The sequence below is a fragment of the Mastigocoleus testarum BC008 genome, assembly GCF_001456025.1.
Lineage (GTDB): Bacteria > Cyanobacteriota > Cyanobacteriia > Cyanobacteriales > Nostocaceae > Mastigocoleus > Mastigocoleus testarum.
Genome location: NZ_LMTZ01000100.1, coordinates 57,672 through 115,342, shown reverse-complemented (window position 1 = coordinate 115,342; position 57,671 = coordinate 57,672). Strand labels below are relative to the sequence as shown.

The 57,671-nt window shown below is 36.6% G+C and carries 46 protein-coding genes (2 of these 46 cut by a window edge); 26 read left to right on the top strand and 20 right to left on the bottom strand.

Annotation, left to right across the window (positions count from 1 at the left end):
* A protein-coding gene (locus BC008_RS23265; RefSeq protein ID WP_027845554.1) for a hypothetical protein crosses the window boundary here: on the bottom strand, positions 1-383 show its 5' end (the start). The gene continues 946 nt to the left of window position 1, outside the view; 383 of the gene's 1,329 nt are visible here — the first part of the coding sequence; the start codon lies at positions 381-383; its stop codon lies beyond the left edge, outside the window.
* Between the two features lie 744 nt (positions 384-1,127).
* Between BC008_RS23265 and BC008_RS23260 the strand changes: the two genes are divergently transcribed.
* The 4 genes from BC008_RS23260 (at position 1,128) to BC008_RS23245 (ending at position 6,130) form a co-directional block, all read left to right on the top strand.
* Positions 1,128-2,333: an HlyD family efflux transporter periplasmic adaptor subunit gene (locus tag BC008_RS23260; RefSeq protein ID WP_082650604.1), complete on the top strand. Its 1,206-nt coding sequence runs from the start codon at positions 1,128-1,130 to the stop codon at positions 2,331-2,333.
* A 53-nt stretch (positions 2,334-2,386) separates the two neighbouring features.
* Positions 2,387-3,610 carry an ABC transporter permease DevC gene (devC, locus tag BC008_RS23255; RefSeq protein ID WP_027845556.1) on the top strand — a complete coding sequence of 408 codons (1,224 nt, stop codon included), beginning with the start codon at positions 2,387-2,389 and terminating at the stop codon, positions 3,608-3,610.
* Between the two features lie 121 nt (positions 3,611-3,731).
* On the top strand, positions 3,732-4,406 hold the full coding sequence (locus BC008_RS23250; protein ID WP_036266908.1) for a DevA family ABC transporter ATP-binding protein: 675 nt from the start codon (positions 3,732-3,734) through the stop codon (positions 4,404-4,406).
* 338 nt (positions 4,407-4,744) lie between these two features.
* A complete protein-coding gene (locus BC008_RS23245; RefSeq protein WP_027845066.1) occupies positions 4,745-6,130 on the top strand; it encodes a cytochrome P450 in 1,386 nt (461 codons plus the stop codon).
* 171 nt (positions 6,131-6,301) lie between these two features.
* Here BC008_RS23245 and BC008_RS23240 read toward each other — a convergent pair whose 3' ends face one another.
* Together BC008_RS23240 and BC008_RS23235 are read right to left on the bottom strand one after the other, a co-directional pair.
* A complete protein-coding gene (locus tag BC008_RS23240) occupies positions 6,302-6,904 on the bottom strand; it encodes a hypothetical protein (protein ID WP_027845065.1) in 603 nt (200 codons plus the stop codon).
* A gap of 335 nt (positions 6,905-7,239) precedes the next feature.
* Positions 7,240-7,860 carry an HD domain-containing protein gene (locus BC008_RS23235; protein ID WP_058183902.1) on the bottom strand — a complete coding sequence of 207 codons (621 nt, stop codon included), beginning with the start codon at positions 7,858-7,860 and terminating at the stop codon, positions 7,240-7,242.
* A 422-nt stretch (positions 7,861-8,282) separates the two neighbouring features.
* Here BC008_RS23235 and BC008_RS23230 point away from each other — a divergent pair, with 422 nt between their 5' ends.
* Together BC008_RS23230 and BC008_RS23225 are read left to right on the top strand one after the other, a co-directional pair.
* Positions 8,283-9,149, top strand: coding sequence for a GNAT family N-acetyltransferase (locus BC008_RS23230; RefSeq protein ID WP_027845064.1), 867 nt, complete (start codon positions 8,283-8,285; stop codon positions 9,147-9,149).
* A 96-nt stretch (positions 9,150-9,245) separates the two neighbouring features.
* Positions 9,246-11,741 carry an AAA-like domain-containing protein gene (locus BC008_RS23225; protein WP_058183901.1) on the top strand — a complete coding sequence of 832 codons (2,496 nt, stop codon included), beginning with the start codon at positions 9,246-9,248 and terminating at the stop codon, positions 11,739-11,741.
* On the opposite strand, the gene BC008_RS23220 is transcribed toward BC008_RS23225, so the two are convergent.
* Positions 11,675-12,826 carry an AAA-like domain-containing protein gene (locus BC008_RS23220; RefSeq protein WP_027845063.1) on the bottom strand — a complete coding sequence of 384 codons (1,152 nt, stop codon included), beginning with the start codon at positions 12,824-12,826 and terminating at the stop codon, positions 11,675-11,677. The genes BC008_RS23225 and BC008_RS23220 overlap by 67 nt on opposite strands.
* 720 nt (positions 12,827-13,546) lie before the next feature.
* On the opposite strand from BC008_RS23220, the gene BC008_RS23215 reads away from it, so the two are divergent.
* From BC008_RS23215 to BC008_RS23205, 3 genes are all read left to right on the top strand, one after another.
* Positions 13,547-13,840 carry a hypothetical protein gene (locus BC008_RS23215; protein ID WP_027845062.1) on the top strand — a complete coding sequence of 98 codons (294 nt, stop codon included), beginning with the start codon at positions 13,547-13,549 and terminating at the stop codon, positions 13,838-13,840.
* A gap of 108 nt (positions 13,841-13,948) precedes the next feature.
* Positions 13,949-15,766 (top strand): gamma-glutamyltransferase, encoded by a 1,818-nt coding sequence (ggt, locus tag BC008_RS23210; RefSeq protein WP_027845061.1) that lies wholly within the window; start codon positions 13,949-13,951, stop codon positions 15,764-15,766.
* A gap of 54 nt (positions 15,767-15,820) precedes the next feature.
* Entirely contained in the window at positions 15,821-16,117 is a 297-nt protein-coding gene (locus BC008_RS23205) for a hypothetical protein (RefSeq protein ID WP_027845060.1), read from the top strand.
* Between the two features lie 430 nt (positions 16,118-16,547).
* On the opposite strand, the gene BC008_RS23200 is transcribed toward BC008_RS23205, so the two are convergent.
* Positions 16,548-17,693 (bottom strand): PrsW family intramembrane metalloprotease, encoded by a 1,146-nt coding sequence (locus tag BC008_RS23200; RefSeq protein WP_082650603.1) that lies wholly within the window; start codon positions 17,691-17,693, stop codon positions 16,548-16,550.
* Between the two features lie 854 nt (positions 17,694-18,547).
* Here BC008_RS23200 and BC008_RS23195 point away from each other — a divergent pair.
* The 5 genes from BC008_RS23195 to BC008_RS23175 all read left to right on the top strand — a co-directional run bounded on the left by BC008_RS23195 (position 18,548) and on the right by BC008_RS23175 (position 24,422).
* A complete protein-coding gene (locus BC008_RS23195) occupies positions 18,548-21,331 on the top strand; it encodes a GAF domain-containing protein (protein WP_027846147.1) in 2,784 nt (927 codons plus the stop codon).
* A gap of 51 nt (positions 21,332-21,382) precedes the next feature.
* Positions 21,383-21,769, top strand: coding sequence for a response regulator (locus tag BC008_RS23190; protein WP_027846148.1), 387 nt, complete (start codon positions 21,383-21,385; stop codon positions 21,767-21,769).
* A gap of 45 nt (positions 21,770-21,814) precedes the next feature.
* Positions 21,815-22,633, top strand: a complete 819-nt coding sequence (locus tag BC008_RS23185) for a response regulator (RefSeq protein WP_027846149.1) — start codon at positions 21,815-21,817, stop codon at positions 22,631-22,633.
* A gap of 64 nt (positions 22,634-22,697) precedes the next feature.
* Entirely contained in the window at positions 22,698-23,858 is a 1,161-nt protein-coding gene (locus BC008_RS23180) for a trypsin-like peptidase domain-containing protein (RefSeq protein ID WP_027846150.1), read from the top strand.
* A gap of 147 nt (positions 23,859-24,005) precedes the next feature.
* Positions 24,006-24,422, top strand: a complete 417-nt coding sequence (locus tag BC008_RS23175; protein ID WP_027844512.1) for a hypothetical protein — start codon at positions 24,006-24,008, stop codon at positions 24,420-24,422.
* A 95-nt stretch (positions 24,423-24,517) separates the two neighbouring features.
* On the opposite strand, the gene BC008_RS23170 is transcribed toward BC008_RS23175, so the two are convergent.
* The 4 genes from BC008_RS23170 to leuS form a co-directional block, all read right to left on the bottom strand.
* Positions 24,518-25,402, bottom strand: coding sequence for a UTP--glucose-1-phosphate uridylyltransferase (locus BC008_RS23170; protein ID WP_027844511.1), 885 nt, complete (start codon positions 25,400-25,402; stop codon positions 24,518-24,520).
* Entirely contained in the window at positions 25,389-26,438 is a 1,050-nt protein-coding gene (locus BC008_RS23165; RefSeq protein WP_027844510.1) for a GHMP family kinase ATP-binding protein, read from the bottom strand. Before BC008_RS23165 ends, BC008_RS23170 begins: the two co-directional genes overlap by 14 nt.
* 1,001 nt (positions 26,439-27,439) lie before the next feature.
* Entirely contained in the window at positions 27,440-27,571 is a 132-nt protein-coding gene (locus tag BC008_RS52165; RefSeq protein ID WP_268768243.1) for a hypothetical protein, read from the bottom strand.
* Positions 27,572-27,613: 42 nt separating this feature from the next.
* A complete protein-coding gene (leuS, locus tag BC008_RS23160; protein WP_027844509.1) occupies positions 27,614-30,217 on the bottom strand; it encodes a leucine--tRNA ligase in 2,604 nt (867 codons plus the stop codon).
* An 89-nt stretch (positions 30,218-30,306) separates the two neighbouring features.
* Between leuS and BC008_RS23155 the strand changes: the two genes are divergently transcribed.
* Both BC008_RS23155 and BC008_RS50710 read left to right on the top strand, forming a co-directional pair.
* A complete protein-coding gene (locus BC008_RS23155) occupies positions 30,307-30,777 on the top strand; it encodes a gamma-glutamylcyclotransferase family protein (RefSeq protein WP_027844508.1) in 471 nt (156 codons plus the stop codon).
* 56 nt (positions 30,778-30,833) lie between these two features.
* Positions 30,834-31,088, top strand: coding sequence for a hypothetical protein (locus BC008_RS50710; RefSeq protein WP_201026162.1), 255 nt, complete (start codon positions 30,834-30,836; stop codon positions 31,086-31,088).
* 66 nt (positions 31,089-31,154) lie between these two features.
* Here the strand turns inward: BC008_RS50710 and BC008_RS23145 are convergent, their stop codons facing one another.
* From BC008_RS23145 to BC008_RS50705, 3 genes are all read right to left on the bottom strand, one after another.
* Positions 31,155-31,760, bottom strand: a complete 606-nt coding sequence (locus tag BC008_RS23145) for an anti-sigma factor family protein (protein WP_058183899.1) — start codon at positions 31,758-31,760, stop codon at positions 31,155-31,157.
* Between the two features lie 259 nt (positions 31,761-32,019).
* On the bottom strand, positions 32,020-32,676 hold the full coding sequence (locus BC008_RS23140; RefSeq protein ID WP_027844507.1) for a sigma-70 family RNA polymerase sigma factor: 657 nt from the start codon (positions 32,674-32,676) through the stop codon (positions 32,020-32,022).
* A gap of 264 nt (positions 32,677-32,940) precedes the next feature.
* Positions 32,941-33,111, bottom strand: a complete 171-nt coding sequence (locus BC008_RS50705; RefSeq protein WP_201026161.1) for a hypothetical protein — start codon at positions 33,109-33,111, stop codon at positions 32,941-32,943.
* Positions 33,112-33,459: 348 nt separating this feature from the next.
* Here BC008_RS50705 and BC008_RS23135 point away from each other — a divergent pair, with 348 nt between their 5' ends.
* Positions 33,460-34,131 (top strand): L,D-transpeptidase, encoded by a 672-nt coding sequence (locus tag BC008_RS23135; RefSeq protein WP_058183897.1) that lies wholly within the window; start codon positions 33,460-33,462, stop codon positions 34,129-34,131.
* Between the two features lie 220 nt (positions 34,132-34,351).
* Here the strand turns inward: BC008_RS23135 and BC008_RS23130 are convergent, their stop codons facing one another.
* The 5 genes from BC008_RS23130 to BC008_RS23110 form a co-directional block, all read right to left on the bottom strand.
* Complete coding sequence (locus BC008_RS23130; protein ID WP_027844506.1) at positions 34,352-34,885, bottom strand: late competence development ComFB family protein; 534 nt, start codon at positions 34,883-34,885, stop codon at positions 34,352-34,354.
* 119 nt (positions 34,886-35,004) lie between these two features.
* The gene (locus tag BC008_RS23125; RefSeq protein WP_235595914.1) at positions 35,005-35,985 is read right to left on the bottom strand and encodes a M23 family metallopeptidase; all 981 of its coding nucleotides are present in this window, start codon (positions 35,983-35,985) and stop codon (positions 35,005-35,007) included.
* Between the two features lie 352 nt (positions 35,986-36,337).
* Entirely contained in the window at positions 36,338-37,039 is a 702-nt protein-coding gene (locus BC008_RS23120; RefSeq protein ID WP_036266404.1) for a DevA family ABC transporter ATP-binding protein, read from the bottom strand.
* A 161-nt stretch (positions 37,040-37,200) separates the two neighbouring features.
* Complete coding sequence (devC, locus tag BC008_RS23115; RefSeq protein ID WP_027844503.1) at positions 37,201-38,379, bottom strand: ABC transporter permease DevC; 1,179 nt, start codon at positions 38,377-38,379, stop codon at positions 37,201-37,203.
* A complete protein-coding gene (locus BC008_RS23110; protein WP_058183895.1) occupies positions 38,376-39,680 on the bottom strand; it encodes an HlyD family efflux transporter periplasmic adaptor subunit in 1,305 nt (434 codons plus the stop codon). The genes devC (BC008_RS23115) and BC008_RS23110 overlap by 4 nt, the downstream gene beginning before the upstream one ends.
* 306 nt (positions 39,681-39,986) lie before the next feature.
* Between BC008_RS23110 and BC008_RS23105 the strand changes: the two genes are divergently transcribed.
* The 7 genes from BC008_RS23105 (at position 39,987) to BC008_RS23080 (ending at position 48,632) form a co-directional block, all read left to right on the top strand.
* A complete protein-coding gene (locus BC008_RS23105; protein ID WP_027845479.1) occupies positions 39,987-40,595 on the top strand; it encodes a TetR/AcrR family transcriptional regulator in 609 nt (202 codons plus the stop codon).
* Between the two features lie 379 nt (positions 40,596-40,974).
* A complete protein-coding gene (locus BC008_RS23100; protein WP_058183893.1) occupies positions 40,975-43,074 on the top strand; it encodes a S8 family serine peptidase in 2,100 nt (699 codons plus the stop codon).
* A gap of 53 nt (positions 43,075-43,127) precedes the next feature.
* On the top strand, positions 43,128-43,337 hold the full coding sequence (locus tag BC008_RS49655; protein WP_161938147.1) for a hypothetical protein: 210 nt from the start codon (positions 43,128-43,130) through the stop codon (positions 43,335-43,337).
* 363 nt (positions 43,338-43,700) lie between these two features.
* The gene (locus tag BC008_RS23095) at positions 43,701-44,543 is read left to right on the top strand and encodes a hypothetical protein (protein WP_027845480.1); all 843 of its coding nucleotides are present in this window, start codon (positions 43,701-43,703) and stop codon (positions 44,541-44,543) included.
* Between the two features lie 230 nt (positions 44,544-44,773).
* Positions 44,774-46,243 (top strand): hypothetical protein, encoded by a 1,470-nt coding sequence (locus BC008_RS23090; RefSeq protein WP_027845481.1) that lies wholly within the window; start codon positions 44,774-44,776, stop codon positions 46,241-46,243.
* 2 nt (positions 46,244-46,245) lie between these two features.
* Entirely contained in the window at positions 46,246-48,144 is a 1,899-nt protein-coding gene (locus BC008_RS23085; RefSeq protein ID WP_027845482.1) for a pentapeptide repeat-containing protein, read from the top strand.
* 41 nt (positions 48,145-48,185) lie between these two features.
* Complete coding sequence (locus BC008_RS23080) at positions 48,186-48,632, top strand: hypothetical protein (protein ID WP_036267348.1); 447 nt, start codon at positions 48,186-48,188, stop codon at positions 48,630-48,632.
* Positions 48,633-48,670: 38 nt separating this feature from the next.
* On the opposite strand, the gene BC008_RS23075 is transcribed toward BC008_RS23080, so the two are convergent.
* The gene (locus BC008_RS23075; protein ID WP_058183891.1) at positions 48,671-53,302 is read right to left on the bottom strand and encodes an nSTAND1 domain-containing NTPase; all 4,632 of its coding nucleotides are present in this window, start codon (positions 53,300-53,302) and stop codon (positions 48,671-48,673) included.
* Between the two features lie 979 nt (positions 53,303-54,281).
* Between BC008_RS23075 and BC008_RS23070 the strand changes: the two genes are divergently transcribed.
* Positions 54,282-56,621, top strand: a complete 2,340-nt coding sequence (locus BC008_RS23070) for a cation:proton antiporter domain-containing protein (RefSeq protein WP_027846758.1) — start codon at positions 54,282-54,284, stop codon at positions 56,619-56,621.
* Here the strand turns inward: BC008_RS23070 and BC008_RS50700 are convergent.
* Both BC008_RS50700 and BC008_RS23065 read right to left on the bottom strand, forming a co-directional pair.
* Positions 56,595-56,750: a hypothetical protein gene (locus BC008_RS50700; protein WP_201026159.1), complete on the bottom strand. Its 156-nt coding sequence runs from the start codon at positions 56,748-56,750 to the stop codon at positions 56,595-56,597. The two genes, BC008_RS23070 and BC008_RS50700, sit on opposite strands and share 27 nt — an antisense overlap.
* Before the next feature lie 24 nt (positions 56,751-56,774).
* Positions 56,775-56,987, bottom strand: coding sequence for an Hfq-related RNA-binding protein (locus tag BC008_RS23065; RefSeq protein ID WP_027846804.1), 213 nt, complete (start codon positions 56,985-56,987; stop codon positions 56,775-56,777).
* A 144-nt stretch (positions 56,988-57,131) separates the two neighbouring features.
* Between BC008_RS23065 and dapF the strand changes: the two genes are divergently transcribed.
* Positions 57,132-57,671, top strand: partial view of a diaminopimelate epimerase gene (dapF, locus tag BC008_RS23060; protein WP_027846803.1) — the 5' portion only. The gene runs 297 nt beyond the window's last position; 540 of the gene's 837 nt are visible here — the first part of the coding sequence; the start codon lies at positions 57,132-57,134; its stop codon lies off the right edge, out of view.

Here is a 57,671-nt window from a genome sequence, read left to right as displayed (position 1 = left end):
TTAGTTCTGGGTAGTTTTCCGGTTCTAAAAACGCGATCGCCATTAATCTTAAATTTATTTCTTTTTAATTCATCAATTACTTGGTAAGTTTTTGATAATGATTTTTGTTGCGCTGTATCTTTCTCTTGTTGATTACTATTGATTGTAGATACTGGGTTAACAGTTAAACTGTTTTGATAATTTGCAGCTAACTGTAGTGAAGTTTTTGTTTCAGTGACTGAATTTTGATTTTTTAGTTGATTTTTATTTTTTGTTTGAAGTTGACTTTGAGCGTAGGAAATACTTTGGGAACGAGTACGTAAATAACTTCCGGTTAAAGTAACCCCAAATAAAGCAGCAAAAGCGACACCTAAGCAAAGTTTTTGATTGGAGAATATACCCATAAGATAAAAATCAATATTCAGTGACATTTATATTGATTTTGCACTAAGAAAAGATGTTCCGTACAATTAATTTAGGACAAAATTAGAAGTCAAGAGTTAGGGGTCAGGAGTCAGAAGTCAGAATTATGCGCAATACTTACAGTACGCTTACGCTAGGTCGCGCATGTGTTAAAGCCTCGCTACCGCTAACGCAGCGCTAACAAAAGTCGGGAGAGGAGGTAAATTGAAGGATTTTAATAAAAGTAAAGCACTAGAGGGGAGTACTTGATATAATAATTTTTATATATTTTGTAGTTCTACGCGATCAAATCTGGAACTCTAAAGCTTTGAATCTTTTGTGAATCGAAAATATCTAACTTCATATTATCAATATGACTTTTGTCATGGATTTTTATGACTCTATTCAGCATTAAAGTCCGATTTACGCTGCTAAAATTCATGTGTATTGCGTATAATACTTGGCTCAATGACTCAAATACAATTTGGATACACTTAAAATTCGATATACTCAGAATTCGATATATTTAGAATTTGATTTTTTATAATCTGCTTTCCTTGTTGTTTCTATATATCTGCAAGAGTAATACTCTAAAACAGATTATCGTCAAAATAGTATTCTTTTTGTTTTAATATCTTTTTCCAAATTTTTTGTTCATTTGACTTCTTTGTCGATACAACTCGAAATTGACCTACTGTAAAACTCAAGAAATATTTAACTCTAAACCTATTGGGAACTGATTTATTATGTTTCAGCCACAAAATGGAGTTCGCCAAAAGGCATCTATTATTTTTTGGCGGTATATTATTCGTTATACGTTTATTTTTGTTTTTCTCAGTCTATCTACAGCCTGTGCTTCCCTGCAAGCACAAAATAATAAACCTGAAACTTCTACGCAAACAGAAATTCCAACTTCCAGTAGGGTTGTAGCCCTCGGTAGAATTATACCTGAGGGAGATGTAATTAAAATTTCCGTGGTCAATGCGCGGGATAGTCGCGTAAATCAAATTCTTGTCAAAGAAGGTGATTTTGTCAAACCGAATCAATTAATAGCGGTTTTGCAAGGAACAGAAAGAGCCGAACAGCAGTTGCGAGAAGCAAAAGCCAATGTAGCGATTAAACGGGCTAGATTGCTGAAAATTCGTCAAGGAGATGCAAAAGTAGGAGAATTAGCTGCTCAAAGAGCAGCGATCGCAGAGTTGGAAGCTAGATTGCGATCAGAAACAAGACAAAAAGCAGCTTTAGTTGCTCAAGCAGAAGCTACTTTGCGTAACACTAAAATCAAATATGAGCGCAATCACGTGTTAACTAAAGAAGGAGCACTCCAACAAGCTGAACTAGATAACGCTACAGAAGAATACAAGAGAGCACAAGCTAGTATTTCCCAAAGTAAAGCAGATTTAGAAAATACTACGTCAACTCTAGAAGCAAAATTAACAAAAGAAAAAGCAAATTTACGTAGGTTAAAAGAAGTTCGTCCTGTGGATGTAGAAATAGCTAAGGCTGAATTAGAACAAGCCTTAATTCAAGTAGAACAACGCAAAGCTGAATTGGATGATACACAAGCAAGAGCACCAATTGGCGGACAAATTTTACGAATTAATACCCGGGTTGGAGAACAGGTAAATACCGAGCAGGGTATTGCAGAACTCGGACAAACCAAGCAGATGTATGTAGTTGCGGAGGTTTATGAAACCGATATTATTCGGGTAAGAAAGGGACAAACAGCCACTATTAATAGTGAATACGGTGGGTTTAAAGGAGAAATCAAAGGTAAGGTAGACCAGATTGGCTTACAAATTGGTAAAACTCGCCTCAATCAAGATAAAACAAACCCAAATACTGATGTTAACGCTCGAGTAGTGGAAGTTAAAATTCGTGTCAATCCTGAAGATAATCCCAAAGTCTCGGCTTTAACAGGAATGCAAGTCCGCGTCAAAATTGATGTTTAACTTATTATTCCTCCAATTACCAATTACCCATTACCAATTACCAATGACAAAATATGAAACCAAAAAAGTTTCAACCTCAGACACCCTTAGCTTGGGCGCAATTATCTCATCAAAAAATGCGTTTAGCTGTTGCAACCACAGGAGTTTGCTTCGCTAATATCTTGATGTTCACTCAAGTAGGATTGCTATCAATGCTCACCGAAGGAACAACCAAATTACATGAAAGTTTGAGTGGCGATCTATTATTAGTTTCTACCCTAAGTCCTACAATTCGTTGGGGTATTCCCTTTCCCCGTGCTGCTATTTACAAAGCAGCAGCTATAGATGGAATAGATTCGGTTAGTCCGGTCTATATCGCTCGAGATAATTGGGTCAACCCGACAGAATTTGCGAGACAGAAAAATTTAGCTACCTCTTCCCCCGGTAGAAAAAGACAGAGAAATTTTGGGAATAGGGTGAGAATTATTGCTTTCAATCCCGCTCAACCTCCAGTATTCGATTTACCCCAGGTCAATAATCAGTTAGCTAAACTGACTTCACCCGATGCAGTACTATTCGATCGTCTCTCGCAACCATCTTTAGGTGAAGTTCCCCAAATGTTAACAACCCAGGAAGAAGTTACAACTTTAATGGGTAATCGCCGCACCTATGTTGTAGGACTCTTCAAGATGGGTAGCACTTTGTTTGCCAATGGTAACATCATTATGAGTGACTGGAACTATGCTAAACGTAAAGGACAAAGTAGCCTTGATCAGGTGACTATTGGAGTCATTTCTGTTGATGAAGGAGTAAATATTAAGAAGGTACAAGCTCAATTACGCGCTAATATTCCCAAGGAAATTGGTGTATTCACCCATGAAGAATTAATGCAACGAGAGCAAATGTTTGATGCTTCAGAACCGAATGGAGTCATTTTAAGATTTGGTACCATCGTTGGTTTTATTGTGGGGATAATTATTGTTTACCAAGTTCTTTACTCTGACATTAACGATCATCTTTCCGAGTATGCAACCCTAAAAGCAATGGGTTATGGGGACAAGTCATTATTAGTAGTTGTGATTCAAGAAGCAATTATCCTTGGGGTGATGGGATTTATTCCTGGTTTTATCGCCTCGGTCGGTTTATATCAGTTACTATTCATGCTAACCAGAATTCCCATAGCCATGAAAGTAAGTATTGCTCTACAAGTTTTTATTCTTACTTTAGTAATGAGTATTGTTTCCGGTGCGATCGCTACGAATAAGCTTCGTTCTGCAGACCCTGCAGACGTTTTTTAGAAGTAATAAGTAATAAGTAATAAGTAATAAGTAATAAGTAATAAGTAATGAGTAATTTGCTCTTCCCCATCCTCCCACACTCCCCACACTTTCCCCAAGTCCCCAGTCGCCAATCCCTACTATGAAACCTACTGTTGCTGTTAGTAATCTTAATCATTCCTTTGGTAAAGGTAAACTACTTAAGTCTGTACTAAATGATATTAATTTAGATATTTATCCGGGAGAAATAGTCATTTTGACAGGACCTTCCGGTAGTGGAAAAACTACTTTATTATCTTTAATTGGTGGGCTCCGTTCTGTACAGTCTGGTAGTTTAAAAATTCTTGGTCGAGAATTACGAGATATCAGTAAAAAACAGGCAACTAAAGTGAGAAATCAAATTGGTTTTATCTTCCAACACCATAACTTACTTAAATGCTTAACAGCTTACGGTAATGTGCGAATGTCCCTGAAACTACATCCAGAAATTCCCACATGGGAATATCGTCAACGCGCTGAAAATATCTTGAGAGCAGTTGGAATAGCAGATTTTGTCGATACGTACCCAGAAAAATTATCAGGGGGACAACAACAAAGAGTTGCGATCGCTCGCGCATTGGTTGCTCAACCTAAATTAGTTTTAGCCGATGAACCAACAGCTTCTTTAGATAGTAAAACTGGAAGAGATGTAGTCAATATTATCCAAAAACTAGCCAAGGAGGAAGGTTGCTCTGTAATGTTAGTGACCCATGACAACCGAATCCTTGATATTGCCGATCGCATCGTGCAAATGGAAGACGGATGTTTAAAACTATAAAGTTTTACTTCCAAACAATGCATTTGGGGGAATTTGAGAGTGACTTAAATAATTAAACTCAAAATAAGCCTTAACAGTAGATAGACTATTCGTTATTACTTAAAATACTAATCAATCAAGATGCTTTTGTATGGGCTTTTTATGAAATGCGACGAAATAAGTTTGATATTTCTTGCATAATTTAAGTTACCAGCGACTGGGTCTCCATCAAAGCTATAACTATAACTGTATTTATTATTTATTGTTTCTCCGATCTAGTTCATACAAATTGAAACTGCGTTAATATTTAATACATTACTCCCAAAAATGCTTTTCTTTCTAAAAGCCTCAGCAATTTTATGTCTCTACCAAATATTGTTAGTATCCCGGTTCTTAAACAACGCTATCAATGGATTGCTGAACCTTTAAGTTTCCTGGAGCAAGCAGTTAAGTTGCACCCCAATATATTTACTGCTCAGATATTCGGCGCAAAGCAACCAATAATATTTGTTAATCATCCTCAAGCAATTCAAGAAATATATTCCAATGATAGGAAAATCTTTACAGCACCAGGGAATCCAGATGGGGTGCTTAAACCATTAATTGGAGAATATTCTCTAATGTTGCTCGATGGCGAACCTCACAAACGCCAGCGTCAGTTAATAATGCCTCAATTCCATGGTGAAAGAATGCAATTGTATGGCGAAATAATCAGCAATATTACGGATAGAGTCTTCAGTGATATACCGCAAAATAAAGCTTTCACTGCTCGTGATATCACATCAGATATTTCCCTTTCTATCATGTTACAAGTTGTATTTGGCTTACATGAAGGAGAGCGTTATCAACAAATTAAGCATGGGATCATTGGGATGATGGATTTATTCCGCTCTCCCTTAGCTTTTAGTTTGCTATTGTTCCCTTTTTTACAAAAAGATTTAGGAGCTTGGAGTCCCTGGGGTAATTTTTTGCGTCGAAGGGAAATGCTGGATAAATTACTTTATGCTGAAATTAGTGAAAGACGTTCCCAATTAAACGATCCCAATCGGGTTGATATTCTTTCATTATTAATGTCTGCAAGAGATCCTGAAGGTAACTCCATGACAGACAAAGAGTTACGGGATGAAATGATGACATTGCTGGTTGCGGGATATGAAACCACTGCTACAGCAATGGCTTGGGGATTATATTGGCTTCATCACAAACCAATCTTACGTTCCAAATTACTGGAAGAATTAGACAGTCTTGGAGAAAATCCCGATCCTGTAACTATATTTAAACAAAAGTACTTAACCGCAGTTTGTAATGAAACCTTGCGGATTTATCCTGTCGCAATGACGACTTTTGAGAGACAAGTAGAAGAACCTGTTGAGTTGTTAGGACATAAACTAAAACCTGAAAGTTATATTTGGGGTTGTATTTATCTATTACACCATCGAGAAGATTTGTATCCAGATTCAAAAGAATTTAAACCAGAGCGATTTTTAGAAAGACAGTTTTCTCCCTATGAATTTATGCCTTTTGGTGGAGGAGTACGTCGCTGTGTTGGTTATGCTCTAGCACTGTTTGAAATGAAGTTGGTACTAGCACATGTAGTTTCTCGTTACAACTTGGAATTGTTGGATGATAAGCCAGAAAAGCCCCAGCGTCGAGGCGTTACCATTGCACCTGCACGGGGTGTAAGAATGAAGATGAATGGTATTCGCGTACCTCAAAAGTCTGCAGTTCCTGTCATAAGTAAGTAAAACTATCGGTTGTTTATGAGAAAATCCCCACTTAAACATATGTCTGGTGGGGATGAAAGAGGTAGGAAAACTTTTTTATCTAAAAATTTTTTAATTTAAGATTTTTTTAACTTAAAATTTTGGAACTTAAGATTTTGGAACTTAAGGTTTTGGAACTTAAGATTTTGAAGTTTATAGTTTTTCTTCCCAAACACGTCTAATAACTCTTCCATCATATGTTTCCTCTCTATACCTCTTGTTTTCACTCTCCAAGCGGGTTGTCGCTTTATATTTCCCACTACTTGTGATTAATGTATGAGAGTCTACAAAAATATAATCCAAAACAATAAAACTATTGCTCAGAATCAAGTTCTTCATGTCAGGAATTACTTCTTTTAAAATCCGACCTCGATTATCATCTTTAAGATTTTGCTCAGTAACATTTGAACCAAACTGACAGAACATCAACCCTGGTTGTTCTGAGTCAGTACAACAGTTCATGAGATATTCAAAATTTTTATTGTCAAAATTTGTATTTTCAAAATTTGTATCTTTATTTTTCTTGTGATTGTATTTCCAAGTAGCCTGAACGCCAAACTCTATATGAGTGAGATTGTAGTATTCGGCGATCGGTAAGATATCCTCTTGACCAACTAATTTAACTGTTACGATTGCAAGGTCAGAACTCCATACACCCTCTGACTGAGCATAATATCGATAGAGTTCCTCATTATTGGTCGATAGCTCGTTTTTATCTTGACAAATCATGGTTATTACTCCTTGCGCTTCCTCCATTTCTCACCATTAGAATATTCCCACTCTCCATAACCTTGACCAGAAATAGGTTTCAGGTTGAGGATTTTTTGAGCTTGTGAACTTGACCTTATAAGAAATTCAGGTCTTTTGTTTGGTGCTACATATTCTTATAGATGACAGCCTTGTTAATTTATGCAGTTTGTATATAAATTTTGGTCTGTTATTAGATACACACAGAAATAATTTATTCCCTAAAAATTATGGGAAAATCACAGTTGCTAGCCAGATCCGTGTTTGTGACGTTAGTCATATGCAGATTCTCTTTTGACTTTTGTTAGCAAATCTTGTCCGCAGGAAATGCATATTTTGATTTCTTATTTTGGACTTGCGTATCCTGCTTCCCTGTTTCCCTTTCTTAAATCCTCTAAAAATTGGAATATAGATTGTAATTCTGGTGAAAACACATCCCATCCTGTAGATGCAAAAAAATCAGACAAATCTACTTGTAGTTGCTGCTCGTAAATACTTGCTTGTAAAAGCATCTCTAATCGGTCTAATTGCTGGACAAACTTAGCTTCTGCAGAACTACCTTGCTCGTATTCCTCCCACAGGTTAATCCACTTCCATCCATTAGGTAACTTATTAAATACTTGCAAAACCGATTGTTTTTCTAATTCAAACTTGTGATTCTTGTCAATGTTATCTTCAGGAGTAAAGTCACCAGCGTAGATTTCTCCTAAATCATGAATTAAAGCCATTCTCACTACTTTATTCACGTCTAATTCTGGATATTGATCTGCTAGCAACAAACCCAATAAAGCGACACAAAATGAATGTTCAGCAACACTTTCACAATGCTTCGGCTCAATACCATGTTGCAACCAACCTTGACGATATAATTGCTTTAGATGATTGAATTCAAAGTAAGCTTCAATAATTGGTAAAGTATTTTTACCATCTAACAGACTAATCGGTAAAGATGCTTTTGTATGCATGGTTCACAAAAATAAACTTTAGGGAACAATATAAATTTAAAAATTACATTTCAAAAGATTATCATTCTTCACGCATCAAATCTTTACAGATGTGCCCAAAATTACTTTTATATACACATAAATTTTGTTTAAAAATTTTATTGCTGCTCTCATCAAAGTAGAATCATGTAATTACAAATACTTAACTCAATCAATGTTTATAGTCATTTCTTAATATTTAGCTTTCTTTCAATGAAACAATATAGAATGTCAGTCTATTTATCTATTTAACATCTAATTAATATTTACTACGGCTAAAAAATAATAAACTATACTTGAGTGAAGAATTTTGGGTATATCAATGGCAAAATATTTAAATTAGTTTTTGAGAGAAAATAAAGAGTGATATTTCCAAGCCATTAGATTTTTAGACAGAACCATAAATGACGGAACCAAAAGTTCGCTTGGCACGAAAATCTGACAAAGAAGCAGTACTAGCTTTTTGTCAAATTCTTCCAAATAATCAAAAAGACTATATTCCTTTGGTTTGGGATAAATGGATTCGCGATCCATCTGGTTGTATTTTTGTCGTTACGATTGATGATGTTCCTGTAGCAATTGAACGAGTTGTGCTGATGTCAGACTCTGAAGCTTGGTGGGAAGGACTGAGAGTAAGCCCTCAATATCGCGGTCAGGGTTTGTCAAAGATTTTAGAGCTTACTATAAATCAGTATTTAGTAGAATCAGGAATTAATATATCACGCTGTATGATTCTTGCCAGTAATGAGATTATGGCTGACATAATGTCAAAACGAGGTCGTAAAAAAGTTGGAAACTTTGACTTCTACGAGACAGATTCAATTAATTCACCAAGTACACAATTAATTAAGTTAAATTCAAATGATTTAGATTATGTTTGCTCATTAGTCAAAAATTCAAATGATTTAACTTTGAGACAAGAAATTTATGTCAGTTATGGTGGAAAGTGGCAAGAAATAACTGTAAAAGAGCTTAAAAAACGTCTTTCCTTAGGAAAAATTTGGGGATTAAAAAAAGATGAGAAATTACTTAGTATAGCTATCGAAAGTTATTCTGAAAACTCTAATGAAAAGTTTTGGATTGGATACGTTAATGGTACTAAAAATAGTTTACCAACTCTTTTGTACGAATTACGAAAATTAGCACACAGTTTAGGTTATACTCTCGTTGGAGGTTTTTTTCCTCGTAGTGAAGTTTTATCTGTATCTTTTGATTTAGCCAATTATATTAAAATAAATCAACGCTGGGTATATGAATGGAAGAATAGTTAATTCTATATAGTACAAATAATCGTTTTTTGAACTATACGGATTCACATAAAGTTTAATCATATAATAAATATTTATCATTTTTATTACAAGCTTAAAATGAAAATTAGAGAAAAATATAAAACCTTAAAATTAGTTATTCTAATACCTTGGTTACTTCAAATAATAGTTTTTATCATACTTATAGCTTACTTATCTTTTAAAAGTGCTCAACTAGCTGTTAATAATATATCTGAACAATTATTCTCTGAAATTATTTTTAGGGTAGAAGAAAAATTTCAAACCTATATTTCATCAGCAATTACAATAAATAAGATAAATGCTAAAGTTATTGAAAATCAAAAAATAGCTTTTAATGATAAAGATAAATTAATTGAATATTTTTTTAATCAATTAATTTTGTTTCCGGACATTACGGCAATATATTGGGGAAATGGTTTAGGAGAATTCTATGGAGTTGGAAGAGGAAGAGATGGTTATTTAATGAAAGGTTTTTCGAATGAAGAGAATAATTATACAGAACCTTTTTTCCGTTATGCAAAAAAGAAATATTCAATCAAACAGCCAAGATTATATAACGTTACAAAAAGAGAATGGTATAAAGTTGCAATTGAAAAACAAAAGCAGACATGGAGCAAAATATACACTTCATTTGGAAACAAAACGAAATGTTTAACTAATGTTTATCCTATTTATGAGCCAAACGGTAAAATAAAAGGTGTTTTAGGAGTAGACATACATTTCAATCACTTTAATCAATTTTTGCAAAATTTAAAGATAGCAAATACTGGTCAAGTTTTTGTTATAAATGAATCTGGGATAGCAATATTTACATCGGATAACAAGTATTCTTACTATTACAAAAATATGCCTGATGAAGTTTCTAAAATAGCTAACAGTAATAATACTTTAAATAAAGCCGTTGGTCAGTTGATAATAGAAAAATTTGAAGGCAAATTCGATAAAATAGATAAATCACAGCAGATAAATTTTAATTTTGCAGAAGAAAAATATTTAATTAAAATAGCGCCTTTTAAAGATGAATATGGACTAGATTGGTTAATAGTAGTAACTGTCCCTGAATCGGATTTCATGGGGCAAATTCATGCCAATACTCGTAACACGATCGCATTATGCATAACAGCTTTAATCGTAGCAATTATAATTGGCATTCTCACAACTCGATGGATTACTCGACCAATATTAAAAGTTAATTCTGCTGCTAAATCCTTAGCTTCTGGTAACTGGGGTCAAAAAATCCGACTCGATCGCAAAGATGAATTGGGACAACTAGCCAAATCCTTTAATACTATGGCTAGTCAATTACAAGAGTCATTTACTGCTTTAGAACAAACCAATCGTACCTTAGAACAAAAGGTAAAAGAACGCACCAAAAAGCTATCAGAAACAGTAGAACTCCTCAAAGCGACCCAAGAAAAACTTGTCTTTGAAAATGAACTACTCAAAGATGCTCAAGTAGAAGAATATCAATACCAAATCGGTGGAACCTTACCAATAGATTCTCCTACATATGTAGTAAGAAAAGCCGACAGACAACTTTATAAAGCCCTCAAACAACGACAATTTTGCTACATTTTCAACGCCAGACAGATGGGTAAATCAAGCCTGAGAGCAAAAATGATGCACAAACTTGTTGAAGAAGGATATGTTTGTGCGGCTCTAGATTTAACAGAAATAGTTAGCGATAATACTACTGAAAGCCAGTTATATCACAGCATTATCTTTAGCTTAGCTAAAAAGCTAAGTTTATTACCTGAATTTGATTATCGTAGCTGGAAAAAGAATTTAGATTATCTTTCTCCATTAGAGAAACTGGGGGAATTTATCGAAGAAATTCTTCTCAAACAAGTTCAGCAATCAATAGTGATTTTCATTGACGAGATAGATACCGTTCTGGACCTAAAATTTTCCGTAGATTGCTTTTTTGGTTTTTTACGCAGCCTTTATAATAAACGAGCTGATAATGATTCGTACCGTCGTTTAACTATAGTTTTAATTGGTAGAACCGCTCCAAGTTATTTGATTCAAAACCCTGAAAGTACTCCCTTTAATATCGGTTGTGGTATTCCATTAGAAGGATTCAAACTTGACGAAGTTGAACGGAGTTTAATCAATGGATTGCGAGAAAATTGTCATGACCCCCATAGGACAATAGAAGAAGTATTAGACTGGACGGGAGGACAACCATTTCTAACTCAAAAAATATGTAGTTTAATTAGGGATTTTTCTTTGATAATTAATGAGGGAGAAGAAAGGGAATTTATCACTCAACTAATAAGAGAAAAAATTATCGAAGACTGGGAAAATAAAGACCAACCAGAACATTTGAAAACAATTAAGAACAAGTTAACTAAAAATAAACATGATTCTCTACTTTTATTATCAAAGTATCAAGAAATGCTTTCAATAGGGGAAATTAAGGATGAGCAAACCTGGGAATGCTTAGAGTTATTTTTATCCGGAATAGTGCGAAAAGAGGCAGGAAAACTAAAACTCTACAATCGGATTTATGGGACAGTGTTCTCTAGGGCTTGGGTAGAAGGAGAAATAGGTAACCTCTCAACAGGTAAATAATTGCTATAGGGAGTAGATTTTGTAAAATCTTGTTGTAAAAAGTTGTCTAAACTCAAATTTTGTGTTTTTACTTGGTGAAGTGCTTGACGAACTAAATAAGGATGACCACCAATAGCACCCATTAATTTTGTGACTTCAGCTTCCTTCCAATCCAGTCCATGTCTACGAGCTAAATCGAGAATCTCAACTCCAGAAAAATCAGGTAAAGAAACCGTCAGCCCAACATTAAAAGGTGATTTGTTAGACTCTAAAGGAAGTGGATTATCCCGATACACTAAAATTAAGCGGAGTTGACTCCAGGTGGGATTTATTTTGCTATTTTCATGCCAAGCTCGTAACATAGCAAGAAAATCACTTGCAATTTGTTCGCGAGCAAAAAGATGATCTAATTTATCAAAAGCCAAAATTAAAGGACGATCTATCTGACCCAATAAATAATCCTCAAAATAATAAGTACAGCTAGATTTACAACCCAAGTCATCATCCCAATATTCTTCGAGCTTAGATGGTAATCTTAATTCTCTAGTAACGTTTAAACTCAACCACCTCAGGAATCGAGTTAAATCCGTTAAAGTTTCCCGATCTGTTAAATGTAAATCCAGACAAACACCGCGACAATCTTTAGCTAAATTGATTATTCTGTGCATCAAAGAAGATTTACCCATCTTAGAAGGTGCACAAATTCTGATTAAACCTCCTTTGCGCATAATAGTTCGCAAACAAAGGGATTCTATTTCTTTGCGTTCGACGTAAAATCTAGAATTGCTAGGGACAACTCCCACCGGTAGTTCTAGAGTATCGTCATATAATTCTTGCTTTAATTGCTCTAAGACAAATTTTACGTTTCTTTTATCAATCGACTGACCAAAATGCGATGACAATAACGACCATAGATCGGAGCCTACTCGCTTTGCATGGTCTTTAGAACAACCATATTTATAAGCTATTTGTTCGTAACTTTCATCATAATATGCTCCTTTGAGTATAGTGATTTGCAAATTGTTTAAATCTTGTCCGATTTTATCTTTAATAACTTCAACTAAAGAATCGAGGAACATTAATGTTTGTTTTGTCTTATTACTCATAATTCACGATTTCAAGTCACTATATCTAGGAAATAAACTTCGATTTAACTATTCGTTTACATTTATTTTAAAACTGACGATTATCAAAAATTATCAGAAAGATTATATCGAAATTGTTTGCTAAAAATTTCTTAAATCAGGTAATTACTTTTCACTCTATCGTCATCACACTTGTTCCGATCTTGAAAAATAGTCATGGGTAAAGTTTTTCTTATAATCTCTGCTTAAATCGGACAAGTGTAAAGTTTTATGTCAATAGTCAATGTCTCTGACGGGTATTAGCATACATCACTTTTATGCCACTTAAATAATTTTAGGTAGTATCTAATGCCACTTTATCTATTTTTTTGATTGCAATGGTGATATGACTAATTTTATAAAGGTATTATTAACATTTTTTGTGGCTTTATTAGATATAAAAGTGAAATTCAAATGTCACCTTAGTCTCTTATCTACAAAGTGGACTTATTGATATGGTTTTATTATTATTCACTATAAGTTTTCTACAATAAATATCACACCTTAGTTATTTAATTAAAGATTTAAAACAATTAAAAATCATTTTTTAATCCTGTTATCTTATTTATTTTTAATACCTTTGGGTAGGATTAATACAAGTAAATAACTGTTATATGTAAAGACAAAATATCTAAATACTTTGGGATAAGTCAAATAATTTAATTTTTATATTCTTTATCCAATATTTTCCCATTACAAATCATGAAAGATGAACAAATAAGTAAATTACTCGAAAATATTCAAATAGTAAGAGATAAAGCAACAGAAGCAATAGATATTTTGCAGTATGAAGAAAGTTTAAATTTTGAACAGTTAAAGGATATTTATGGACGCTTAGAACTGGTTTGTGGAAAAACCATCGCTAGTCAAGTGTTTATTGAAATAAATCTCACCGGTGGCTGTAATTGTCCTGCATGTGGAGAGGAGAAGATTTTAATTAATTGGGATGAAGGGACAGTTGAGTGTCAAAATTCAAAGTGTGGGTACAAATGGTAGAAAATATATGTTGTGTTTCAAGCACAAGAGCGGGTTAAAGCAAGAAAAATCTGCTTAGGAGTCATATAGTACAATTACTAGAATATTTGATGACTCTTATTATTCAGAATGACTATTATTAGTAAATACCAACGCCTTACCTTTGCAGTATTTTTCTCAGTTACCTTATTTTATACTCAAACAGCATCTGCAATCATTGTTAGACCTCTGCGTACAAAAAATGCAATGCTAGTTTCTGCACATCCCTTAGCAAGCGAAGCTGGATTAGAAATGTTGCGCAAAGATGGTAATGCTGTTGATGCTGCAGTTGCTACAACCTTAGCAATTTCCGTAGTCGAACCATTCTCTGCAGGGATTGGGGGTGGTGGTTTTTTATTATTTCGCAATGCTAAAACTGGAGAAATTAAAGCTTTAGATTTTCGCGAACGCGCACCCCTAAAATCAACTAAAAATATGTATTTAGATGAAAATGGTAAGGTGCGTCGAGGTGCAAGTATTAATGGTTATCTAGCAGTAGGTACTCCCGGAACAATCGCTGGAATGTATGAAATCCACAGTCAGTATGGAAAATTACCTTGGTCTACCGTAGTTAAACCTGCAATTCGCCTTGCAAGAAATGGTTTTGTAGTCAAACAAAAGTTTACCGATGCTGTCAAACGACGTCAAAAAATGATTTTGCAAAATCCGGTAGCGCGGAAAATTTTTACTCGCAATGGTGAATTTTATCAACCGGGAGACCGATTAATACAGCGAGATTTAGCAAACACTCTGCAAGCAATTGCTATAAATCCGCGTAATTTTTACACTGGTCGAATCGCGCGCCTGATTACTGCAGACATGAAAAAAAATGGCGGGTTAATTACTTTAGAAGATTTGAGCAACTATAAACCAAAATGGCGATCGCCAGTATGTGGTAATTTTCGCACATCGCGGGTTTGTTCCATGCCACCACCATCATCTGGAGGTGTTCACTTATTACAAATGCTCAATATTATTGGCGATACAGATTTAAAATCATTAGGATGGCATCATCCGGATGCTTTACATCTGTTTGCGGAAGCAATGCGAGTTGCTTATGCAGACCGTTCAGAGCATTTAGGCGATCCAGACTTTGTGGAAGTTCCAGTCACACAACTTATAAATCCTGCGTATGCTAAATATCGGCGTCAGCAAATTAGCATGGACAAAGTCAAGCGTTCTAGTGAGGTCAAACCAGCAGATATAAAAACCCTGCAACGCTTTTCAAGCAATATTTCTTCAACCACATCTCAGAAACAATTAAATTTACAAGAGTCAAACCTAAAACAGTCAAATCAAAAACAATTAAATTTAAATAACCGCGAATCATCCGATACTAGTCACCTCACAGTTGTGGATAAAGAGCGTAACGCCGTCAGTTTAACATTTACAGTTAATTTGGGTTTCGGTGCTGGTATAGTTGCAGATAGAACGGGAATTGTACTTAATAACGAAATGGATGACTTTGCTGCAGCACCGGGAGTACCCAATGCTTTCGGATTACTGGGTAATGAAGCTAATGCGATCGCACCAAATAAAACTCCCCTTTCCAGTATGACCCCCACAATCGTCACCGAAAATGGAAAACTCCGTATGGCTGTAGGTAGTCCTGGGGGTAGTACTATTATTACCCAAGTATTGCAAATAATTCTAAATGTACTGGAATACGATATGGATGCAGGTGCTGCGGTATCTGCGTCGAGGGTACACCATCAATGGTTTCCTGATGTGTTGCGAGTAGAAAAATTTGGTTTGGGTGCAATGACTTTAGAAGAACTACGTCGTCGGGGACACAAAATAAAACAGACTAGATCTTGGGGAAATGCTAATACTATTGTTGTCACACCTGATAATTCTTTAGAAGGTGCAGCAGATCCACGGGGTGAAGGTGAAGTAAGAGGTTTTTAAATTTAGAGACGTTCTATGAAAAGTATCCACATTATAAATAACCAAAAACAGTAGATGGAAAAGTTTTCCAGAACCCTTGTCAGAACTTTATTTGAGTTTTGGGACACGATTTACTGGAATCGTCTCGGAATCTACTTTTTAAGGAACGGTTCTTGTCGGTGGGTTAAAAGTGCAGTACAAACAATCATGGTTGTCAGCCCAAAACGTTGGCTAGAACCCTTATTATTTCGTCAATCGACAAAAGTTGTCCATCTACTGAAAAAACCCAGTCTTAATGACCGGGGTTTGGGGATGATTATAGAATTGGGAAATATTTCCCTTAGGCTAAATATAGAGCTTAAATATAAGTAGCTTACGCTAACCTTGACTACATAATCCTTCCTACTTGTTCCAGAAAATATCAAAAATTTTTTCCTAGCAATTTTACCCATCCAGGACAAGTGATATCATGTCCGCTTAATTACTTATGAAAAAATATGTTTGTTTGTAGTAGCGCTTTAGCGCCATAGTAAAGATATTGGCGCTAAAGCGCTACTACGAACCTTATCGCAAGTGTTTTATCGGACACGATATGATACAAAATCAAAAACCCAGTCTTAATGACCGGGGTTTAGGGATAACTATAGAACTGGGAATATATTTCCCGTGGGTTAAATATAGAGTTTAAATATAATTAGCTTGCGCTGATATTGACTACATAATCCTTCCCACTTATTCCAGAAAATATCAAAAAATTCTTCAGGTAAATTCTTCAACTACCTTCTTGACCCAACACAGAAAATCAATCTGTTTCTGTTGTGAGATTTTGTTCGCTAATAATTTGAGAATTTTCCGTTGACATTGCTGTTAACTTTTCATCCCTTAATTGCTTTAATCCATCTTGAATCAGAGATAGAATAATAATCCAAGAAACAAAGCCAAGTGCAAGGTACTTCCCGTAAAATGGTAATTCGAGCGGGCTGTTCCACACCATATGAAGTACAACAGCAAAACCAAATACTCGTAAGAATCTAGGGTCTTTCACCATTGCAAAGCTGAATTTTCGTTCCCCTTTGATTTTCCAAAGTACAGCAGCACTCATTCCACTCCAAACAATATGGCTAAATGGAGCTAACATTCCCCTTAGCATAATAAGACTCAACATTACATCGAGGTTGTTAGAAGATAAACCCACCCGCAGAGCATAACCTGCTGACTCGAAAGCAGCAAAACCAGTACCAACAGCTGCTCCGAAAAGAAGTCCATTTAAAAGATATCGATACTTAGAAATATTTATGACGAGTATCAGCGCAAATAACTTACCAGGTTCTTCAACAAGACCAGCGACCGAAGCACCAATCCAGTTGAGCGAAAGAGTACCACTAACCTGAAATAAGAATAATGAAAATATCAGCGATAAAATTCCCCCAAGAAAAACCAGCCGTATTACTTGATAAAGAGAAACATTTTTACGGACATTTGTTTCAAAGAAAAAGATTAATGTAGAAAACGGGACTACAAAGGAGCCAACAACAATTAAACCTGGAATAAGATTAATATTTTTAAATTCTTCCCAAGCCTGAATAAAACCTAAATATACAATTAAAGCACCACAAAGCGTCCGAAAAAAAACCCAAGGTTTCGGCCAATTCGTATCTACATCCATAATATTAGGAGTAGTGGTAGAAGTACCAACTGTGAAGTACTCTTCTACTTCATCTTCAGAGTGCTTTTTCAAAACCTCTGAAAACATTTGTTTCAGACTGAAACCTTTTATTTGTTCAACACCTGCTACCTTTGCAACTCCTTCAGCAACGCTTCCTATAAGATTGTTTGAATCTAATTTCTGATTTTTAACACCAGATTGAGATACTTTTTTACGACCTTGTTTATTTTTGCTAAGGTCGTCTTCTCTATAACCTTTTGGCTGTGGTTCCTGCTCATTCATAGAATGCTGACATTAATATTCTTATACCAACTATTTTGACTTTCAATTACTGACATAACACACCGAAATTTCTCTAATAAATTGGTCTTTAAGTAAAAGTATTTATGTGACTATTACTTTTCGAGAAATCTTACTCGAGCAGAAATATAATTATTGTTATGTAATAATTTCAGCTAAACAAGGATTATTTTACCAACAATGTTAAAAAATAAATCTTGAAATTCAATAAATTTGCTAATCTAAAATAAATTCTAATTTCAAAATCAATAACCAATAATCCAAAAACCCAGACATAATGACTGGGTTTTGATAACTATAGGTGGTTGGGAATATATTTCCCGTGGGTTAAATATAGAGCTTAAATATAAGTAGCTTACGCTGATATTGACTACATAGTCCTTCCCAATAGTTCCAGAAAATATCGAAAAATTTTTAATGGGTACTTACCTAAAAATAATGACAAAATCTTAAAAAAACAAAAACCCAGTCATAATGACCGGGATTTTGGGATGACTATAGGGGGTGGGAATATATTTCCCGTGGGTTAAATATAGAGCTTAAATATAAGTTGCTTACGCTGATATTGACTACATAGTCCTTCCTAATAGTTCCAGAAAATATCAAAAAATTTTTTCTAGTAATTTTTCTAACAAAATAAAAATTAAGAATTCAGTTAATAGTTCCAAAAAACCTTCAACAAGCAAGCTTTTAGGTGTTTGGTATACATCAAGGAGACGCCAAATTATTGTATCTTATGTGTTCAGGATTATTTCTTGTAGATCGTCAGGTGTGCATTTACCACAACATTTATCAGTCCGAGTTTCTATTTAGATGGGCATAGAAAGAGGAGTACTATGACTAGCAGTGGCGATCGCGAATCAAACACAAAAGACTTTCTCATGCAAATGCTGGAAGTTGAGCAGCAGATACAACAAGCTATTTCAGGTATTTCTAACCAAGAAGCGATTTTTGAGGATATTTCTCAGGAAATTCAGTCATCTTTAGGCTTTGACTTGACTAGTATATGGTTAATCGACCCAGAAAATAATATAATCGCTCGAAAATACGAAAATAACATTTCAACTCAAAAACTTACATTTAATTTTAGTAGTAAGTATTACCTGGAAATAAACTCTCATATACAAGATATTCTAGTAGACGTAGTTCAAAACCATCGCACTGAAATTATATGTGGATGGGATAAACGATTTGATAAATGGGTTTACGAAGAGTATAAGCATGAAGAATTAACCCGTATTTTTACTCCCATACTATTAGTACAGGATAAAAATGGAAATATTATTGAAGACTGGTTTAAACACTATAAATGGAAATTTACTAGCGAAGAAAAAACTGGTGATGGTTATCGTGCTGTTATTGATATGTTCCTAATAACTCAAAATAATCAAAATTTGGGTAATATTCGGGTAATTGGTGCTGTAATCTCAGGTTATGCAAAGCGTAATAAACAAATCACTCTAAAACAAGCAGAAGACTTGATCAAACTTGTTGCTCAGCACGCTCTAAGAATCCGTCGTACGCAACTATCTTACATTTTAGAAGTTATTACAGAAAATGCTTATCGTATTTTACAGGCTGATATAGCAGCACTAGATTTTATGTATGAACCGAATCATCAGGATTATGTTTACCAAGTTGGGAAAGGTAAAATAAATGAGAATTATTGGGAAAATTTCACTTATTCTAAACAAGCACTAAGACAAAAAGCCCTAAAAGATAGAAAGACAATATTTACACCAAATATTTATCAAAATCATCCTAATAATTTAGCAAAAATTTTTGAAAAAAAAAGTCAAGCAACAGTGGCTTGTCCACTTTTAATTGATAATAAAGAAGGTCTTTTATACTTAGAATTTAATGATAAGTATGGGTTTACTGAAGATGAAGTATCTTTATTAAATATATTTGGTTATCGTGCAAATAGTGCTATTTTGCACGCTATATCTGAAGCTAAAAATAATTTAAAAAACTCTCAACTTGTTAATCTTCATTTATTTACTCAATCTCTTATCAATGAAACCGAAAAAGAATTTTTAATAAGGCGTATTACATGGAGTATTGGAAATATTATGGGGGCGGATATTGTTATTTTTTATGAGTATATACAGCCTGAAAATAAAGTAATAATACCACCGGAAATTACAGGGCGATTGATCAAAGATAAGAGTAAGTATACAGAGCTTTATCAAAATGATAACTCATTAATGCTTATTAATAATACGACCAACATTTATGAATCATCATTAAATATAAGCAAATTTTTTAAAAATTCAGATTTTGTAAAAAAAGAAGAAATTAAGTCTATTGCTAGTATTTTACTAAAAATTAGAGAAGAAGTTGTTGGTGTCATGTTTATTGCATACCGACGAATTTACAATTTTTCAGAGAATGAGCAAAAGCAAATTGAAACGTTGGCTTCTTCTGCTGCTTATGCTATTAAAAATCAGCGATGGCTGAATTCATGGTTACAAACTTTAAGTGATATTGATCGCAAACTAATTACTACTTTAGAGCAGGAAAAACTTCTCAATCTGATTGTGCAACGAGCAGTAGAGAAAACAAAAGCTGATTTTGGAAGTATAGCTTTGCTACAACCTAACAATTGGGAATTAGAAACAAAAGCCTTATATCCCAAAAATTCAAAGAAAGAAGAAATTGGGATGCGTAAAAAAGTAGAACATGGAATTACTGGGCAAGTGGCAAAAAATCGCCGCGCCGAATTAGTAAATGATGTTCGTCAAGATCCAAACTACAGAGAACTTTTTCCGAATGTACGTTCAGAATTATGTGTACCACTTTTAGATAAAGAAGATAATCTAATTGGGGTACTGAATGTAGAAAGTAGTAAAGTCAATGCATTTGAAGCTAGAGATTTACGATTACTTCAAGAAGTTGCGAACTTAGCCGTAATTGGGATCCGAAACGCAAAGAAGCAGGAACAACTCGCCAAAGCCGAAGTAATGGCTGCTCTTGGGGATATAGCAGGTCCATTAGTACATCGAACAAATAATAACGTTGGTGCTATCCGTGTATTAGCGCAGGATATTTGCGAGGAAGCAGATGATAATATTAAAAGCTTCGCAACTGAGATTTTGTCAAATGCTGAGGAAATTCTCGAATATTCACAGCGTATGAGAAGTTGGATGAAAGATCAGCCTCAAATAATTAGTCTTCGCGACATAATTCAAGAGGCATTGGCTAAAGTTCAGATACCCGACAATATTGAACAAGATATTAATATCGATCTTGATTTATCTCAGGTATATGCAGGGAAACAACAATTAATTAATGTTTTTGATAATCTCATCCAAAATGCCATAAACGCAATGCCTAATGGAGGAAAACTATACATTCAAGGTAGTCATTTAGAAACAGATGCGGGAAACAAGATTAAAGTTGTTATTTGTGATACGGGTGTGGGTATTGCAACAAAAAATCTCCAAAAGATTTTTGAGCCTGGTTACTCAACTAAAGATACTAATAAAAACATGGGTTTTGGATTGTGGTGGACTAAATTCTACATCGAACGTTTAGAAGGAAATGTAGAAGTTGAGAGCGAAGTTGGTAAAGGAAGCCAGTTCACTCTGATACTACCTGTTCACAAACCTCTTGCTTGACGATACATATAAATACCAGGTTTAAAAGATGATAATGAGAGTGATTATAAAATGGCAATTTTAAAAATTCTGCTAGTAGAAGACAATCCATCTTGGCAAAAAATTCTCAAAAGTAGAATTCGTCGTGCTTTAGAAGGTTTAGGCTATAAGGATTCAGATTACACAATAAAAGTTGTTGACACCTTTGATGAGGCTTATCAAGCTCTTCAAGAAAATGATTGGCATTTATTAGTCACTGATATTGAACTTAAAGATTCTCATACGGCAAACGGAAATAAATTAGGAACAGAATTAGTTCCTATTGCTCATAATCAAAATATTCCTACTCTTACAGTCACAGGAGCAACACCATTAATATATCCAAATGAAGGTTATTTTCCTAAAGAAGACTTTGATGGTAAAAAATTTATCAGTCAAGTTCAAGTTCTTTTAAAATAGTAATTATTCGTTCATAGAACAATTATAAATTAGGTACTTAATATAATGTTTCGAATTCTTCTAGTTGAAGATAATGAATCTTGGCAAAATATTCTTAAATTAAAAATAAATAATACCTTAGAAAAAATTAACCATATAAATTACAAAACTCAAGTCATTAATAATTTTCAAGAAGCATTTAAAGCTCTTCAAGAAAGCTCTTGGAATTTAGTAGTAACTGATATTGGTTTGGGAAATGATGACATGAAACCACAGAAATTGGGTAAACAAATAGTTGAACTAGCTCATGAAGAAAAAATTCCAACTATCGTAGTTAGTGCTTATTTAGATCCTCAAGAAGTTGGAAGTCTATTTGAAAATTATAAAATATCAGGTTTTTTCTGGAAAGAAACATTTGATGGGATATATTTTATCAATAAAGTCCAAGAGATATTGCAAAGTCAGCAACAACCAGAAGAAGAAATTTCATCACCAAGTAATAGTTATCAGTTAAGCGATAATGATAAAGAATATCTAATCACAACTATATCTCGCTTGGCGACAAATTCAACCACTTCATCGAAAGAATACTTCAAGGCTTTAGTCAATCAACTGAACTTACCAGAAAAATGGAGAAATAGTATCGCTGATATCTGGACAGGAGATACAAATACAGATACAAGTAAATTGGTGAACTGGGTTGAGCAAAAAAAATCGTATCCAAATGAAAGTGAAAAACCTGGCTATACAGTTTTAGGTAGCCTCATTGAAAAATTACTAGAAGAAACTGGTGACCGCCATTTTCTCGAAATGATTATCAGCTATGAGTTAATTACTGATAAAAGTGTTCTAGATAACCTAAGAAATAATTATTTTGAACAGTAAATAAATAACAGCAGACAAATAACTATAATCTAATTCTAAAATTATATATATATTTATAATTATTATGTCAATTACTATTAAACAAGCTGATATTGATAAGCTTGTAAATGTTTTAGCAGGTTTAGCAGCTACCTCTTTTACTAGTCCCCAAGATTTTTTTCGCGACCTTGTAAGTAGAGCTAATTTACGTCAACAATTGGTTTATAGTCTTGCAGGGGTTTGGACTGGAAACCCAATTCATGATGCACGTAGACTTATCAATTGGGCTTTAGTTAGAGATATAAATCCTAATGATCAACGTTTTACAACTTTAGGTAGTATCCTTCAACCTTTACTCTCAGAAGCAGGATTTAATGATGCTAAACTAATCGTTTCTCTAATTATTATTTATAAGCTTTATAGAGATATAAAACTATTAGAAAACTTACGAATTACTTATCAAGTTCCCCTTTCTGCTACCGATATCACCTCAACAATATCAGACTTTGGACCTGAAATTGATTGGCAAGAACCAGATGAAACAGAACTGCAAAGTTGGTTTAAACCCGAACCTAATTTTCTTGATGTTGGTTTTTTAATGCAGACTATTCAACATGCTACCTCAGTATGTCGTATTGAAATCTCCAACCAAAAAATACTTGGAACTGGTTTTTTAATTGCTTCAAATCTAGTTTTAACTAACTACCACGTTCTTCACTCAGCAACTGCAGATATTCAAATAAATCCCAGCGATATTATTCTCCGCTTTGGTTGTTTTACATCAGCTACCGGTAATGAAAGCGAGGGACAAGTTTTTAAATTAGTTAGCGACCGACCAATTCTGGAATCAAGTCCTACGAACAAGCTTGATTACGTACTGCTTCAGGTAGAAGAAAGCATTACACAAATAGCAGATATTACCCCAGCAAATTGTGATTTTGAAAATCTACCGGCTAAAGGAACGGCTTTGAATATCTTGCAACATCCCGAAGGGTCTTCGATGAAAATAGCCATGAGCAGCAATGCGATCGCAAATATTTCTCCTAATACTGGATTGATGCAATACATCACAAGAACATCGCCAGGTTCAAGCGGTTCACCCTGCTTCAATGAAGATTGGAAGGTAGTTGCATTACACCACGCACAAAAAGCAACGCATTTCGGAAGTATTCGAGAAGGGATTTTGTTGAGTTCAATCTACCAAGAAATCCAACAACATCTACCATCCTCCCTTGGGGGAGGCTAGGAGGGGGTTTACCTTGGGGGAGGCTAGGAGGGGGTTTACCTTGGGGAAGGGAAGGCTAGGAGGGGTTTTGAGGAGTTTTCCCTTGGATTATCAAAGAAAATTTTCTGCTTTTAAAAAACGAAATTTTCAAATGGGAAGAAGGTCAAAATGAGCCGTAGAATCACAACTACACAATATCAGTCTGCATTACCAGCAAAACAAATTGATACTTATTTCGATAAAGTTATCAAATATATTCCAGCAGATATAGTAGGTGCTTGGGTCGCTGTTAATGGATTAATCAAAGGTGCAGATATTACTGAAGTCTCAAAGAATATAGTATTGTGGACAGCTTTTGTAATTGGCATAGTTATCACAGCCCTTTGGACTCACAAACAGACTCAAGAACCTAAAAAAGTAACAGCAATTACCCAAATAGTCATTTCAACTGGTGCATTTATAGTTTGGGTATATGCTTCAGGAGGACCATTTACAACCGCACATTTGTACAATCCTACTTATGGTTCAATTTTGCTCATCTTTTACAGCTTGATTGTGGCACTTATCAATCCTACTGAAGGATAGATTGACATATTTCCCAGCGTAGGTTCAACAATAAGATTAGGATATTTAACCATCCACTGTTCACTGTTCACTGTTCACTGTTCACTGTTCACTGTTCACTGTGAAAAATCAATCATAGTTTGTCGGTAAGCGTTTGGCATACCCGTATCAAAGCTTTTACCTTTAACAACATAACCGGTCATCCCCTCAGCAACTCGCACTCGATCCAAACAGGACGTCAGCTGAAATTCACCCCGTTCTCGAAAATTGTTCTTGATGTGTTCTTCCAAAAAATTAAAGATTTTCGGGGTTAGTGCATATAAACCAAAAATACAAAGAAATTCATCTTCTTTCATTCCTTCCACTCGTAAATTTTGACGAGCATATTCGACAGTTGGTTTTTCGTACACCTGAGTAATTTCAAGGACAGACTTGAACTCTCGCCATGTACCAGTAATGCAACCAGCTTTTTGAATCGTTGGTACTGACATGGTGTCTAAACCAATTACACTGCAGTCACTTTGCTCGTAAACATCCAAAATTTGACGCGCACAAGATTTTTCAGTATTTGAAGCATAAACATGATCCCCCAACATTAATAAAAATGGTTGACTATTAACCCATTCCTTGGCACAAAACACAGCATGACCGTAACCCTCTTGCTCGGATTGCGTTAGAACCGTTATCTTATCACCTAATTCTTGAATATATTCACTGTATTCTCGATTTTGGGGTGACAACTTTTGATAAAGTTCCTTGCTGGGAGGCTTTTGAAAAAAATCTTTAAAGACACCCGTATCTTCTGGTTGGGTGACAATACCAATTTCTTCAACCCCAGCAGCGATCACTTCTTCTACGATCACCTGAATGACCGGTTTAACCTTACCATCCCGATCCATAATCGGAAAAAGTTCTTTCTTCACGACTTTAGTGGCAGGATATAAACGGGTACCAAAACCTGCAGCTGGAATTACGGCTTTTGTGATTTTAGTGTTGGGCATGAATTGTTAATTTCAAACACTGCATTTGAGGGAAATCTCGCTCGATGACTTCAATTAATTTTTGTTGACTTTCTTCATCTTTAACAACAAATTGTGCTGCACCATCTCCTTGAGAACCAACGCCCTTACCACCCCAAATATAGGGTTGAATTGGTTTATGTTTGAGCAATTCATGTAGTTTTGGTGCAGTTAGTTCCTCCGGACAAACAGGGATGAGATATTTATCAAACTTAGCCTGGGCTTTTTGCATCAAATCACCAATTTTTTCCGCATCTCCTTGTTCCAGAGCCTCAATTGCTGCTTGGGTAATTTTATGGTTCATGGAACCGAGGTACTTTTGTACGTCTGCTTGTATTTTGTTTTCAGGGGTAGGATAGCAGTCATTGAGTCGAGCAAGGATTTTTTGCGTGTTTTTCTGAGTTCCCAAATCCACTATTACAAAAAATAAATCTTGGGGTACCTTCAACTCTAAAACATCAAGGTGCTCTCCATCAAATACCATTGCAATTGGATTATTGCCATAAGCACAAGCTTGATCCATTCGTCCGCAGCGAGAAGGAGTAGTAATCTCTCCAAGATAGGCAAATTCCATTTCTCCCCGCAGGGTCATCTTTAAGTCATAAATTTGATTAAATGCCCTTGCAACCAAAACACAGATTGCAGCACTGGAGGATAAGCCCTTTTTGATTGGCAAATCTGTTAAATAATTGTTAATTTCCAGCCCACCCACATGAAACTGGGTCAAGATTTGGTACGCGACTCCAGCTGCATAGCTAAAAAACCCTCCCTTCTGAGCCACAGCCAATAAAACAGGTCTAGACATGGGTAAAGTCAAAATTTGGGGCGTCTGCGTGCCTTGAGATACCCGGAGAATGAATTGTTCGGGATGGGGTGTGACCTCAGCATACAACCCTTGATTGATACCTACCATTAGGGTCAATCCTTTTCCTATTTTTGGATTAACGCGACGGTAGCTACTAGCCCAATCGCTATGTTCGCCAAACAAACATAAACGTCCCGGAAGGAATATTTCCATAATTCTCACCCACTATTATGCCGATATTTTACAGGGAGGATGGGGGTCGGAGATTCGCGACTGGGGATTGGGGATTGGGGATTAGGGATTGGGGATTAGTGATTAGGGGTAAGGATTGAAGTTAGAGATTAAAATGTTATCTTTCCAGTCCTCAGTCGCCAGTCGCCAGTCGCCAGTCGCCAGTCGCCAGTCCCTAGTCGCCAGTCCCCAATTCCCAGTCAGTCACTCTAGTAATTTATTACTAAAACTATTGGCATGCTGTTATACCCTATTGCCACTAGGGTAAAGTAGAATTTCACCGTAAATTAGGTAGATTTCACAAAAAATCTTCATCGCTTTTACTAGTGTCAGTTGACAAACTGTCACTCACCCGATTCCCCGTTATAACCCAGAAAAGATATTCTGTATTTGTGCAAGGAGTGATACCACTTCACCATATGTTTGCCACAGATTAATTTCGCAATTCCTTTGTATAAGGGAAAACAGCGATTATCAAATGTTGCATCAAACTAGTGACTTGGTATACATATATACGGGGGAGCGCTTGGGTGAGCAAAAATCTCAAGCGCTTTTTTGTGTTCGTAATGAGTCATCGGTAGTAGTCAATTACCGTCCCCACTTCGAAAAAAAATATTTAATTAAGAATAATTGTAATTATTGTTACTAATCGCTTTAAAAATATACTTTTCATGAGATAGAAAAATATATCTCAAGTGGATAGATTTCGGTGTTTTGTGGGTGGATTATTGAATGAGGATATTTCGCCCTATAAGTTTGAAGGGCTTTATTCATCTAACGCTGTAATAGCTACCCTGCGTTCGAAGGATAGAGATCTATTTGCCTTAACCTTTATATAAATAATGCTCTCGGATAAAATCCAAAATTCACGCGAAAAGCTGTTATACATTCCGCGATTTATCGGTTAAGAAGCGAATTAAAAATGTAATCCACGCACAAACTAATTTGCGCGAAGCTCAAATTATGCGATTAATGTCAACTAATTATCCGTAACCAGGAGGTCCTCCTCTGCCGTGACCACCCAATATGTGGCTTACTGCGCGCCACAGGTAAGGAGCCAGGAGAGGAAAATCCGGAGGGGGTTCTTCAGGTTGTACGGATAATTTAGTGGACATCGTATTAGTGTGTTTATGTGAGAAAGTGTGATTCGGGGTAATTTAACCAACGACAAAGTTAACTAGTTTGCCGGGAACAACAATTACCTTTTTAATTTGTTTGTCTTCGATATACCGCCTAGCAACTTCTGATTCCCGGGCGTATTTCTCCAAGCCAGCTTTATCGAGTTGTGCTGATACTTGTAATTCACCACGTTTTTTACCATTGATCTGAATTACCAAGGTTATTTCATCAACAACTAAGGCTTTAGGATCGACAGTTGGCCAGCTTTGATCTCCAACAGAAGCAGTATACCCTAATTGATGCCATAATTCTTCTGCAATATGTGGTGCAAATGGTGTTAGTAATTTAACTAAAATACGAACGCCTTCTGCATAAACAAAAGAATCTTTACAACCAGCATCGCTCAGAGCGTTACTTAACTTCATCAATTCCGAAATCGCGGTATTGAATTGGTAATCACCAACCAAATCCTCTGTGACTTCTTTAATGGCAGTGTGAATTGCCCGTCGCAAGTCTTTTTCGGGTTTAGTTAATTTCCCTTGCTTGCTTGCCAACGAAGGATATTTGGGAGCAAAATCTGTGACTACGCGCCAGACTCGGTTCAAGAAGCGGAATTGTCCTTCCACATCTGTATCTTCCCATTCTAAGTCTTTTTCTGGAGGAGCTTTAAACAGAATGAACATTCTTGCTGTATCTGCCCCATATTTGCTAATCACCTCCTCTGGTTTGATGCCGTTGTATTTTGACTTGGACATCTTTTCGTAAAAGACTTGCAGGGATTCGCCGGTGTCTGGATCCTTCGGTTCGCTTGGATCTATCTTAGAAGCAGGAACGTATTTATTAGTTACGGGGTTTTTATAAGTTAAACTTTGTACCATTCCTTGAGTCAAAAGACGTTGGAAGGGTTCGTCAAAGTTCAGTAAACCGCGATCGCGCAATACTTTGGTAAAAAATCGCGAATACAGTAGGTGCAAAATAGCATGTTCAATCCCACCAACATATTGATCTACCGGCATCCAGTCGTTGGTTTTGGCTGAGTCAAAGACTTTCTGCTCGTTTTTGGCGTCAGGATAGCGCAAGAAATACCACGAGGAATCAATAAAGGTATCCATGGTATCTGTTTCTCTTTTCGCTGGAGTAGAACAATTCGGACAAGGTACATTGACCCAGTCTTCCAGCTTGGCTAATGGTGATGGACCACGTCCAGAAAAATCAACGTTTTCTGGTAACTGCACCGGTAAATCTTCATCTGGTACTGGAACTACACCACAATCAGGACAGTGAATTATTGGAATTGGCGTACCCCAATATCTTTGTCGAGAAATTAGCCAATCCCGCAAGCGATATTGTACTCGTGCTTTACCAAAACCTTTATCTTCGGCGTACTCAATAATTGCTTGTTTTGCTGATTCGGACGACATCCCAGTAAATTGACCGGAATTTATGACTATTCCAGCTTCGGTATAGGCTTCGGTGGATTCTACCTGGATCACTTGTTCGCCATCATCTGCTGATGGAGAAATATCTTGCTCGCCAACTGCTTTGGGGTCTGCGATTACGAACTCAATTGGTAAATCATAATTATTGGCAAACTTAAAATCTCGAGCATCATGTGCTGGTACTCCCATTACTGCGCCAGTACCATATTCGTAAAGCACGTAGTCAGCAATCCAAATGGGTACTTCTTCCCCGTTAAATGGGTTAATAGCTTTACCGCCAGTGGCAATTCCTTTTTTCGGTTTGTCTTCAGCAGTACGTTCCAACTCACTTTGGTTGGCAACTTCTTGGACAAATGTTTCTACCGCAGGTCTTCTTTCTTGAGTTGTAACCTTCTCGGTCAAAGGATGTTCTGGTGCGAGTACGACATAGCTAACCCCATAAACCGTATCTGGTCGGGTTGTATAAACACCGATTTTTTCTTCCATTCCCACAATGGGAAATTCCAAATACGCCCCTGTTGATTTACCAATCCAGTTTGCCTGCATCAATTTGACCCGTTCGGGCCATCCTGTTAATTTATCAAGATCGTTAAGTAACTCCTCTGCATAGTCAGTAATCTTGAAAAACCACTGTCGCAATAATTTTCTTTCTACTTGGGCTCCGCTACGCCAAGAACGACCTTGATTATCTACTTGTTCATTCGCCAATACTGTTTGGTCGATTGGATCCCAATTAACTGCTGATTCTTTCTGGTAAGCTAAACCTGCTTCTAAAAATTGCAAAAATATCCATTGGGTCCATTTGTAGTAATCCGGGGAGCAGGTAGCGACCTCACAATCCCAATCAATGGATAAACCCAAAGGTTCCAGTTGCGAGCGCATCTGGACAATATTTTGATAAGTCCACTTCGAAGGATGAACGCCTCGATCTATCGCAGCATTTTCAGCAGGCAAACCAAAAGCATCCCATCCCATCGGATGTAATACTCGATATCCTTGCATGCGTTTGAAACGAGCAATCACATCAGTAATTGTATAGTTACGGACATGACCCATATGTAGGTTACCCGATGGATAAGGAAACATAGAGGTGGCGTAAAACTTTGGCTTATTAAGGTCTGTATCAGTTTTATGTAAGCCAGTTTCTACCCATTTCTTCTGCCACTTTGCCTCAATTTCTGCTGGTCTGTATCGGGAATCCACCAAAAAACTCCTACTGGATATATAATTTTGATTTTGCCTGCCTAAATATTCTAAACGCTAGGCAAAGTAATGTGCTGACTAAACAACTCATGCCTGAATCAGAAGCAAAAATTATATCATCCATCAGAGTTTTTGTCTACGGCACCCTTAAGCCTGGTGAAGGTAACTATCCCAAGTATTGTGCGGGTAAATTAGATAATTGTAATGGTGGAGTGTTACCGGCTTACACTATCGGGGAATTGTTCGACCTAGGTGTAGGTTATCCTGGTATGGCTGTGGGGTCGCGCTTAGTTTATGGCTATTTATTGAGTTTCCAGCAATTGAGGATCTTATCTAAATTGGATGAGTTGGAAGATTATCTTCCTGGGCGAACTCCTTCCGAAAATCTTTATAACCGCCACCAAGTTGAAATTTTTGCTCCCCAAGGAGAAAGTCTCGGTTTAGCTTGGGTTTATTTTATGAGTCTAGATAAAATAGCTAGTTTTAACGGCGTACTGTTACCTGATGGATGGTGGAGTGGATGCGGTTTAAAAATGGAAGATTGTTTTGTTATCTCTTGATGTTGAAATCAGGAGCTAGGAGTTACACTAAACCGTTAATTAACCTCCTTTTAAGAATGAGACGAAGGAGTGTGGGGAGTGTGGGAAGTGTGGGGAGTGTGGGAAGTGTGGGGAGTGTGGGGGGAAATCCCAAAAAATATAAAGGAGTTTTAAAAATTGGATTTGGTATTAGGAGTTGCATACTTTGCAATACTCTTTCTTCACACCTGCTTCAGCCAGGATACAAGAAGGACACAGAAGAGACCCGCAAAAAATCGAAGAGGCGCTGCATTACAACGCCTCCACTAGTTTATAAAAATGTTGATTATTGATTTGCCGATTTAAAAGTCGATCCCCATTGAAATTTTTAACGATAACATGAGAAATTTTCGACCGATTTAATTAAAACCATTGTCGTTAACATCCACATCCCAACCTGGGTTTCCTATTTCTCCTACTGCTTTATCTGGAGATATTTCCGTTTTCGGTATGGGGAAAACCGGTGAGTTGATTGCAACCATTAACGAAGTATCGTTTGGTGATGAAGGTTGCTGCTGTGGTTCCCGGATTGCCATTTGCACGAGCGCACCTTCTCCACCGGAAAGCAAATTGCCCATAGCGCCAATTACACAGGCAGCAATTGCCGCACCACCATAAATTATCGCTTGACGATAGCCACGACTTATACGCTTTGTTACCTGCTTAATAGTCTCTTCTACAGGCTGCTGCTCTGGTACTGGTAGCGTCCGCAAACCTTTTCTCAGTTTAAGCAGACGGACATATAAACGTTGAACCTCAGGTTCATTATCCAACCATTGCTCGATTAATCGACGTTCTGCTGCAGTTACTTCACCGTCGAGGTAAGCACTCAATAGTTCGAAGCGATCGCGCTTCAATATATCCATAGCGCCTGTTGATTGATTGGTGTGTTCTTCCATTCCCTCTGACAATCCTTGAGATCGTGGCAAATTGGAACGGTCTTCAAACTGATACTCTGTAGTCATATTAACATTATTACAAATTCATATACGGGTATAGATACCCAAAAGCATCAGAACTTAATCAATCTTTAGATGCATTCCTGGAAGCACTCCAATTTACTAGGAACAATTCTTAACTTAAATATTTACTTTGCTTACAATTAGAAAATCAAATAATCAGGAAATCAAATTGTTTGCAAATACAAATTAAATTGCTTGCAGTAAAGATTCTTAAACATAATCCACATCGACAACTAGACAAAATATCCTGGGGACAAAGTATCTAGGCATCCAAGTATTTTTGTAATTGTGTTTGTAATCTAGCTCTGGCTCTAGCAATTCTTGATTTTACAGTTCCTAGAGAAACCCCGGTAATTTCTGCGATTTCTTCATATGGCATGCCTTCAATTTCTCGCAGGACAATAGTAGTTCTGAACACTTCTGGCAAATCGGAGATTGCATCCCGTAGTTGCTCATAAAATTCGCGTGTGGTCAATGCTTCTTCTGGACCGGGGGTATCACCTGCGATTTCCCAATCCATTTCACCATCATCCACGGTGCGACGTGCATCCAAGGATAAGGGACTAACGACACGCTTCCGTTTGCGTAGCTCATCATAAAATAGATTAGTCGCAATTCGACTTAACCACCCCCGGAACTTAGCTGGTTCTTGTAAGCGATTAATATTGCGATACACTCTAATCCACACTTCTTGAGCTAAATCAGCCCTGTCAGACCAGTCTGGGGCCAAGTGGTATAAAACTCGATCTACTTGAGATTGATAGCGTTTTAACAACTCTGCAAAAGCAACACGGTCGGGGCGCAGTCCTGTTTGACAACGCAGGATTAGATCGTGGTTTGAGAGTTGGTCAACTTGCACTGAGTTTTCCGGAACTTTGACGCCAACAGTTGACCAGGATACAGGAATTGATTGACTCATAGATTGCACTGGCTTTAAATCATCCCTATCAATTAGACACGTTATTTCTGAAGAAGTTCCAAGCAAAAGTGACGGATTAATTACTGTAACACCGAAGTATATAAGTGTGATTATACTTTGCGTAAATCTTATATAAGAAATATGGCTTTATCCTTCAATAATCAGGACTTTAAGGCTGAATTTCCCTAACTGTATCTTCACCTTGATGCTACTTACGAATATGCAATACTAATAACTGACCATTACCCATTGACATTTACGTGACTACTTAGTAGCTGTATCAATTTTTTTAAGTCTTTGTACAAAAACATTTTCGTTAAAGGGTACCCCAGAAGGCTCATCAGCACCAGTATTGTTTTTGTTAAACGTAGAAAGGTCAATCACAAAATTTAGAGAAAGTGTAATTATAAAAGCTAGAAACAGTTTTTCAAACATGATTTTTCTCACCCACACCACAAAAATACGATCGCGATAGCTTTACCTAAGTTTTAATAGTCCCGAAAATTAGTAGTTCCGAAAATCAATACCCCTGAAAACAGAAAGAACATTTATATTAAATTCAGGTAAGTTCGCAATATCTACATCACTAGTGTGCCCACCCATATCGGCAAATCCGTAAAAAAAATGATAAAAGAATGTAAAATTTCGATATATTATCCTTCAGTAAATATAATCAAATATTAAATTAGATTGACAATTTTCAATAACAGGGATCGCACTGGCAAAGTAAAGAAGTAAGTAAAGGTCGCGCAAATATTTGGATTTTGGGAAATCAAACTGGTAATACTGATGGTAAGAAACGGATATATAGCTAAAACCTTAGTGTTCTTCTGTTTTGGAACTGCAATTTTGTCTTTAATAACAAAATGGTACGTTGACAGTTCGGCGCAATCCAAAACAGCTATGAATCGTCCCCATGAAACATCATCACGGGTCAAGACTTCTGAAGCAAGAACAACAGGAATCGCACGAATCTCACCACAAAACCGGACAGTAGATAACCTGTTTGATTTATTTTCAATCCAAACAGTTCCCCAAAAATCAATAAAATCTAACCCTGCTTCCGGACCTATCAAAGTAACAGTTGATTTAAGCGATCGTCGGGTTTACGTATATCGTGGAAATACAACAATTGCGAGTTATCCCACCGGAATAGGTAAAAAAGGTTGGGAAACTCCTACAGGTTCTTTTCAAGTAAATCAGAAAGTTGTCAATCCTTCCTGGCGTCATCCAATTACTGATAAGGTCTTTCCTCCTGGACCTGATAGCCCTTTGGGACTGAGGTGGATTGGGTTTTGGTCAGATGGTCGAAACTACATAGGTTTCCACGGTACGCCGAATTATGATGTGGTTGGTACGGCTGTATCCCATGGCTGTTTGAGAATGCGTAATGTGGATGTGTTAATGCTTTATAAGCAAGTTACTATGGGTACCCCCGTAGAAGTACGCCAGTGATTCCTGAACTTAAGGAAATTTCTAATAGAAAAAACTATCAACTAAAAATATCACCACAATTTCTACAGGCGCACTTCGGTGCGCCCTAAAAGTAACAATAAAAAACTTTGGGCATGAGTTATTGTTTGGACATACCTAATATTTATACAGGATGCATAGGAAATCATTTTCTCTATGCTCCTGGTTAGTATATTGTGACCTCTGAATCCCAAGTAAATGTTTATTTCTGTTCAAAGTGGGGAGCATAGGCTTGAAGTAAAGTACTAACTTGACGCAGGACTTCATTCCCACTGCTTTTAGCCATTACTGGGGTTCGATCATCGTTTGGTCGATCCAGGTTTCGAGCAATTGCTTCACCGATTTGCTGGAGGATTAGCTCTTGTAATTGCTCCTTTGCATGCTGACGTTGGTAATTAGCACCTTCCTCGGTTGTTGCATACAGAGGTGGTAATCGATTCAGAGCATAAGCCGCAATATCACCCACATCTAAACTGCGCTCGCTAGTGGCTTCGATTTCAGCAACCCGCGCGATCGCCTCGGTCAAAACCAATTCTTCCATAACATTAATAAACTGTTTGCGAGGTACCGCCACTACCTCACCAGTTAGGAGCGCTCCCATTAATCTGTCCAGCGCCATATACTCTTCAATAGAAAGTTCCGAAGCATGGTCGCAAATGCGTCCGACCTCAGCTTCCATGACTGGGGTCAGATAACCATCCTGGAGAGCTTGTTCAACAATTTTTTCGATACTCATAACACTCATATTTTTAAGCCACCCGGGTAAGGAAAGGACGGTACCTATAGCTTGATTTTGCCTGCATAGTCTCCTTAAAAGGAGACTGTAACACAACAGACGTATTAATTACATCTGTATCATTTTATTGCATTATTTCGCCAGGTTACTGGATCTATAGCTTGTCCGTTTACATACAAACCCCAGTGTAAGTGGGGACCAGTAGAAGCGCCAGTAGAACCGATGGTACCAATCAGTTGACCTGGTTTTACCATGTCACCTTCTTTTACTTTTATGCCATTCAAATGCATAAAAATACTGGTTAAACCTTGACCATGGTCGATGCCTACAACATTTCCATGAACTAGGAAACCTGCGGCTTCTTTACCAACCAAAGCGACGCGACCGCCAGCTGGGGCAACTACGGGAGAACCCTGTGCACCTGCGTAGTCAACGCCACGGTGGTAGTAATTATGTGCAAATTTGCCATTGTAGTAGCGACGTACACCATAGATAGTAGAAATACGTGCTTTACTTGGCCTGATAAAAGCACCATCCCAAAATTTATCTGGTGTTGTCAGTGATTTGAATTCTTTAACTCGCTGAAGTTCCATTTTTGTTGCTCTGGTACCTGCTTTTTTCTTTGGTAACCAAATACGTTGGGTGGGAAATCTACGATCACCTATCCATACGGCAAGATTTCGTGTCGGTCCATCACCGTAAACCCGAACAACTCTTCTCCCAGGTTTTTGTAATGGGGTAGTGGGAATAAAAGCCCGGTATTTATTAGGGGCGATAGGAAATACTGGGTAGGTTTCCCCATTACTAACTACCTTTAAATTTCCACCATTAGCTGAATTATCAGGAGTAATTTCAACAGAAATAGACTGACCCAATTTGGGCGAACTAGGGATAATTTCCACCTGCGCAGCTTGAACAGATGAAGCGAAGGCTACAGGTAAAGCAGCAAAGATTCCTATGGCTGCACCTGTTAAAAATTCAAATTTCTTATTATTATTTGGTTGTTTGTTTATTTTTTTGTGACATGAAGTAAATAAATGTTTCAAATAATTACTTGTGTGACTTTCAGCACTCATCGCTTGTGTTGGTTTATTTGTCATTACTTAGATTGTTTTAACCTGGAACTGGAAAAAATTTTCATGCTTTAAATTTTAAAGATTAAAAGTTAAGATTTTTTGTTTCAAGTATGAATATGTCTTTGACAAATATTTTTTTAAGAATAACCACCAGAATAGTAGAAGTAATTCTAGTATTCTGATGGCTGTAAGTTTTATGTGATATGAGTATGTCGCCTTTTTTGGAAGTAGGCAGTAATAAAAGTGGAAAAATTCTGTGATTTCTTTCAATTTGGATAAATCCAAAAAATTGATTTCTAGAAAATTGGCTTACAGAACATTAGGTTGATTAATTTTTTAGTTTTATTAATTTTTTTGATTCTATAAGCAATCTTACTTAACCAACCTGACTCAAATCGGGTGTATTTGCGAGTTTTCCATCTTCCATATGAATAATGCGATCGGCAACATCAAGAATGCGGTTATCATGAGTCACTAGCAAGATTGTACAACCCTGTTCCTTTGCCAGTTTTTGCATCAGGTGAACCACATCTCGACCAGTTTTACTATCAAGAGCTGCGGTTGGTTCGTCTGCAAGTACTATTTTCGGATGACTTACCAAAGCACGAGCGATCGCTACCCGTTGTTTTTGTCCTCCGGATAGGTTTTCGGGATAGTAGTTGATACGTTCTCCTAGTCCCACCATTTCTAACATTTCGATTGATCTCTTTTTTATTTCTTCTGGTGAAATGTTTTCGTGTAATTCCAAGCCCATCTTCACATTTTGGAGTGCAGTCAAACTTTCATGTAAATTATGTGCCTGAAAAATATAGCCATTGTTACGCCGCGCTAAAGTTAATTGCGTTGATGTTGCACCGCATAGTTCTTTTCCCAATACCTGCAAACTACCAGACTGAGCAGAACGCAAACCACCAACTAAAGTTAAAAGCGTAGTTTTACCGGAACCGGAAGGTCCCGTCATAATAATAATTTCACCAGCATTAATATTTAAATTAATATCAAATAATACCTGTTTTTGTAATTGACCTTTACCAAAAAAGTGATTGAGATTTTTAACCGATATTACAGTTTTTATCATTGCTTATTTTTCCCATGCGCTTTTTTGCACAAACTACACCTGTATCTTAATTTGTATTTTGCAAATCTCTATATTCCCATAACGCCATATGCTGTAGGGCGGCGCGTAATGCTTATGGTTAATACCATACTACTGCTAAGGCTAATTCCCAAGACCCAAATCTAAAACATATCTGCGGGGTCAGCTGATTGAACTTTACGAGTAGCAATCATTCCAGAAATCATACACATTACAAAAGTTAATATTAGTACTTGTATCGCCCGTAAAACGGTCATAAATACAGGCAAGTTTGTGGCTTGACGGGTTAAAGCATAAAGCCCGATAGATACACTCATACCCGGTATAAAGCCAGATATAACCAAAATTAAGACTTCTTCAAAGATGACTCCTAGCAAATAGAGATTTCGGTACCCCATTGCCTTGAAGGTAGCGTATTCTTTGATGTGAGCATTCACATCGGTAGAAAGGACTTGGTAAACGATAATTACACCAACTGTGAATCCCATGGCTGTACCTAAGCCAAAGACAAAGCCAATAGGTGAAGCTTTTTGCCAATAATTTTTCTCAAAGACAATAAATTCTTCTTTGGTTAAAACTTGAACGTCACTCTGTGTTAGGTGAGTTTTCAACGCATCCGCAATAACTTTAGGGTCTTTTCCTGGTTTGACCTTGACTACACCCAAACTAACGCTAGCGGCTTCTCTTCTTGGAAATAATCGTAGAAAATTCTGTTCGCTAGTCATTATGTGACCATCAGAACCAAAGGAAGAACCAATGGTGAATAGACCACTGATTGTAACAGTTCGTCTTTCTACTTCAGTAGTAACGCTTTTTCCTTGTTTTACTTGAGAAATAATTTCAGCATATTCACCTTTAGTTTTGGTATCAAATAATAGATTATCTGGTAGTTTCGTCTTGTGTATTTGACTATTAACTGCGGGAATATCAAATATTTTTTGGTCTGGATTAAAGCCAACAATTAATAAATTATTTCTATTTTTAGTTTGGGGGTTTCTCCACTTGATTGTATTTGCATAAACAGCATCTACAGATTTTACTCCTGGTACATTCATTGCTTGATAAAGTCTTCGCCGGGTAAAAGTGGACATATCAGTAAAGTTTCGAGCTTGAGTACTAAAAATTACTATGTCACCCTGTAAAGATTTATGTAGGCGAGTGGCGCTGTTAAATAAAGCAGATTGGAAGCCTAATTGCATAAACATTAGTAAGTCTGCAAAGGCGACTCCAGAAATTGCAACTAAAAAACGACCTTTATGATGAGATAGTTGCAACCATCCGAGGGGTATTCTGCGCCTAATTTTTCCAATAAATCCAATCATAGCTGAATCTCCACTCTGACTTGTAGATTGGTAAAGTTAGCGACTTTCTTACTGGATTCTTCATCGAGTCTGACTCGAGTTTCCACAATTCTGGAATCAATATTGCTGGAAGGATCGGCGTTTATTACATCCTGGCGTTTGACCTGCAAGCCGACTAGTTCTACGGTTCCGGCTAATTCACTATTGAGAGAGTCACTAAAAATTTTTACTTTTTGTCCTGGACGAATTTTTCTAATATCACTTTGATATATTTCTGCTACAGCATACATTTGACTGTTTTGCCCAATTTCAATAATTCCATCGTTTGATACAATTTCTCCAGGGCGGGTATAAATTTCAAATACCTGACCGTCTTGGGGAGAACGGATATAGGATTGCTTTAAATTAGCTTTTGCCCTTATCAGAGAAGCTTTTACACGGTTGAGTTCTGCTTGGGCTGCAGCTACATCTACAGGACGAACTTCCGCAATTCTATCTAACGTTGCCCGACTTTCTATGACTTGTTGCTTCCGTGATGTTTGAATGCGTTTTAAGTTAGCTTGGGCTTCGGTGAGTTGTTGTTGTTTGGATGACTTGATTCGTCTCAAGTTGGCTTTGGCTTCAGCTACTTGCTTTTGGACGGTTGCGTATTCTAAACGTTTGCTGTCACGGGAAGATGCTGATAATGCTCCCTGTTGGTAAAGGTATTGATTGCGTTGATATTCTGTTTTAGCATTGGCTAGCTGTGCTTCTAATCTTTCAATAGTTGCTTGTTGGGCTTGAATTTCTGTTTCTCTTTCGGCTTGAAGTCGATTAATAGTTGCTTGTTGGGCTTGAATTTCTGTTTCTCTTTCGGCTTGAAGTCGATTGATAGTTGCTTGTTGGGCTTGAATTTCACCTTTTTTTGCACCAAGCTTTACTTTTTCCAGGTTTGCTTGGGCGATCGCCACCTGATGTTTGGCTTCTTCTACTGTTGCTGCAAGTTGGTCCCGACTATCTAAAATTGCAACCACTTGTCCTGCTTTAATGCGATCGCCCCGTTTAACTAACAATTGCTCGACCCGATTTCCTTCAAATGATGCAGGTGCAGAAAGTTTAATTGCTTCTCCCTCTGGCTCTAATCTTCCCAAAGCATTAACTGTTGTAATTTCTACTTGAGTTGAAACAGATTCCGAAGACATAGATGTATTAGAAGCACGAAAACGCCCAATCGCATATATGCTTACCCCACCTGCAATTAAGACAGCTATCACGCTTGCGAGTATTGGTATATTTAATACCTTCCTAGTTGAAGAACTTTCGACATTTGAGTTTTGCAACATTAATTATTCCACCCTTCCAACTAAACGGTTTAGTTTCATATATAATATAACTAAACTAAACTGACTAGTTCAAGTTCACTCTTAGCAGTTTCAATTTGTGTAAAAATTTTGGGGCGCTTATGTGGTGTCCCCATTTTCCTTGACAGTTACCAATGCTGAGAATGAGTAATTTATACAAACATAATTAGAGTAAATTTAGTTGTGCTGCATCTTAAGTTTTTGTTGGAAAAGTATTTAGAACAAAATAAGTTGTTCGGAATCCAGTTGTCTTTAATATGCTTTAAGAAGAAAGTTAAATAAAACATAATGGCACATATTCGAGTTCAAGACGTTGAAACAATAGGCTTAAGTAATAAATCTGTAAAAATTCTTCAAGGGGCGATGCAAGAATTTTTAGCCCATGGTTATACTGGTGCAAGCATGGATCGGATTGCTTCTTCTGCTGGTGTTTCAAAGGCGACGGTATACAGTCACTTTCAAGGAAAAGAAGGTTTATTTAAAGCTTTAATAGAAAAAATGACGCGAGAAAAGTTTGTATCAGTGTTTGGTACAGAACCTTTAGAAGGGGAACCAAAAATTGTCTTACGTCAGCTTGCGATCAAAGCATTAGAAGAAATGACATCTAATGATAAATATCGGGATTTTAAGCGATTATTAATTGGAGAATCTGGTCGCTTTCCAGAACTAGCTAAGGTTTGTATTAATTGCATGGTTAAACCGGTATTTGAGACACTGACAAAATACCTGGCTTCCCACCCTGAATTGGACATTCCCGATCCGGAAGCAACAGCAAGAATTATGATTGGTACTCTTGTGCACTATGTAATGACCCAAGAGATGATGCATGCAAAGGATATTATTCCCATGGAAAAAGAACGTATCGTTGATGCTTTAATGCACCTTATTATTAAGTAATAAGTAATGAGTAATAAGTAACAAGTAACAAGTAAAATCCCATCAGCATTATCTGTGAACGGGTGTAAAGTTAATACATGCTCACCTATGATTAAAATATAAAAAATCGGTTCAATTAATAAATCCTCTAACTTAGGACAGAGGTATTACTCACTACTCACTACTCACTCATTACTGTGCGCTTAAGCGCCCCGCTTTGCTAACATTACTCGTTACTTATTACTCATTACTCATCAATCATGGGATACTGTTAACAGCATAATATTTTTTCAACACTAAAAATAAATTAACTATTAACGATCGCAAGATATTGTGTTGACTCGGTGTGTGGAGTGTTCGTATTGCTTGCGTAACAGTAACCGGGGTGGGAAGAAGGCTAATGAGTTCGAATAATAGAGATTTGGTAGCAGAAAATCCTTCTGTTTCGTTTGTCTTACAAGAAGATAGAGATATTTTGATCACCAACGTGGGATCGGTTACGGGACAAGGGGATCTCGCGATGCGTGCAGATGAAGCACGAAATACGTTTAATGTAGATGGTAGTGGTGTAACCATAGGAGTATTGTCCGACAGTTTTAATACCTTAGGTGGAGCCAATGATGATATCGCTAGTGGCGATCTTCCCGGTGCTGGTAATCCTCTAGGTAATACGATTCCAGTAAATGTACTTGAGGAATCAGCTATCATTGCTTCTGATGAAGGACGAGCAATGATTCAGTTAATTCATGATGTCGCTCCTGGTGCTGATTTTATTTTTCATACAGGAGTCTCTAGCCAAGCTGGTTTCGCCGATGCTGTTACTGAATTAGCAGAAGCTGGAGCCGATATCATAGTTGATGACATTCTTTATTTACGGGAACCGATGTTCCAAGATGGAGTAATTGCTCAGGCTGTAGATAAAGTGGTGGCTGATGGGGTATCATACTTTGCTGCAGCGGGAAGCACTGGTCGCGGTTCCTATGAAAGTGCTTTTAACCCTAGCGGTCAGTTTGAAGCAACATCGGGTGGTGAATTTCATGATTTCCAGTCGGGAGCGGTAGTAGATACTTTCCAAAGCATTAATGTTTTTGAGGGTCAAACAATTCGTATTTCCTTTCAATGGGATTCGCCATTTTTCTCAGTAAGTGGTGGATCTGGCTCTCCAAATGACTTGAATATTTTTCTGTATGACAGCACTGGTACCAATATATTAGCTTCAAGTACAGATAGTAATGTTGGTGGCGATCCCGTAGAAGTATTTACCTTCACCAATGATGGTAGTTTTGGTACGAATCAGTTCAATCTTGCTATTACCAAATCGGACGGTCCCAATCCCGAATTAATGAAATATGTCCTGTTTGGGGGTGTGGCAATTGATGAATTTGATACAAATAGCAGCACGGTATACGGACATGCTAATGCTGCTGGAGCGGAAGCTGTGGGGGTCGCATTATACGATCAAACCCCGGAGTTTGGAGTCGTACCACCAAATTTACAATCTTTTTCTTCTGCTGGTCCGACCCCGATTTTATTTGAAACCGATGGAACGCGGACTTTTGAACTGCGTCAGAAACCGGAAATTATTGCTCCCCACGGGACTAACAATACCTTTTTTGGTAACGATACTGACGGTGATGGCTTACCTAATTTCTTCGGAACATCAGCTGGCGCTCCCCATGCAGCTGGAGTTGCGGCTTTGATGTTGGATGCAGTTCCCGATGCAACTCCTGCAGAAATTTATCAAGCTTTGGAAAGTACTGCTTTGGATATGGACGATCCATTTACTCCTGAGTTTGATTCTGGTTTTGATGATGGAAGTGGATTTGGTTTTATTCAAGCAGATTTAGCGATCGCTGAATTATTGGGAAGTGGAGAAGTAAGAAACGGGGGATTTGAGAATGGTGACTTTAATAGCTGGAAAGCTATTGGTAATGCTAGTACCCAAACGGCAGAATTTGGCAGTATTCCAACAGAAGGAAATTTTCAAGCCTTAATAACTACTGCTTTGGGTATTGTCAGCGATACTGAAATCGAAGCTTTTTTGGATTTAAATCTTGGAGCGATCGATTTAATCGATAATGGAGATACAACTGAAGGTTCTGCTTTACAAAAACAAGTTGTGGTTGAAGCTGGAGATATTTTAAGTTTTGATTTTAGTCTATTGACAAATGAAACTGTTTCTGAAGGTGACTCCGGTACATTTAATGATTTTGCTTTTGTTTCTGTCATCCCAAATACTAATCTTGAATCTGGTACTAATATTAAGATTGCAGACATCAGCAGCGCTTCGGTTGTATCTCCAACAAGATTTGAGCTAGAAACTGGCTACGATAATTTTACTTATGAGTTTACAGAAGCTGGTACCTACAAGGTGGGAATTGGGATTGTGGATGCTGGAGATGAAGCTTTTGAGTCGGGTTTGTTGGTGGATGATTTTAAAGTAATTTCACAGGATGGTGGGGTTTTATTTCCTACGGATATGATGACTGTTTCAAGCTGATAATTTACTTTTGACTCTTTTTTATCATAGCCAAGAGGCAGAGCCTCTAAATTGTGATTCCCAGACTGAGTCTGGGAATCAAGTTAATATGCCCTATATATGATGAGATTGTGGATGTTGGAGATGAAGCTTTTGAGTCAGATTTTTTAGTGGATAATTTTAAAGTAATTTCACATGATAAAGGAATTTCAAGAACAAGTATCGCCCGCACCAATAATTTTGAATTACCCCAAATAATCTTTGATTTTTCTGGTATTTACTGAATAAATACAATCTAACTTTTCGACCTATAATAAGGATTAACTTATTAAAAAATTGACAACATCAGATTATCATATACTTTCCATAAAGTGATTTAAAAATATAGTTACAGAAAATATTTCGTAATTTTTGTTTAATTCAAATAATAATAAGAATAAAAAAGTTCGCAAATATTTAGAACCTTGTAGAAGTAATTTGTATTACACTAGTATTAACCAAATAAAAACTGTATATATTAACATTAGGTAATTGTATAGTTCTCTAAGGCTTGCTGATTACTGATATAAATCAATACTACTATTTATAGTCTTCAGTAGAGAAGTATTGCTGATTTCGCAGATATAAAATATATAGGGATTTATGAAGTGTTAATAAAAAATATTTCCCAATATCTAGTAATTATTACAACTATTGTCCTGGTTAATTTAATAATTACATCTTGTCAAAGCAAATGTGAATTTGCGGCGAACCAAGATGCCCAAAAAGAGAGCGTACAATTAAATGATTTTATTTTTAGCCGTGTCTTTGGAAGTAATAGTTGTTCACCTAAAAAGTTATTTCTGAGATTACCAGTCAACGTCAATGTAGAGCTATTAAATAAAGAAAATTTATTATCTGGCAAAGAGTATACACCTAAGATTACAAGTTTTGTTACATTTTCAAGTCAACCTAATACTTTTACAATCAGTCGTATAGATGAATTTAAAAACGGTTTTTTTTACACAAAAAAAGATACTTGTCTAGCCTGGAAATGGTTGAAAATTAAGGGTCAAAATTCGGTTTTAACATTGAGTATGGAAAGAAATTTAAAGATACATGACCAAAATATAAAAAGCGTTATATTTTTAATCTCTCTACCAGTGGAAATGAGAGATGCTAGGAGCGATATAAGTATTGAACGATATGTATGGGAAAAAGAAACATCTAAGGTTGGAAGAATAGAATTTTTCAACTTTAATCAAAAATATCCTATATTGAGAAATTTATTTAGACAAAGAGATAGAGGAAGACTTCAAACAGTGGATGCGTTTAGTGAGGGAAAATCAGTTGACGGAAAGATAATAGAAGAAATTTCAGAGATAAGTGATAGGGGAGGATTACATGTCGACCGCGAGATTGAAGAATTAATAATTTCCAAGTATGAAAAAACGTATTTAGACACAGCAGATTATCCTCCATGTAAGATACCTGAAGATTTGAAAAAATAAAACTTACAAGTATTTACAATATGGAACACTCCATTAAAATGCTAAATTTGTGACCTTAAATGTGGTGCAAAGTTATTTATTAATGATTTTTGATCAATTATAAGAGCTTCAAAGTTTGATTAAAAATTCATCTTATAAATTTTGACTAATTACTTACATGTAGCAATTAGCACCAAGTTGATAAACGTTGGAAATTATTTCTTTAATATTTGTTATTGAGAATTAAATTTATGAACGAAAATAATTATAGTCAGATACAACTGGTTGAACAGGTATATAAAAATTATGTTGAAAATTCACTATATCGCCAAAAACTAGAAAAATGGTACCAACAGCAAAAACTATATCAGTTCACAATTTTTTCGATGTTAGTGTTATTTTTAATCTTGCAAAGTTTTGGACAACTAGCAATATTAGAATATTCTTTCGGCGAAAGATTCGGACTCTCTGTTACTGATAAATTATGGGGATTTCCAATTAAAACTTTAATTGGCTTACTTGTAACAGCATCTCTACCTTTGACTACGTTAATAGATGAATCAGAATTATTAAATAAGAAAATAAAAATATCATTAATTGGTATCAAATTTTCACCAATTGTTTGGATACTACTTCCTGGAGATTTATTATTGACATTTCAAGCTGTCTTGTCAGGAAATCAAAATTTTAATCAAAACTTTATTTTTGTACGTGATTTAATTCCAATCCCTGTTATTGCTTTTAGTGTAGCTGCTGTATCTTCAACTTTTTCATTTTGTCTAAGTAAAGGTATAATTGCTGCTTTCAGTAAATATGTGAAAGCACGCGAAGAATTACAGACGATAAGCATCTATGGTATCAATCCAAGACCATTCTATAAAAATGCAGAACAAATACGCTTAAGAGAAGAATATGAAGAAAAAAGTCAACAAGCGGAAGATGCAAATCGCCAATTGGAAGAAGCTAATCAAAATTTACAATATATAATAAGTGAAAAACAAAATTTAGAAGAACAAAATATACAAGATAGAGAACAGCTTGAGCAACTTGAAATATTAAAAGAAGAACAGCTTCAACTAATACAAAATTTGGAACAACAAAATAATGATTATAAAAACTATTTAACTTCGATAAAACAACTCAAAACTAAATTTAATAATAGTAGAAGACCCATTAAAGACTTAGTAAATAAAGTAAAAGATTTAGCTGGGAAAGATTTCGCTGGTATTGATGAATTTATTAATAACTTCAGCTTCCCTAAACTTGATATGACTCCAAAGAGTAACGACAAAACCGTAGAAATACCAACTTATTACTGGAAATGGCAAAATCCTGACTTCAGTTGGCAAGATATACAATTACCTTCTGAGTTATCTTTTGTTGCTCGTAGACTTCTTAGTATAATGGAGCAGCAAAATGATTTACCTGTACCTCATCATATAACCGGCTACGCACCAAGAAATGATTTAGCACAATGTTTAGTCCTGTATTTTCAACCTTATAGAGTAACTGTATATTGTCGCGATGAACAATTTAAGAGTGATGCTAAAAAGTGGGATAAGGAAGCTGAGAGTATTTTTAAAAACAAGTTAGTTGAAGAGCAGATTAGTGGTTACTGTGTACTTGAAATTACAACAGAAGAAATTATGAGTCATCCTTTGGATGTATTAGAGAGAATAAAAAATGCAATTAGTTCTACTATGCAATGGGAATCTAATTAGTCATGAAAATCAATTTTGCAATTACACCTAAACACAGAAGTGTTTTTCCACCAGAAGAGTTAAATATTAGTTTTGAGCATAACGCTCATGTTTGCAGTTTGGTCGTACATGGAGACCTTCAAAATCCTCAAGTGTACATCATACCTACAGCGCTATTTTCAACCATACCAACTTCAAAATGCTGGTTTTTCATGGATATATCTTGGTCAAAGTTAAATGGCTTTGAGTTTAACCAGTATAGTGACTCAGAAATTAGGGTTCATATTAACTCTACTCCTCTAAGTTCTAGTACGGGTAAATTAAAAGGTGCAGACAAGATACGGATTAATAATGATTTAATTTCTATTACCTTTAAAGCCGAAGTAAATCAGATAGACTTAAGTAATAAAGATCCAAGAATATTTTTAGAAAAATGTAGTGAATATGGAATTAAAATTATTGATGTTGATTTTTCAGAACTTATTAATTTAAATAATATCTGCTGTTCGAATAGTTATTTTTATAATGTTAATTTTCTTGGGTGCAATTTGGAAAATTCTGATTTCAGTAATTCTAATTTTTATCATTTAAGATTTGTTGATTCTAATCTTGAAAGTGTTATTTTTAATAAGTCTTATTTTTCTGATGTAGGATTTTTGCATGTAGTTTTAAAAAAAGCGAGATTTGAGCAATGTCATGTCTATCGTAGTAGAATAAGAATTGAAGAAGATCGAACCCTAATTTTTAATGACTGTGATTTAAGATATTCTAGCTTTATAAAATGTGATATAAGTAGTAAGTTGTATAATTGCGATTTAACAAACGCAGATTTTTCTGAAGGAAAGATTTCAGCAACTAACTTTTATAATTGTCGTTTAAATCAAACAATATTTACTAAGTCTAAATTTGTTTCATTATTAGATGAGATTAACAAATCAAAAGTTAATAAGATAAAAGATTTAGAAGCCGACCAAACTTTGCTGATTCGTTGTTGTATTGGAAATAAATCTGAATTTATAAAGGGTGAACAATATATTAATAATAAAGGAAAAATTCTAAACTGCAAATTCAACAGTGCATTAATGAGTTTTGTTGATATTAGTAATAACATCATTCAAAATACAGACTTTGAAGCAACTGATTTATCGAGAGCAAAGCTTTACAATTGTGAATTTATTAGAAGTAGCTTTCACGGGAGAGAAAATAAAGCTGCTAATCTTTCATTAGCGGATATTTCTTTTAGTAAGTTTCGAGAAGAATGTAATTTAAGTGAAGTAAATTTAACAAAAGCAAGACTAGTAAAAATAAATATAGATAGATGTAATTTTGTGAAAAGTGTTTTCTGCGAAGCTAAACTAATAAATAGTAACTTTAGTCTTAGCGATATGACTGGTTCAGATTTTAGAAGTGCAGACTTAACTGCAGTAAGCATGGATAGATGCAAGCTTCACAGTGCTAATTTTTATAACACTCAAAGAGGAAGCTTTAATTTAAATATAACAAGTGAGCAAAAAAATAGTGAAGAAAAAAAATTAATAAGTAATTGCGATATTGACTTCATTGAGTGGAGTCCGAGCCCAGAGAAATATGGAGAAATTCAAATAACTAAACAAGATTTTTTAAAGATAGTTACGGGACAAATATCTCCGATTGCTGTTATATCTAATCTTTCTAAAGAAAGTGCTTCAATTGTATCGTACATATATAATGATACAAAGGCTGAAGCTACTGCTAAAAGCGCTGCTCAAGATTTAAATGATGCTTCAATCGAGATAGGTGGTGATGTGAATGATAGTGAAATGGACGGAGCCACTATTGAAACTAAAGCTTATGAAGGTTCTGATTCGGATGAAGAAGATATCTCAACAAATGACGAATCTAATACAGATGAATCTTCTACTGAAGAAGATGAACAAGACTAAATTTTATTAATTGAAACGCAGTTGATAAATGAGGTAAAAGCATGGCTAATGAAAATGACGCATCGCTAAAAATTGGTGGTAATGTGAATCACTCAAAAGTTAGAAGTGGAAAAATTAAGACTGTCCAAGGGAAAGATACAGCAAAAAATAATGCCTCTGTGTCTATTGACAAAGATGTAACTGATTCTTCTGAAATAGAAGGTGGTCAAATTGAAATTTCTCAATCAATCGATATCGCTAAATTGAAAGCTGAACTTCGGAAAGAAATTCAGCCATTTATAGAAAAACTCGCTGAATCTTCTATCACTCGAAGCGAAGCTGTAGCCACTGAAGCTATCAAAGAAGAGATTAAGAGTAAACCAACTCTCAAGAAACGATTTCTGAGTGCATTGGAAGCAGGTGGTACGGAAATATTAAAGGAAATATTCAAGCATCCTGTTATTACTATTTCTATTGAGACAGTGAAGGGATTTTTGAAAAGTAGTTAATCTAGTTTGGCATAGATAAAAAATATTAACATTTACCACTACTCCACACCATCGCACAAATGCCTATCTTCCTCACTGAGACTAGCATTATATTTGAGATAATCCCGCGCCCAATTACAACCACTGCTCAGTAAATCATTTAATTCAACATCCTGTGCTTTCATCTTCTCAACATTCCATAGCTTCACCGTCTTATCGTAACTACCAGAGACGATGGTTTTCCCGTCAGGACTAAATGCTACCCCAATGACCTCTGCATCATGTCCCCTGAGGGTTGCAATCAACTGTCCCTGAATATTCCATAATCTTACCGTCCCATCGTTACTTCCAGATGCAACTATTTTCCCGTTGGGACTAAATGCGACACCCCAGACTTCTGCATCATTTTCCTTAAGAATAGTCTCTATCGGTTCGCCTTGACTATTCCACAGCTTCACGGTTCCATCGTTACCAGCAGAAGCAATTGTTGTACCGTCAGGGCTAAATGCTACACCCCATACCCCTGCATTATGTCCCCTCAGAGTTTTAAGCTCAATACCCTGAATATTCCACAGCTTTACGGTTCCATCGTTGCTTGCAGAAGCGATAGTTTTACCGTCAGGACTAAATGCTACACCCCAGACTGGACCGTCATGTCCCTTCAAAGTTTTTAGTAACTGTCCTTCAATACTCCAGAGCTTTACTGTTTTATCGTTACTTACTGAGGCAATAATTTTACCGTCAGGGCTAAATGCTACACCCCAGACTAAATCGTCATGTCCTTCAAGGGTTTTGATTAATTCTCCTTGCATGTTCCACAATTTCACGGTTCTGTCCGAACTGGTAGAAGCAATAATTTTACTGTCAGGACTAAATGCTACGCCCCACACTAAATTGCCATGTCCTTTCAGAGTTGCAATGTTCTGTCCCTGGGTATTCCATAAGTTTACTGTTTTATCATTACTAGCAGAAGCAATGGTTTTGCCGTCAGGGCTAAATGCTACCCCGATCACTGATGCTTGATGTCCCTTGAAAGTTTTACTTTCCTGCTCTTGAATATTCCACAGTTTTATTGTTTTATCATAACTGGTAGAAGCGATGGTCTTCCCATCGGGGCTAAATACTACCCCAATTACACCTCCATCATGCCCTTCAAAAGTTTTAATCTCAATACCTTGCAGATTCCATAATTTCACTGTCCTATCCGAACTACCTGAAGCAATAGTTTTACCGTCGGGGCTAAATGACACATTCCGAACTCTTCCATCGTGACCCCTGAAAGTTCTGATTAGTTCTCCTTGAATATTCCATAATTTTACTGTCTTATCTCTACTACCCGAAGCAATAGTTTTGCCATCGGGACTAAATGCGACTCCTACAACTCCTGCATCATGTCCCCTAAGGGTTTGAATTTCCTGTCCCTGGATATTCCATAGTTTGACGGTTTTATCCGAACTAGCAGAGGCTATGCTATTCCCGTCAGGGCTAAACGCCACTCCAATTACCTCTAATTCATGTCCTCTAAGAGTTTTAAGTAATTCTCCCTGAATATTCCAAAGTTTTATTGTTCTATCTCTACTAGTTGAGGCGATAGTTTCACTGTCGGGGCTGAATACCACCCTAAGAACCGGTGCAGTATGTCCCTTAAGAGTTCTAAGCAATTTTCCCTGGGTATTCCACAACTTTACTGTATTATCTCTACTGGTGGAGGCGATGGTCTTTCCGTCTGAGCTAAATGCTACTCCACTGACTGGTCCCTTATGTCCCCTCAGAGTTCTAATCAATTTTCCTTGATTATTCCACAGCTTCACCGTACTATCGTAACTACTAGAAGCAATGATTTTACCGTCAGGACTAAATGCTACATCTATGACCGGCGCGCTATGCTTTGCTAACCGATTGCGTTCCTCTACTGCATATACGGATGTCTCTAAAGCTGTAAGCTGTCTGGAAGTATTAGCTGTTTTATTTTGTAGTGGTTTTGCCGCTCGTAAACCTTCTATTAGGGCATCTAAATATTTTCCTTGATTGGAAAGTTCTAGTGAATAGTTTGCAAGAGCATTACTTTGTTTGAGCAAGGTCATTTCAGATTGTTGCCATTGTAACCAAGCAAATCCAGAAAGACCTAAAGCTAATACAAAACCACTAGCCAAACTGAAAACAGTCAGCTTTCTTCTACGTTTTTCCTGATTTTTTTGTTGCAGGCGCAATCTTGTACTACTTTTAATAAAGTCTTGTTCGGAAGATGCAAGGTCAAATGGTCGCTGTTTAAGCCTTTCTTGGGCGTCTAACAACATTGCACCTCGTAACAATGCTTCTTCATCCCGCCCACTCTGCTCCCATTGATACATTGCAACACGCAAACGTTCTTGCCAAGCCCGGAAGTTACGGTCAAAATCGATCCATTGTCGCAGTTGACCCCATTCCCGAATTAAGGCTTCATGGACAATTTCTACCGTCTCAACTCGATCGCCTTCATCCCAAGCCGTGACTACCAAACGATAATCAGCTAGACGTTTGACTAGATCCCAATTATATGCATCTACCTCATGACGATTTGCGACCCGTTTAGTGTCTTCCGTACCTTCTCCTGGGCGTACTAGTTGAATAAATATCCGTTCGGCTTGTTGTTTTTCTGTAACGGACAAGATATTTAGGACGGAATCTGCATATTTGGCTAAAGCTTTCTCTAAACCGCCAATTTCTCCATAAGCTTGGTGTGTAAGGTACCATTTATTTGGTTTGTCCCATAGTTGGGTCAGGGTAAACTCTAGTAAAGGTAAACGCCCTGGTTGTTTGCCTAGATCGTCAATTAATTTTGCCGTTAAACCTTTTTCTAATTCCACCTTCATTTTTTCGGCAGGTTTTTCTATTGCTTGGGCTAATTCCTCCCGGTTCATTGAGGTGAGTAATATTGGTGGATATTTCTGCAAGGTTTCACCCATTGGTTGATAATCCAAGGCTTTTCCCATAAAGTCAGCCCTGAGTGTGATAACCAAAGTGAAGAAATTCGGGGCGAATTTTACAGCATATAATAATGCATCTAGAAAAGGTTGACGCTGTGATTCAGTCGCCAAAGTATAAAGTTCTTCAAACTGATCGGCAATTAGTACAAAACTTCCGTGGAGTTTTTGCCCAGCGGAAATAATAATATCTTTAATGAACCCACACAAAGCTTGCTGGTCATATTGCAAATCTACTTCTAATTCCAGTTCCTGCAATCTGCGGCTGTTAGTTTCTATTTCTTTGTCCCTTTGAAACTCAATCAAGGATTGCACGTGGGAATTTAAAGCTATTGCTAAAGCATCAAAGGGATTTTTTCCCGGACGGAAGGATACTATGTGCTCAGTACCAGCAGTTCTCAAACGAGGAACCAAACCAGCAAATACCAAAGAAGATTTTCCACTTCCAGAAGCACCAACCACAGCAGCTAATGGTTTAGTATTTACAGCATCGACCAAATCTGCAATGTATTTATCTCTACCAAAGAACATCGATGTATCTTCTTCCCTGAATGGGGATAACCCTTTGTAAGGAGAATCGGGAAGTTTTCCTGTTAGTCCTCCCAAATCTTCCCAATTGGGAGCTGGATCTGAAGTATTTTGACAAATAATTGGTAACCAATTGACCCCTGGTATTTGCTTTTGAGAATCTTCTTTATTTGTAAGTTCTTGGAGTTTAACCCTTGCATCTCGTACAGAAGCAAATAAAGATTTTCCTTGAGAAAAAGAATGTAAAAAATACTTGAGAAAATCTTGGGCGATTTTATCCGGTACTGGTTCTCGCCAGACAATAACATATGGCAAACCCAAATTTGCTAGTTGTTGTGCTAAACCCAAACCATCGCAAGAATTGAAGATAGCTAACCTTAAACCTTTAACAATCGCCTCGCGGAAAGTATTCCTAATTTCCTCTGGATTTAAGCGATCGCTAGGACTTATTTGTAATGAACCTATTTGACTGTTGCGATCGCTTTCACTGTGACCGCTATAAAACAAGATGTCACAAGGTTCATCCCATAACTTGATAAAGTCTGAGCGCTGTGGTTGGGAGAGAAAAGTTAATTCTGCTCCCTGTTGCTTTAATTTTTCGATTAATTCTCGATCTGTTTCAATATCTATATTTTGGCTGTCACCAAATATACTAGTTATTTTAACTCGCCGAAATACTTGATTTTCAATTGGTTTGACTTTTAATTGAGACTTATTTAAGGATAATCCAACCTCTACACTGGAATTGTCGGGGAAGTAATTCCATTCTCGCCAAGGGAGACGATGTAAAATATCTGACGTCGATTGAGATTTAATTTCCTGAGTATCAACAATAAATATTATTTCAGGATTGGAATCTGATATTACTAATGGTTTTAATTGTGATTTAACGCTATCAAGCCAAGAGTTTAATTGGTTTTGCAAACTTTGAGCAGAATTTTCACATTCCTGATAGCATTCAGACCAGGAAAAATTAGTAGTTTGTTTTTTTTTGAATCCCAATCTCAAAGGACCAACTAAATTGATATACGTACTTTGCCATGTTTGATATAAGGTTGGAATTTCTGGTGCGGGTGGAAGTTGGACTTCTAGTTCTGTAGGTTTCCTCTCAGCACTGATGAAGTGTACTGTGCTTTGATTTCGACTAAATCCTTCCTGAAAGTTACCATCACCAAACTTTAAGCTTACCAGAATCTGCATCTTTACTTATTGGAATTACTTAAGGATATAAGTTCATCAGGTTTTGTAGTCGATTGGATTGAAGAGCATGAGCCCATACTGTGCGACGATGCATAACCCAACAAAGCTCAATAATTTAGGTCACTAGGGTCGTGGAAAAATCGGAAATACTATAAGTTAATACAATAAATTTAGGTTTTTGTTGTTGAACTTATGCATAAAGGATGATGTTGCACTTAATAGGCAAAATGAGCAAATATATACTTGTTGAACATATAACATAATGGTTATAATCGAGATTTTAGCGCTTATACACACTATCGCCTACAAATAATCCGTACGTGATTCCAAATTTCCAATCAATAATGTGATGCGAATAGACTATTGATTGGATTATTAGACTTTCTTGAAAGAAATTAAAAAAGGTTAATCAACTGAATTAAACAACTATCCAGCCTAGGGTTGGGGATTAATTTCACAGAGTCAAGCAAAATAAATAAATAAATATAAAGATAATTAGTGACTCTAAAATAACTGCATAAGAAATATTAGTATCTGTCAAGCAAAAATATTTTTTGTTTTGTTGAGTATAATTCTGTAGATAAAAATTTGCTGACCTCGACAATTCAATTCCATATTAAATTACCGTAATTTAACCAAAATCAGAGAGAATCGGTCAACCATATGAGGATAAAGCTGGAATCAGCTTATAGTATTAAATACATAGTAAAAATATAATTTTGTATAACAAAACAAACTTTAATATAAACAACAAGGTTCAATATAATTATAGATTGGTAACATTTATTTCCCGAACCCTATCCTTAATATCTCATTCCCTATTCCCTAGCATCCACCTTTCAAGGTATATTAAGCTATATTTCAGATGAGTGACAAATTTTCTATCTGGTATCAATTTCTCCGAATTCTACACAGGAGTACATAAAAGTTTGTAGAGTAAGGTTAATACCTCTTAACAGTTCTTAATTAAAATTGTCTTGTGCAGGAAGATTTTAGATTAATAGTCGATCTAGTCTCGGTGCTAGCTGTGGCGGCTAGTGGCGGACTTTTAGCGTCACTGTTGAAACAACCAGTGTTGCTCGGGTATCTCATTGGCGGGATGATTGTGGGACCATCCGGCTTGGGATTAATTAAAGAAGTAATTCAAGTAGAGACATTAGCACAGTTTGGTGTCGCTTTTTTATTATTTGCTCTGGGAGTAGAATTTTCCCTGGCAGAATTGAAAAAAGTCAAAACAATTAGTTTGGGTGGTGGTGGACTACAAATAGTTTTAACAATCCTAGTTACGACCCTGATTTCCGTCGCGGTGGGATGGGTTGAATCCCCAGCCCAAGGTGTATTTTTGGGTTCAATTTTGTCTTTGTCTTCAACTGCGGTTGTTCTCAAATGTTTGATGGAACGCAATGAGACGGAAACTCCCCACGGACAGGTAATGTTGGGGATTTTGGTGGTACAGGATTTAGCATTGGGATTGATGCTAGCAGTGTTACCTGCTCTGAACCAACCAGCGGAGACTATTTGGATCGCGGTATTGTATGCGCTGTTGCGAATAGGTTTATTTGCTGCAGGTGCAGTTGCTGCAGGAATTTGGTTGATACCACCTTTATTGCGGTTATTAGCCCGGACGGAAAGTCGAGAGTTATTTTTGTTGGGAGTTGTGGCGCTGTGTTTGGGAATTGCGCTTCTCACCGAGAGATTGGGACTTTCGATTGAAATGGGGGCTTTTGTCGCCGGTTTGATGATTTCTGAGGTGGAATATGCAGATCAAACTCTAAGCTATGTGGAACCATTACGAGATATTTTCGCTAGTTTGTTTTTCGCTGCGATCGGGATGCTAATCGACCCGTTATTTTTATGGCAAAATCTTGAATTAATTCTGGGGTTAGTAGCGTTAGTACTCGTGGGTAAATTCTTGATTGTTACCCCACTAGTAAAATTATTTCGTTATTCATTAAAAACTTCTTTAATAGTTGGTTTGGGGTTAGCTCAGATTGGGGAATTTTCCTTTGTTCTCGCCAGTGAAGGACAAGTTTTAGGGTTAGTTTCGCGCCGAGTATATTTACTTATTTTAGGAACAACAGCGGTGACATTGGTGGTAACACCCTTCGTACTGCGTTTAATACCATTTTTATTTAACATCATTGAATCAATGCCGTGGCTCAAACCTTATTTTGATGGGGATGGAATGCCACAGGAAATGTCCGAAGAACTACCGATAAGGGACCATGTGGTGGTTTGTGGTTACGGGCGAGTTGGTAAAAATTTAGTTAAATTGTTACTCGCTCATAATTTACCACTAGTTGTAATCGATCAGTCCGAAAGTAGAATTCAACAATTAAGAGACGCGGGAATACCCTACATATACGGTAATTGTGTCAGTTTCCACGTTTTGGAAGCAGCAGGAATTACTAATGCAAAAGGAATGGCGATCGCGCTTCCCGATCCAATGAGTACCCGTCTTAGTTTGAAGCGTGCTTTGGAATTGGATCCAGATTTAAATGTGGTAGTACGGTCTAATAACAATAGAAATATTGAAACTTTCTACCAACTAGGAGCGCGGGAGGTAGTACAACCGGAATTTGAAGCAAGTCTGGAAATGGTAACTTACCTATTAAATGATGTAGGTATATCACCTAATTTAGTACGACGGGAAATTAAGCAAATTCGTAGTCGTCATTATTTAGATTTGCGACCGGAACAATCTCCATCTGAGGTTTCTCGGGAGTTACGACAAGCGACCAGAGAAATGAACTCAAAATGGTATCCCCTCCCTGCAGGTTCACCTCTGATTGGTATGAGTTTAGAACAAGCAGATATGCGCTATGTCACTGGAGTCAGTGTAATGGCTATTCGCCGTAAAGGAGGAGAGGAAATAGACTTTCCCATACCACAAACTAGACTACAAGAAGGTGACAAACTATTAGTGGTGGGTTCTTCCCGAGAAATTGCAGGTTTTAATGAATTTGCAAAAGGTCAAGCGACTATTCCGGGGGAAAATAGTGCTTGTCAGTGGGTAATTGTGAGTGAGAATTGTCCTGTGACAGAAAAAACTTTAAATCATTTAGATCTGCGCAATCGATATAGCGTGGAAATACAAGCTATACGTCGCGGAAGCAAATTTATTCGCTTTCCCCACAGCAATACCAAGTTAAAAGAAAATGACCAAGTGTTACTGTGTGGTAATTTATCGAGTCTGAGTCAGTTGGAAGAGTTACTTTCTCCTACCAGTCAACCGGAGTTGGTATCTATACCAATAGTCCAAGCGGGAGAAGCTGAAGCATTGCGGGATTATTTACCTTTGGATGATTTGCGGGAATAATTGGTAATTGGTAATTGGTAATTGGTAATTGGTAATTGGTAATTGGTAATTGATAATTGGTAATTGGTAATTGGTAATTGGTAATCGTAATATTTTTTTGATTGCTGCTTCTAACCTCCAAATCGCCAATACCCAATCCCTGATCGCCCCTACCTAACCTTCCTTCATATAAACAATTGACTGTTTCCAGATCATAGTTTTTTGTGTATTTTCGCTGGCGAGAAAAACACAATATTGATCTTGCCATAATATTTTTCCGGCTAGTAAGTCTCCTGTCACTAGCTTTAACTCTACTTGTTTTGCTTCTTTGATCGAATTCTGGAGTTGCTTAACGCTTGGTAATGAAGTATCTAATTCAGTAAGCATATTGGTAATGATATATGTATGTGGTTGGTTTATATGGTTAGTGTTTCGGGATTGCTAATCAACTAATAATTAACGATTAACAATCAGTCACTAAAAATCAACAACTAACAATTTCACTACTGTGATAATTCATTAAAACGATAAATGGCAATCGAATTTACTAAGTATCAAGGATTAGGTAACGACTTTATTCTGGTTGATAACCGTTCAAATCCAGAACCTGTAGTAACTCCAGAGCAAGCAGTTAAGATGTGCGATCGCCATTTTGGCATTGGCGCTGATGGTGTAATTTTTGCTCTGCCGGGTGAAAATGTTAGTGATTACACTATGCGGATTTTTAATTCCGATGGTTCGGAACCGGAAATGTGTGGTAATGGTATTCGCTGTCTGGCTGCTTTTCTAGTGGATTTGGAAGGGGATAACAGCAAAAGTAAATATCACATTAATACCTTAGCTGGGGAAATTATTCCTGAAATTATGCCCGACGGTCAAATCAAAGTAGATATGGGTTTTCCTCGATTACTTGCGGGTGAAATTCCTACTACTCTGGCTCCCAAAGATGAGAAGGTTGTGAATCGACCTTTGGAAGTTGCAGGAAAATCTTGGGATGTTACCTGTGTGAGTATGGGTAATCCCCACTGTATTACTTTTGTTGATGATGTTGCGGCGATTGAGTTAGAAAAA

Excerpts from the sequence above, each read along its gene's own strand:
- BC008_RS23260 (WP_082650604.1), top strand. The coding sequence starts at position 1,128 with ATGTTTCAGCCACAAAATGGAGTTCGCCAAAAGGCATCTATTATTTTT.
- devC (WP_027845556.1), top strand. The coding sequence starts at position 2,387 with ATGAAACCAAAAAAGTTTCAACCTCAGACACCCTTAGCTTGGGCGCAA.
- BC008_RS23250 (WP_036266908.1), top strand. The coding sequence starts at position 3,732 with ATGAAACCTACTGTTGCTGTTAGTAATCTTAATCATTCCTTTGGTAAA.
- BC008_RS23245 (WP_027845066.1), top strand. The coding sequence starts at position 4,745 with ATGTCTCTACCAAATATTGTTAGTATCCCGGTTCTTAAACAACGCTAT.
- BC008_RS23240 (WP_027845065.1), bottom strand. The coding sequence starts at position 6,904 with ATGGAGGAAGCGCAAGGAGTAATAACCATGATTTGTCAAGATAAAAAC.
- BC008_RS23235 (WP_058183902.1), bottom strand. The coding sequence starts at position 7,860 with ATGCATACAAAAGCATCTTTACCGATTAGTCTGTTAGATGGTAAAAAT.
- BC008_RS23230 (WP_027845064.1), top strand. The coding sequence starts at position 8,283 with ATGACGGAACCAAAAGTTCGCTTGGCACGAAAATCTGACAAAGAAGCA.
- BC008_RS23225 (WP_058183901.1), top strand. The coding sequence starts at position 9,246 with ATGAAAATTAGAGAAAAATATAAAACCTTAAAATTAGTTATTCTAATA.
- BC008_RS23220 (WP_027845063.1), bottom strand. The coding sequence starts at position 12,826 with ATGAGTAATAAGACAAAACAAACATTAATGTTCCTCGATTCTTTAGTT.
- BC008_RS23215 (WP_027845062.1), top strand. The coding sequence starts at position 13,547 with ATGAAAGATGAACAAATAAGTAAATTACTCGAAAATATTCAAATAGTA.
- ggt (WP_027845061.1), top strand. The coding sequence starts at position 13,949 with ATGACTATTATTAGTAAATACCAACGCCTTACCTTTGCAGTATTTTTC.
- BC008_RS23205 (WP_027845060.1), top strand. The coding sequence starts at position 15,821 with ATGGAAAAGTTTTCCAGAACCCTTGTCAGAACTTTATTTGAGTTTTGG.
- BC008_RS23200 (WP_082650603.1), bottom strand. The coding sequence starts at position 17,693 with ATGAATGAGCAGGAACCACAGCCAAAAGGTTATAGAGAAGACGACCTT.
- BC008_RS23195 (WP_027846147.1), top strand. The coding sequence starts at position 18,548 with ATGACTAGCAGTGGCGATCGCGAATCAAACACAAAAGACTTTCTCATG.
- BC008_RS23190 (WP_027846148.1), top strand. The coding sequence starts at position 21,383 with ATGGCAATTTTAAAAATTCTGCTAGTAGAAGACAATCCATCTTGGCAA.
- BC008_RS23185 (WP_027846149.1), top strand. The coding sequence starts at position 21,815 with ATGTTTCGAATTCTTCTAGTTGAAGATAATGAATCTTGGCAAAATATT.
- BC008_RS23180 (WP_027846150.1), top strand. The coding sequence starts at position 22,698 with ATGTCAATTACTATTAAACAAGCTGATATTGATAAGCTTGTAAATGTT.
- BC008_RS23175 (WP_027844512.1), top strand. The coding sequence starts at position 24,006 with ATGAGCCGTAGAATCACAACTACACAATATCAGTCTGCATTACCAGCA.
- BC008_RS23170 (WP_027844511.1), bottom strand. The coding sequence starts at position 25,402 with ATGCCCAACACTAAAATCACAAAAGCCGTAATTCCAGCTGCAGGTTTT.
- BC008_RS23165 (WP_027844510.1), bottom strand. The coding sequence starts at position 26,438 with ATGGAAATATTCCTTCCGGGACGTTTATGTTTGTTTGGCGAACATAGC.
- BC008_RS52165 (WP_268768243.1), bottom strand. The coding sequence starts at position 27,571 with ATGTCCACTAAATTATCCGTACAACCTGAAGAACCCCCTCCGGATTTT.
- BC008_RS23155 (WP_027844508.1), top strand. The coding sequence starts at position 30,307 with ATGCCTGAATCAGAAGCAAAAATTATATCATCCATCAGAGTTTTTGTC.
- BC008_RS50710 (WP_201026162.1), top strand. The coding sequence starts at position 30,834 with ATGAGACGAAGGAGTGTGGGGAGTGTGGGAAGTGTGGGGAGTGTGGGA.
- BC008_RS23145 (WP_058183899.1), bottom strand. The coding sequence starts at position 31,760 with ATGACTACAGAGTATCAGTTTGAAGACCGTTCCAATTTGCCACGATCT.
- BC008_RS23140 (WP_027844507.1), bottom strand. The coding sequence starts at position 32,676 with ATGAGTCAATCAATTCCTGTATCCTGGTCAACTGTTGGCGTCAAAGTT.
- BC008_RS50705 (WP_201026161.1), bottom strand. The coding sequence starts at position 33,111 with ATGTTTGAAAAACTGTTTCTAGCTTTTATAATTACACTTTCTCTAAAT.
- BC008_RS23130 (WP_027844506.1), bottom strand. The coding sequence starts at position 34,885 with ATGAGTATCGAAAAAATTGTTGAACAAGCTCTCCAGGATGGTTATCTG.
- BC008_RS23125 (WP_235595914.1), bottom strand. The coding sequence starts at position 35,985 with ATGACAAATAAACCAACACAAGCGATGAGTGCTGAAAGTCACACAAGT.
- BC008_RS23120 (WP_036266404.1), bottom strand. The coding sequence starts at position 37,039 with ATGATAAAAACTGTAATATCGGTTAAAAATCTCAATCACTTTTTTGGT.
- devC (WP_027844503.1), bottom strand. The coding sequence starts at position 38,379 with ATGATTGGATTTATTGGAAAAATTAGGCGCAGAATACCCCTCGGATGG.
- BC008_RS23110 (WP_058183895.1), bottom strand. The coding sequence starts at position 39,680 with ATGTTGCAAAACTCAAATGTCGAAAGTTCTTCAACTAGGAAGGTATTA.
- BC008_RS23105 (WP_027845479.1), top strand. The coding sequence starts at position 39,987 with ATGGCACATATTCGAGTTCAAGACGTTGAAACAATAGGCTTAAGTAAT.
- BC008_RS23100 (WP_058183893.1), top strand. The coding sequence starts at position 40,975 with ATGAGTTCGAATAATAGAGATTTGGTAGCAGAAAATCCTTCTGTTTCG.
- BC008_RS23090 (WP_027845481.1), top strand. The coding sequence starts at position 44,774 with ATGAACGAAAATAATTATAGTCAGATACAACTGGTTGAACAGGTATAT.
- BC008_RS23085 (WP_027845482.1), top strand. The coding sequence starts at position 46,246 with ATGAAAATCAATTTTGCAATTACACCTAAACACAGAAGTGTTTTTCCA.
- BC008_RS23080 (WP_036267348.1), top strand. The coding sequence starts at position 48,186 with ATGGCTAATGAAAATGACGCATCGCTAAAAATTGGTGGTAATGTGAAT.
- BC008_RS23075 (WP_058183891.1), bottom strand. The coding sequence starts at position 53,302 with ATGCAGATTCTGGTAAGCTTAAAGTTTGGTGATGGTAACTTTCAGGAA.
- BC008_RS23065 (WP_027846804.1), bottom strand. The coding sequence starts at position 56,987 with ATGCTTACTGAATTAGATACTTCATTACCAAGCGTTAAGCAACTCCAG.